Origin of the sequence: Streptomyces sp. DvalAA-43 (assembly GCF_900091725.1) — a bacterium.
Classification (GTDB): Bacteria; Actinomycetota; Actinomycetes; order Streptomycetales; family Streptomycetaceae; genus Streptomyces; species Streptomyces pulveraceus.
In genome coordinates this window covers 1-57,671 of record NZ_FMBW01000065.1, presented here as the reverse complement: position 1 = coordinate 57,671, position 57,671 = coordinate 1, and the positions used below count along the sequence as shown (strand labels likewise).

At 69.9% G+C, this 57,671-nt stretch carries 41 protein-coding genes (1 of these 41 running past the window's edge); 28 read left to right on the top strand and 13 right to left on the bottom strand.

The genetic code is table 11. From position 1 onward, the window contains the following. The 5 genes from GA0115234_RS27235 to GA0115234_RS27215 form a co-directional block, all read left to right on the top strand. Window positions 1-764, top strand: partial view of an iron ABC transporter permease gene (locus GA0115234_RS27235; RefSeq protein ID WP_093547041.1) — the 3' end only. Its footprint begins 1,306 nt before the window's first position; only the last 764 of its 2,070 coding nucleotides appear in the window; its start codon lies off the left edge, out of view; the stop codon is at window positions 762-764. Between the two features lie 49 nt (window positions 765-813). Continuing rightward, a complete protein-coding gene (locus GA0115234_RS27230) occupies window positions 814-1,890 on the top strand; it encodes a peptidase C39 family protein (protein WP_093546948.1) in 1,077 nt (358 codons plus the stop codon). A gap of 851 nt (window positions 1,891-2,741) precedes the next feature. Next, on the top strand, window positions 2,742-3,794 hold the full coding sequence (locus GA0115234_RS27225; protein ID WP_093546945.1) for a ParB N-terminal domain-containing protein: 1,053 nt from the start codon (window positions 2,742-2,744) through the stop codon (window positions 3,792-3,794). A gap of 183 nt (window positions 3,795-3,977) precedes the next feature. Then, complete coding sequence (locus tag GA0115234_RS27220) at window positions 3,978-8,612, top strand: non-ribosomal peptide synthetase (protein ID WP_237541794.1); 4,635 nt, start codon at window positions 3,978-3,980, stop codon at window positions 8,610-8,612. A 444-nt stretch (window positions 8,613-9,056) separates the two neighbouring features. Continuing rightward, entirely contained in the window at window positions 9,057-10,280 is a 1,224-nt protein-coding gene (locus GA0115234_RS27215) for a 3-deoxy-7-phosphoheptulonate synthase (RefSeq protein ID WP_256088827.1), read from the top strand. Window positions 10,281-10,418: 138 nt separating this feature from the next. On the opposite strand, the gene GA0115234_RS27210 is transcribed toward GA0115234_RS27215, so the two are convergent. Together GA0115234_RS27210 and GA0115234_RS27205 are read right to left on the bottom strand one after the other, a co-directional pair. Beyond that, on the bottom strand, window positions 10,419-10,877 hold the full coding sequence (locus GA0115234_RS27210) for a MarR family winged helix-turn-helix transcriptional regulator (protein ID WP_093546936.1): 459 nt from the start codon (window positions 10,875-10,877) through the stop codon (window positions 10,419-10,421). 162 nt (window positions 10,878-11,039) lie between these two features. Then, window positions 11,040-13,043 carry an anthranilate synthase family protein gene (locus GA0115234_RS27205; RefSeq protein WP_093546933.1) on the bottom strand — a complete coding sequence of 668 codons (2,004 nt, stop codon included), beginning with the start codon at window positions 13,041-13,043 and terminating at the stop codon, window positions 11,040-11,042. Window positions 13,044-13,259: 216 nt separating this feature from the next. Between GA0115234_RS27205 and GA0115234_RS27200 the strand changes: the two genes are divergently transcribed. From GA0115234_RS27200 to GA0115234_RS27180, 5 genes are all read left to right on the top strand, one after another. Continuing rightward, the gene (locus tag GA0115234_RS27200; RefSeq protein ID WP_093546930.1) at window positions 13,260-14,420 is read left to right on the top strand and encodes an FAD-dependent monooxygenase; all 1,161 of its coding nucleotides are present in this window, start codon (window positions 13,260-13,262) and stop codon (window positions 14,418-14,420) included. A gap of 115 nt (window positions 14,421-14,535) precedes the next feature. Beyond that, window positions 14,536-16,335, top strand: coding sequence for a non-ribosomal peptide synthetase (locus GA0115234_RS27195; protein ID WP_093546927.1), 1,800 nt, complete (start codon window positions 14,536-14,538; stop codon window positions 16,333-16,335). Between the two features lie 36 nt (window positions 16,336-16,371). Then, entirely contained in the window at window positions 16,372-16,965 is a 594-nt protein-coding gene (locus GA0115234_RS27190; RefSeq protein WP_093546925.1) for a flavin reductase family protein, read from the top strand. Continuing rightward, window positions 16,962-18,506: a 4-hydroxyphenylacetate 3-hydroxylase family protein gene (locus GA0115234_RS27185; RefSeq protein ID WP_093546922.1), complete on the top strand. Its 1,545-nt coding sequence runs from the start codon at window positions 16,962-16,964 to the stop codon at window positions 18,504-18,506. The genes GA0115234_RS27190 and GA0115234_RS27185 overlap by 4 nt, the downstream gene beginning before the upstream one ends. Before the next feature lie 93 nt (window positions 18,507-18,599). After that, entirely contained in the window at window positions 18,600-19,802 is a 1,203-nt protein-coding gene (locus GA0115234_RS27180; protein WP_093546920.1) for an MFS transporter, read from the top strand. Between the two features lie 93 nt (window positions 19,803-19,895). On the opposite strand, the gene GA0115234_RS27175 is transcribed toward GA0115234_RS27180, so the two are convergent. Both GA0115234_RS27175 and GA0115234_RS27170 read right to left on the bottom strand, forming a co-directional pair. Continuing rightward, window positions 19,896-20,564, bottom strand: coding sequence for an O-methyltransferase (locus GA0115234_RS27175; RefSeq protein ID WP_093546917.1), 669 nt, complete (start codon window positions 20,562-20,564; stop codon window positions 19,896-19,898). 143 nt (window positions 20,565-20,707) lie between these two features. Then, a complete protein-coding gene (locus GA0115234_RS27170) occupies window positions 20,708-21,124 on the bottom strand; it encodes an SRPBCC family protein (protein ID WP_093546915.1) in 417 nt (138 codons plus the stop codon). A 131-nt stretch (window positions 21,125-21,255) separates the two neighbouring features. Between GA0115234_RS27170 and GA0115234_RS27165 the strand changes: the two genes are divergently transcribed. From GA0115234_RS27165 to GA0115234_RS27150, 4 genes are all read left to right on the top strand, one after another. Further along, window positions 21,256-23,553: an ATP-binding cassette domain-containing protein gene (locus GA0115234_RS27165; RefSeq protein ID WP_093546912.1), complete on the top strand. Its 2,298-nt coding sequence runs from the start codon at window positions 21,256-21,258 to the stop codon at window positions 23,551-23,553. 50 nt (window positions 23,554-23,603) lie between these two features. After that, a complete protein-coding gene (locus GA0115234_RS27160) occupies window positions 23,604-25,049 on the top strand; it encodes a flavin monoamine oxidase family protein (protein WP_093546909.1) in 1,446 nt (481 codons plus the stop codon). A gap of 160 nt (window positions 25,050-25,209) precedes the next feature. Further along, window positions 25,210-26,442 (top strand): cytochrome P450 family protein, encoded by a 1,233-nt coding sequence (locus GA0115234_RS27155; protein ID WP_329865786.1) that lies wholly within the window; start codon window positions 25,210-25,212, stop codon window positions 26,440-26,442. Window positions 26,443-26,503: 61 nt separating this feature from the next. Then, a complete protein-coding gene (locus GA0115234_RS27150) occupies window positions 26,504-27,523 on the top strand; it encodes a carbohydrate kinase family protein (protein ID WP_093546906.1) in 1,020 nt (339 codons plus the stop codon). A gap of 353 nt (window positions 27,524-27,876) precedes the next feature. On the opposite strand, the gene GA0115234_RS43795 is transcribed toward GA0115234_RS27150, so the two are convergent. From GA0115234_RS43795 to GA0115234_RS27120, 6 genes are all read right to left on the bottom strand, one after another. Further along, window positions 27,877-28,083, bottom strand: coding sequence for a hypothetical protein (locus tag GA0115234_RS43795; RefSeq protein WP_256088830.1), 207 nt, complete (start codon window positions 28,081-28,083; stop codon window positions 27,877-27,879). Then, complete coding sequence (locus GA0115234_RS43790) at window positions 28,001-28,261, bottom strand: reverse transcriptase N-terminal domain-containing protein (RefSeq protein WP_256088828.1); 261 nt, start codon at window positions 28,259-28,261, stop codon at window positions 28,001-28,003. The genes GA0115234_RS43795 and GA0115234_RS43790 overlap by 83 nt, the downstream gene beginning before the upstream one ends. Before the next feature lie 1,272 nt (window positions 28,262-29,533). Continuing rightward, window positions 29,534-30,841 (bottom strand): cation:proton antiporter, encoded by a 1,308-nt coding sequence (locus GA0115234_RS27135; RefSeq protein WP_093546900.1) that lies wholly within the window; start codon window positions 30,839-30,841, stop codon window positions 29,534-29,536. Further along, entirely contained in the window at window positions 30,801-31,511 is a 711-nt protein-coding gene (locus GA0115234_RS27130; RefSeq protein ID WP_161275671.1) for a thioesterase II family protein, read from the bottom strand. Before GA0115234_RS27130 ends, GA0115234_RS27135 begins: the two co-directional genes overlap by 41 nt. Before the next feature lie 79 nt (window positions 31,512-31,590). After that, the gene (locus tag GA0115234_RS27125; protein ID WP_093546894.1) at window positions 31,591-32,547 is read right to left on the bottom strand and encodes a chlorinating enzyme; all 957 of its coding nucleotides are present in this window, start codon (window positions 32,545-32,547) and stop codon (window positions 31,591-31,593) included. Between the two features lie 12 nt (window positions 32,548-32,559). Then, window positions 32,560-32,847, bottom strand: coding sequence for an acyl carrier protein (locus tag GA0115234_RS27120; RefSeq protein WP_093546891.1), 288 nt, complete (start codon window positions 32,845-32,847; stop codon window positions 32,560-32,562). A 492-nt stretch (window positions 32,848-33,339) separates the two neighbouring features. Between GA0115234_RS27120 and GA0115234_RS27115 the strand changes: the two genes are divergently transcribed. The 5 genes from GA0115234_RS27115 to GA0115234_RS27095 all read left to right on the top strand — a co-directional run bounded on the left by GA0115234_RS27115 (window position 33,340) and on the right by GA0115234_RS27095 (window position 37,894). Continuing rightward, a complete protein-coding gene (locus tag GA0115234_RS27115; protein ID WP_093546888.1) occupies window positions 33,340-33,558 on the top strand; it encodes an MbtH family protein in 219 nt (72 codons plus the stop codon). Window positions 33,559-33,622: 64 nt separating this feature from the next. Beyond that, window positions 33,623-34,549 carry a thiamine pyrophosphate-dependent dehydrogenase E1 component subunit alpha gene (locus GA0115234_RS27110; protein ID WP_237541777.1) on the top strand — a complete coding sequence of 309 codons (927 nt, stop codon included), beginning with the start codon at window positions 33,623-33,625 and terminating at the stop codon, window positions 34,547-34,549. After that, window positions 34,546-34,776 (top strand): acyl carrier protein, encoded by a 231-nt coding sequence (locus tag GA0115234_RS27105; protein WP_093546882.1) that lies wholly within the window; start codon window positions 34,546-34,548, stop codon window positions 34,774-34,776. Before GA0115234_RS27110 ends, GA0115234_RS27105 begins: the two co-directional genes overlap by 4 nt. Then, window positions 34,773-36,899, top strand: a complete 2,127-nt coding sequence (locus GA0115234_RS27100; protein ID WP_093546880.1) for a 2-oxo acid dehydrogenase subunit E2 — start codon at window positions 34,773-34,775, stop codon at window positions 36,897-36,899. The genes GA0115234_RS27105 and GA0115234_RS27100 overlap by 4 nt, the downstream gene beginning before the upstream one ends. Continuing rightward, window positions 36,884-37,894, top strand: a complete 1,011-nt coding sequence (locus tag GA0115234_RS27095) for a 3-oxoacyl-ACP synthase III family protein (protein WP_093546877.1) — start codon at window positions 36,884-36,886, stop codon at window positions 37,892-37,894. Before GA0115234_RS27100 ends, GA0115234_RS27095 begins: the two co-directional genes overlap by 16 nt. 533 nt (window positions 37,895-38,427) lie before the next feature. On the opposite strand, the gene GA0115234_RS27090 is transcribed toward GA0115234_RS27095, so the two are convergent. Further along, the gene (locus GA0115234_RS27090; protein WP_093546874.1) at window positions 38,428-39,708 is read right to left on the bottom strand and encodes a hypothetical protein; all 1,281 of its coding nucleotides are present in this window, start codon (window positions 39,706-39,708) and stop codon (window positions 38,428-38,430) included. 391 nt (window positions 39,709-40,099) lie between these two features. Here GA0115234_RS27090 and GA0115234_RS44475 point away from each other — a divergent pair, with 391 nt between their 5' ends. Both GA0115234_RS44475 and GA0115234_RS27080 read left to right on the top strand, forming a co-directional pair. After that, a complete protein-coding gene (locus tag GA0115234_RS44475; RefSeq protein WP_202554223.1) occupies window positions 40,100-40,501 on the top strand; it encodes an IS110 family transposase in 402 nt (133 codons plus the stop codon). 783 nt (window positions 40,502-41,284) lie between these two features. Continuing rightward, window positions 41,285-41,836 (top strand): LmbU family transcriptional regulator, encoded by a 552-nt coding sequence (locus GA0115234_RS27080; protein WP_256088826.1) that lies wholly within the window; start codon window positions 41,285-41,287, stop codon window positions 41,834-41,836. Between the two features lie 86 nt (window positions 41,837-41,922). Here GA0115234_RS27080 and GA0115234_RS27075 read toward each other — a convergent pair whose 3' ends face one another. After that, on the bottom strand, window positions 41,923-42,570 hold the full coding sequence (locus GA0115234_RS27075; protein ID WP_093546868.1) for an FMN-binding negative transcriptional regulator: 648 nt from the start codon (window positions 42,568-42,570) through the stop codon (window positions 41,923-41,925). A gap of 293 nt (window positions 42,571-42,863) precedes the next feature. Between GA0115234_RS27075 and GA0115234_RS27070 the strand changes: the two genes are divergently transcribed. The 6 genes from GA0115234_RS27070 (at window position 42,864) to glyA (ending at window position 50,521) form a co-directional block, all read left to right on the top strand. Next, the gene (locus GA0115234_RS27070; protein ID WP_093546865.1) at window positions 42,864-44,207 is read left to right on the top strand and encodes a lysine N(6)-hydroxylase/L-ornithine N(5)-oxygenase family protein; all 1,344 of its coding nucleotides are present in this window, start codon (window positions 42,864-42,866) and stop codon (window positions 44,205-44,207) included. 92 nt (window positions 44,208-44,299) lie between these two features. After that, window positions 44,300-45,904, top strand: a complete 1,605-nt coding sequence (locus tag GA0115234_RS27065; protein WP_093546862.1) for an AMP-binding protein — start codon at window positions 44,300-44,302, stop codon at window positions 45,902-45,904. Window positions 45,905-45,998: 94 nt separating this feature from the next. Further along, on the top strand, window positions 45,999-46,277 hold the full coding sequence (locus tag GA0115234_RS27060; protein WP_093546859.1) for a phosphopantetheine-binding protein: 279 nt from the start codon (window positions 45,999-46,001) through the stop codon (window positions 46,275-46,277). Beyond that, a complete protein-coding gene (locus GA0115234_RS27055; RefSeq protein WP_161275670.1) occupies window positions 46,274-47,044 on the top strand; it encodes a thioesterase II family protein in 771 nt (256 codons plus the stop codon). Before GA0115234_RS27060 ends, GA0115234_RS27055 begins: the two co-directional genes overlap by 4 nt. A gap of 12 nt (window positions 47,045-47,056) precedes the next feature. Further along, the gene (locus tag GA0115234_RS27050; protein ID WP_107405816.1) at window positions 47,057-49,033 is read left to right on the top strand and encodes a B12-binding domain-containing radical SAM protein; all 1,977 of its coding nucleotides are present in this window, start codon (window positions 47,057-47,059) and stop codon (window positions 49,031-49,033) included. 117 nt (window positions 49,034-49,150) lie between these two features. Beyond that, entirely contained in the window at window positions 49,151-50,521 is a 1,371-nt protein-coding gene (glyA, locus tag GA0115234_RS27045; protein WP_256088825.1) for a serine hydroxymethyltransferase, read from the top strand. Window positions 50,522-50,606: 85 nt separating this feature from the next. On the opposite strand, the gene GA0115234_RS27040 is transcribed toward glyA, so the two are convergent. After that, on the bottom strand, window positions 50,607-56,069 hold the full coding sequence (locus GA0115234_RS27040; RefSeq protein WP_093546850.1) for a non-ribosomal peptide synthetase: 5,463 nt from the start codon (window positions 56,067-56,069) through the stop codon (window positions 50,607-50,609). Window positions 56,070-56,514: 445 nt separating this feature from the next. Between GA0115234_RS27040 and GA0115234_RS27035 the strand changes: the two genes are divergently transcribed. Beyond that, a partial coding sequence (locus GA0115234_RS27035; RefSeq protein WP_237541776.1) for a condensation domain-containing protein occupies window positions 56,515-57,671 on the top strand: 1,157 nt, incomplete at its 3' end.

The following is a 57,671-nucleotide window of genomic DNA, read 5'->3' as shown; positions in this document are numbered from 1 at the left end:
GATGCGTCGTGCAGGGCGCGGTCCGCAACCCGTTGGCGGAGCCGGGCGTACTCGGCATCACCGCGGGCGCCGGGCTCGGGGCAGCGAGCATCGCGACGTCGGGCCTGTCGGGCGGACGGCCGTTGCTCATCGCCGCCGCGGTGGTGACGGGGCTCGCCACGTTCGCGCTGATCGCCCTGCTGTCCTGGCGCGGCGGCTTCCTGCCCGACCGGTTCGTACTGATCGGCATCGGCTGCGGGTACGGCCTCAGCTCCATCACCACCTTCCTCCTGCTGCGCGCCGACCCGTGGAACACACCCCGGATCTTCACCTGGCTCTCCGGCACGACCTACGGGCGCGCACTGCCCGACGTCGTACCGGTCGCGGTGGCGCTGGCGCTCGCGCTCCCCGTACTGCTCGGCATGCGCCGCCGGCTCGACCTGCTCGCCGTCGACGAGGACACCCCGCGCGTGGTCGGCGTCAGTCCCGAACGCACCCGCTTCGCCGCCCTGGCGATCGCCGCGGTGCTCGCGGCGCTCAGCGTGATCGCCGTCGGCGTCGTCGGTTTCGTGGGGCTCGTCGCCCCGCACCTCGCCCGGTCACTGGTCGGCGCCCGCCACGGACGCGTGATCCCGGTCGCCATGCTGCTCGGCGGAGTGCTGGTCTGCGTGGCCGACACCCTCGGGCGCACCCTCATCGCGCCTGCCCAGATGCCGGCGGGCCTCATGGTCTCCCTGGTCGGGGCTCCGTACTTCATCTGGGTGCTCCGGAGGTCCCGCGCCTGACGTCCCGCTCCATGCCCCTCCCGACCCCGACCCACCAAGGAATGCCGGAATGCCGCCTCGCCAGGACACGTCCGTGAAGAGCACCGTCGTACCGTTCGATCCCGCCGCGCCGAACGCCTCGCTGCAGCGGCTCGTCCACCACGACGTGCTGGAACGCTGGCGAGCGGCCGACCGCTCCGCCCACGCCCCGCACATCGTGGCCGTCCCGGGCGGCGACGGCGACGACTGGGCCGCCGCCGCGCTCGTGACGTCCCGCCCGCACACGGCCTACCTGAAGATCGTCGACGCCGTCGGCGATGTGCCGACGGCCGTCGAGGCCGTGGTCTCCCACGCACGCGACCGGGGGCTCGCGCAGGTCAAGTGGGAAGGGTGGACGGTGAGCCCCGAGGTCGCCGCCGCCCTCGGCTTCGTCCCGCTGAGCGTTCCGCTCACGCAGGCGGCGGAGTCGAGCGGGCCCGGTGCGGGCCATGTGCGCTGGCTGCACGACGGCGAGGTGACCGAACCCCCGTACTACGGGCAGACGACACACTTCACCTGCGGCGCCGTCACCGCCCTGGTCGCGCAGGCGCATGCGGGGGAGCTGCCGCGGGAATCGTTCGACCGCCGGGCGGAGTTGGCGCTCTGGCGCGACGCGACGAACTTCCCCGCGTGCGAACCCGTCGGACTGGGCGTCGCCGTGCGTCGGGCCTGGCCATCGTCCCCGGTCACCGTCCTCCTCGATACGGAACGGCCCGTCCTGCTCGACCAGTACCCGCAGGACGAACAGGAGTGGCGCGCGGTGCTCCAGCGGGCATCGCGGGCGGAAGCCGGACGGATCGGTGTCCCGGTCGACTCGCACCCCCTGTCCATGACCGCGATCCGGAGCGCGCTCTGCCGACGGGAACACGTGCTGCTCCTGGTCTCGCTCGCCGATATGCAGGGGTTCGACGTACCGCACTGGGTGCTGTGCCACGGCGCCGTACCGGGCGCCCTGGTGATCGAGGACCCGTGGACCCACACCGCCGCGGGGGACACCTGGGTCGACGCCCACCTGCTGCCCGTACCGGACCTCTCACTCGACGCGATGTCGACGATCTCGCCGGACCGTATCCGGGGCGCCGTGATCATCGGCCGCACCGAAGCGTAAGGAACGCCTCCGACCTGCACGAGCAGGCAGGAAGCCGACGTTCCTGGAGTGAGGGCCGAATGCTGAGCACGATGCGAACTTCCAAGATCTGACGCCTGGTCATCTTCGGTCAGCGTGGCATCGACTTCCGCCGCCCGTCCAAGCTGTGCCCCCCCCATGTGCTCGATGCTGTGCCGGACCGGGCGTCGGGGCCGTAAACGTAAGGGGGCGCTGTTCTCATCCAGGAGGGCCGTGGGAGCCGCACCATGGCCGTCATTCGCCGACCGAAACGGGGTGGGACAGCACTTCTGCGCCACACCGGCCACCGGCAGCGGGCCCGGCCCCGTGCACCGTCGGCCGTGCCCTCCCCGCCGCGCGGCCCGACGATTACCGCACGCGCCGGGCAGGGCGGGGAGCGGGAACGTCAACGGCGCAGGTGGAAGGGTGCGCGTCCGGGCGGGGTCGGCGACCCGGACGGTACGGGTCCATACCTGCGGGGCGGGCGCGGCGGCGCGGGGCGATGCGATACCCCGGTCCCCGGGTGGCCGAAGGAAGGCCCCGGCGCGATACGAGGACGGGGAACACCGGCATGTGCCCGTGGCCAGCCCGCTCGCGCGGCGGAGGGCGCCATGGGGCGGGCCCGGGGGTGGCGCGTTCTCGCGCCCGGCGCGGGCCGGAGAATGGCTGAAAGTCGGACGGGTGCCCTTGTGGGCCGCGAGCCCATCGTCGACCATGCGTGTCAGCAGCCGTGTTGCTGCGTTTTGTCCGCCGGTCGGCACACAGGTGGCTCGCGGACGCCGGGAACGACAGGGGCGGCGGCGCCCCGGACCGTGTCCCCTCGTGTCCGCCGAACGCAGAGAGGCACTGCTCCCATGTCCGATGTGCTGGCCGGTAGACCGGCGCACCCCGTGCAGACGGGTGAGATCGAAGGCCTACGCGTCGAGCTGGTGTCCGTGGAGGACCTGGTGCTCGGTCATTCGCCCCGGGTGGCCGGTGAGGACATCGGGCACGCCCGAGCGCTGGCCGAGTCGGGGGCGGCCCTGCCACCGATCGTGGTGCACCGGCCCACGATGCGCGTCGTCGACGGCGTCCACCGTTTGCGCGCCGCGGTGCTGAGGGGGCAGCGGAGAATAGCGGCCCGGTTCGTCGAGGGCGCCGCCCAGGACATCTTCGTCCTGGCCGTGCAGCTGAACTCCCGGCACGGACTGCCGCTTTCGGGGGACGACCGTACGGCCGCGGCGGCCCGCATCGTCGAGAGCCACTCCCGCTGGTCGGACCGCAGGATCGCGGGAGTGACCGGAATCGCGCCGGGCACCGTCGCCGCCCTGCGACGCCGTTCGACCGGGCAGAGTGGTCAGTCGAACGCCCGGACGGGGGCGGACGGGCGGGTGCGTCCGCTCGACGCGGCCGCCGGCCGCGAAGCAGCCGTGCGGGTCATCGCCGAGCGGCCCCACGCCTCGCTGCGCGACATCGCCGCGCAGGCCGGCATCGCCCTCTCCACGGCCAAGGACGTGCGGGACCGGATACGCGAAGGGCGCGACCCCGTGCCGCAGCGGCTGCGGAACAGGCCACCGGCACAGGAGACGGGAACGCGAAGGATCGAGGTACGGGTCGGGAGAGGTGCGGACGGGCCCGCCGTGGCGGATCCGCGGCGGGCGGACCGGGGTGTGCCCGGCCGGAGTCCCGACAAGCTGTCCGCACTGGTCAGCCTGCGCAAGGACCCTGCGCTCCGCCAGTCCGAACTGGGGCGTTCCCTGCTGCAGTTGCTGAGCACGCATGCCATCGACGAAGAGATGTGGCGGCGGCTGGCGGGATCGGTTCCCCTGCACTGCAGCGATGTAGTGGCACAGGTGGCCCAGCAGTGTTCCCAGGAGTGGCTGCTCTTCGCGCAGGAGGTTCGGCGGTCCCGGGAAGCGGTCGAGTAGCCCAGCCGCCCCGCCTCGCCCCGTCCTGTCGCAGTGTGAACGGAGCCGCCGGAGGGTGCCGTCTCCGCAGGGCGGGCGTGGCTTGTTTTTCTTGACATCCCGAGGGCGCACCAACCAATCTGATTGTCATATGGAAACCAGTTGGTGTTGCTGCGCCACGCGATGGTGCGGAAAGCGGTGAGCATGCAGAGCCCTTTGGAATCGGTCCTGGTGCAGACGTGGGAGAGCGTCACCGGACTTCGGAACCACTCCGCGACGGCACCCCTCACGACGCCCGACGGTCACGCCGGTCACCTCGCCGAATTCGCGACGGCCATCCGGAACGTCCTGGGGTTCGCCATCGCACCCGAGACGATCGTCGAGCACCGGACCGTTGCCGCTCTCGCCCGATGGATCGAGGAACTGCGTGGACGGAGCGACGGCTCGTCGACCGCCGCCGTGACGAGGGTGGTCGGCGAAACGCTGATGAGACCGCCGCCGGCCTCCTTCGGGCAGTCCGGCTTCTGGTACATCGACCAGTCCTCCCCGAACCCGTCGATCTACAACGCGCCGATCGTCCTGGAGGCGGGCTTCACCGTCGACCCGTCCCTCCTGGAGCGGAGCCTGTGGAACACCGTGGCGCGGCACGAGGCCCTGCGTACCACGTTCCTCATGGTGGACGGCGAGCTCGTGCAGAAGATCGCGCAGGAGCCGCGGTTCGAGTTCGGGGTCCGGGAGACCGCGGACGAGGAGGAGTACGAACGCGTCCTCCGGAACGTCATGGACCCGCCCTTCGACCTGGCGTCCGGGCCGCTGCTCAGGGTGATGTGCGTGACCGACGGGGCCGGGCGGACGCGCGTCCTCTGCAATGTGCACCACATCGTCTTCGACGCGACGTCCGCCGGAATCCTCCTGGACGAATGGTTCACCGACTACGTGAACCTGCGGGACGGCCGTGAGCTCACCGACGGGCCACTTCCGGTGCAGTACCAGGACTTCTCCCGCCGGCAGCGGGAGCGGCTGGATCCGGAATCGCTCGAACGGATGCTGGAGTACTGGGAGGGCAAGCTCGCCTCCCCGCTCTCCCTGCTGAACCTCCCGCTGGACAGGCCCCGCACCACACCGCGGACACAGGAGGGCGACGTCGCACGGTTCCATGTGTCCGCGTCCCTGGCCGACGCGCTGCGCAAGCGCACAGCGGACGAGGGCGTGACCCTCTTCATGCTGCTGCTCTCGGCGTACGCGGTCTTCCTGTACAAGTACGCCCGCCAGCGGGACATCCTCATAGGCAGCCCGGCCTCGCTGCGCGACACCGCCGAGACACAGGGCGTGATCGGCTACCTCGTCAACATGATCGTGTTCCGCCACGTGCTCGACGACCGGATGACGCTGGGCGAACTCCACGCGGCCGTCAGGGACGAGGTCATCGACTCCCTCCAGTACAAGCACGCACCCGTGGGAAAGATCATCGAACGCGTGCAGCCGGGACGCAGCACCGTCCACCCGCCCGTCTTCCAGACGATGTTCGTCATGCCGCAGAGCGACCCGGAACTCTTCGCGCGGCTCGGTCTCGACGTGGAGACGGAACTGTACGGAAGCCGCAGTGCCAAGTACGACCTCTCCCTGATCGTCGAGGAGGACCGCAACGGCTCCGGAGGGCTCAGCGGAACCTTCGAGTACGACACGAGCCTCTTCGAACGCGCCACGGCCGAGGCGATGGGACAGCGCTTCCTCCACATCCTCGACCAGTTCGTCCGCACCCCCGAGGCGAGGCTCGCGGACATCCGGCTGCTCTCCCCCGAGCAGGAGCGGGCGACGGTGGAGACGTCCTCGCGCCGCCGGGAGGGAGGCGGACCGCGCCCCGTCATGGACTTCTTCCGCCGTCAGGTGGAACGGACCCCCGACGGCGAGGCGGTTGTCCAGGACGGCGAGTCGCTGACCTACCAGGAGCTGGAGGAGCGCGCCAACCGGCTCGCGCACTGCCTCAGGTCCCGGGGCATCGCGGCCGGAAGCCGCGTCGGCATCTTTCTCGGACGGTCGACGGACATGATCGTCGCGCTGCTCGGGGTGCTCAAGTCCGGCGCCGCCTACGTACCGATCGACCCGTCCTACCCACCGGACCGCATCGCGTACGCGCTGCGTGATTCCGAGGCCGAACTGGTCATCACCGAAGCGGCGCTGTGCGACCGGCTCCCCGACACCCACGAACTGTTGGTCGTGGACCGGGAGCGCGAGGCCGTCGCCACCTTCCCCGCGACCGATCCGGGCCCGGTCAAGGAACCCGACGACGAGATCTACGTCATCTACACCTCCGGGTCCACCGGCGCCCCCAAGGGGGTCGTCCTCGACGACGCTACGATCTCCAACCTCGTCGAGCATCAGATGGCCATCACCGCGGTGGGGGCCGGGGCACGCACCCTCCAGTACATGAGCCTCTCCTTCGACGTGTCCGTCCAGGAGATACTGGGCACGCTCTGCGCCGGGGGCACCCTCGTCCTCATACCGGAGGCGCTGCAGAAGGACCTGCACCGGCTCTGCGGGTTCATGGCACGTGAAGGCATAGCCCGCGCCTACTTCCCCTACATCGCGCTCCAGCAGCTCGCCGCCGTGTCGATCGCCACCGGAACCCGGCTGGAGGCTCTGGAGGAAGTCGTCTCCACCGGCGAACAACTCGTGGTCTCCCCGCAGATCAGGGAGTTCTTCGCGGCCCACCCCCGGGCGAGGCTGTGGAACATGTACGGCCCCTCCGAGAGCCATGTGGTGTCCGTGCACCGGCTGGACGGCGACCCGGCGCACTGGGGGGAGTCGGCGGCCATCGGCCGGCCGGTACCCGGCTTCAGCATGCTGGTCCTGGACGCGAACGGGCACCCGGTACCCCCCGGCATCCCCGGCGAACTGCACCTCGGCGGCCTGATCTCACCGGGCTACAACAACCTTCCCGAGGAGACCGCCCGGCGCTTTCTCGCACATCCCCTCGCATCGGTGGTCCCGAGCCGCAAGGGGCTGCTGTACCGGACGGGCGACCTGGTGCGGATCAACACCGACGGGGACTTCGAATACCTGGGCCGGACCGACGCCCAGCTGAAGGTCCGGGGCTACCGCATCGAACCGTCCGAGGTCGAAGCCGCCCTCAACGGTCTCGACCCGGTGGACGCGTCGGCCGTCGCCGCTGTCCGGTTCGACGACGGCGACAAGCGGCTCGTCGCCTTCCTCGCCGTGCGCGAACGGATCGACAGTGGTGAACTGCGGCGCCTGTTACGCCCGTTGCTCCCCGACTACATGGTTCCCTCGCACTACGTCCTCCTCGACCGGATCCCCACCGCCCCCAGCGGAAAGATCGACCGCAAGGCCCTGCCGGCGCTCTTCCGGCCCGACACCGCCGAGGCGACGGACACCACACCGCTCAGCACCCCGACCGAACGCGAGATCGCGCGCCATTGGCGCGAACTTCTCAGGACCGGGACGATCGGCGCGCACGACGACTTCTTCGCCCTGGGCGGCCACTCCATCCTGGCCGTCCGGCTGGCGGCACGGCTGAGGACGGACTTCGCCGTGGACATCGAGCTGCGCGCCCTGCTCGACAACCCCACCGTCGCGGGCATGGCGGCCCGCGTCGACGCCCTCACCGCCCCGACGGGCGGGGCCCGCCCCGCGGCCACGGCCCCCGACCTGCGCGCCGACGTACGGCTGCCGGACAGCCTGACCACCCACGGGGTACGGGCCACGGACCGGGAGTACGGACCCCGCACCACGGCGGGCGCCCGCGACGTCCTGCTGACCGGCGCCACCGGCTTCCTCGGCGCCTACCTGCTGCGCGACCTGCTGGCGCACACCCGGGCCCGGGTGCACTGCCTGGTCAGGGCGGAGAACTCCGAGCGGGCCCGGCGACGGCTGGCGGACACGGCCCGCCGCTACCGCCTCGCCCACGTGGTCGACGACCCCCGGGTGGTGCCCGTCTGCGGCGACCTCGCCCGGCGGGACATGGGCCTGGACGCGCAGGCGTACGCGGACCTGTCCAGCACGGTCGAAGCGGTCTACCACGCGGCCGCGCACATCAACTTCATGGCGCCCTACGCGTCGGTGCGGGCGACGAACGTCGACGGCATGGCCGAGGTGCTGGCCTTCTGCGCCGACGGCGCGCCCAAACCCCTGCACTACGCCTCCACCATCGCGGTGTTCTCCCGCGCGGAGGACCAGGGCGTGATCTCCGAGACCAGCGTCCCGCGGGACGCCGAACACCTCGGCATCGGCTACACCCAGAGCAAATGGGTCGCCGAGCAGCAGGCTCACGCGGCCCGACGGCTCGGACTCCCGGTCACCGTCTACCGGATGGGCCGGATCGCCGGGGACAGCACCACCGGGGCCTGCCAGCCGGACGACTTCCTGTGGCGCCAGATCAAGAGCTTCGTGCAACTGGGCTCGGCACCGCCCGCCCACCAACTGCGCACCGACCTGCTGCCGGTGGACTTCGTCAGCCGCGCGCTGGTGCTGCTCTCCCGGCAGGAGGACCACCCCACGTACCACCTGTTCCACCCCGAGGGCGCGGACTTCGAGGTCGTGCACGAGGCGATCAGGAAGGCCGGCTACCCCCTGGAGGCGGTTCCGGGCGACGAGTGGTTCGCCGCCCTGGAACGGTCGGCGGCGGCCGGCGCCACGAACGCGCTCGCCGCGGCCGTCCCGCTGTTCCAGGAAGGCGCGCTGGAACTGGGCGAGAACACGTACGTGAACGAGACGACCGCACGGTCGCTGCGGCGCCTCGGTATGGAGTTCCCGGCCATCGACGTCGCGGCCGTGACCCGGATGATCGAGTACTTCCGGCAGACGGGGGAGCTCGATTGACCCGTCCGACGGCCGCCGATACGCCCTCCGGGCCCGCCTGCCGGACTTCCCGGCGGGATTCGGCACCGTCCGCGCCCCGGATCCCCGGGGCCGCTTCCGCCGGCCGGCAGCCGAGTCCGGCGGTCCTTTCCCCCGTGTGATCACACGCCTCCGCCGAGGGCGGCCCCGGCCCCTCCCGCGTACTCGGGGCCGGGGGCCCGCCGTCGCGGTTCCGGGCCCGCCCGGACACCGGCGCCGGGCCGCCCCGCGAACGCCCGGGACGTGACGTGCCCCGCGGACGACACCCCGCCCCGCGTCCCGCAGCCCCGAACAGCGCGCACGAAGCACAGCCGGCCGCACCCGCGCGGCCGCCCGGCCGCACCGCGGCCCCGATCCGAGAATCCGCCGCTCCCCGGCCCGAGAGCCGGGGCACCCCGGGAGATGACAGTGAACGACGGTACGTCAGTGGCCGGCCCCGACGTGGGGGACATCGATCTGGCTCCGATCCAGGGCCTGCCGGCGGCCCAACAGCCCGACTGGCCGGACCCGGCACGGGTGAAGGCGATCCGGGCGACCCTGGCCGGGCGCGACCCGCTGGTGCGGTGGGACGACGTGCGCCAACTGGGCGGCCTGCTGGCGCGGGCGTCCGAGGGCGAGCTGTGCGTGTTGATGGCCGGCGACTGCGCCGAGGACCCCACCGAGTCCTCGGTCGCCGATGTCGCGCTCAAGGCCGAGATGCTGGACGTCCTCGGCGACATCATGAGAGTGGGCGCCGGCCGTCCGGTCGTGAAGGCCGGCCGCATGGCGGGGCAGTTCGCCAAGCCCAGGTCGCAGGCGTACGAATGCGTCGTCGGCGGCAGCGTGCCGGTCTACCGGGGCCCCATGGTCAACGGGCCGGAACCGACCGACCGGGCACGGCGGGCCGACCCCGGCCGGATGATCGGCGGCTACCGGGCCGCGCGCGAGGTCCTCCGCTCGCTCGACGCCATCGGCCGGGGCGCCGGCGCCGCACCGCTGGAGCGGGTCTGGACCGGTCACGAGGCCCTGCTCCTCGACTACGAGGCACCGTTGGTGCGGCCGACCGGCGACGGCGGACGCTACCTCGCCTCCACGCACTGGCCGTGGATCGGCGAACGCACCCGGCAGGCCGACGGCGCGCACGTACGGCTGCTGGCACGCCTGGAGAACCCCGTGGCGTGCAAGGTGGGCCCGCGCACGACCGTCACCGAGGTGCTGCGCCTGTGCGCGCTCCTCGATCCGGAACGCAGCCCCGGCCGGCTCACCCTCATCGCCCGTTTCGGCGCGACGGAGATCGACGGGCTCGGTGCCCTGGTCCGCGCGGTGCGGTCGGCCGGCCATCCCGTGCTGTGGATGTGCGACCCGATGCACGGCAACACCGTCCAGGACCGGACCGGTCTGAAAGTCCGTCACCTCGACGCCATCATGGACGAGATCCGCTGGTTCCTGTCGATCGTCTCCGACCACGGTGGCAGATGCGCCGGACTGCACGTGGAGGCGTCGCCCCTGGACATAGGCGAATGCGCGGGTGCCGGAGTCACACCGGTGCGCGGCCCGCGGTACCGGACGCTGTGCGACCCTCGGCTCAATCTGATGCAGGCCGTGGCCGTTGCCGCGCACTGGCAGCAGCGCGCGGTCCGGCAGGACGAGAGGACGGCCACGCCCTCGTGACGGCGGGCCGCGGGGAGGCGCTGTCCGCATCCGGACGCGGACGGCATGCCGAACGGCGGGTGGGCACTTTTCGCCCCGTACTGCACCTGGGCGGCCCCGGCCACTGCCGTGTGCCGGTCCACGGGGGAGCACGGGGCCTCAGTGCAGCAGGGTGTCGATCGAGTCGGCGACCTTCTGGCACATCTCGGTGAACATGGCCTGCTCGCCGGGCGAGAGCACCTCCATGGCGGCCCGGACGTTCTCCTGCCGGCTGCGCGCGGCACTGGCCAGGAAGGCGTGCCCCTTCGGGGTCAGCGACGTGGTGTGCTCCCGCTTGTCCTCACCGAGCGCCGCCTGTTGGATCAGCTCCAGGTCCTTCAGGACGCGCAGCGCCTTGGACGCGGTCTGCCGCGACACCCCCAGGGACTCGCTGAGCCGCGAGGGGTTCATCGCACCGCGGATGCGGAGCATCTCCAGGACGTCGTACTGCTGCCAGTTGATGCCCTCGGGGTTGGTCGCGGTGCGCCGGGCGACCAGGACGCACTGCAGATGGGAGAGCGCGTCCTCCAGCTCGGAGGGCGGGCTGAGCTGTGCGTGGACAGCGTCCGTGTCCGTCATCGGTGAGCTCCTTCTGAGGCGGACACGGTGGGCCGGGGCCGCCGTGATGTCCGATGCACCCCTACTTGGTTTCCGGATGGAAATGATGCAAGCATAACCGGCTTGTCGGCGGGTGCGGCGGCCGCCCCGTCCGGGGCGGCCGCCGCAGTGCCCCGCGGTCGCCTACACCGCCCCCTCACGGGACGCGTCCCGCATCAGGCCCAGGAACAGTTCGGCCCCGGAGCGGCTGAGGACGGACTCCGGATGGAACTGCACCCCCGCGACACCGGGACCGCGCAGCGCGATCACCTCGTCCGTGCCCGGCCGTCGGCAGAGCTCCACCCCGGCCCGGTACAGGGCCTCGGCCGGGCCGTCCCCGGCGCGCACGGCGAAGGAGTTGTAGAAACCGACGGTCGCCGGGCTGCCGAACACATCGATCGTGCGTTGTGTCCCCTGTTGCGGCCGCTCGCCGCGCGAAACGGTCAACCCCAGGCAGGAGGAGAGCAGTTGGAAGCCGAGGCAGATGCCAAGGACCGGGTTCCCGCCGGCGTGCGCGTCGGCCAGCAGTCGTCGGGACAGGCCGCGGAGCCGAGAGATGCGGCGGTCACCCGTGTCGTCCGGGTTTCCGGGCCCTGGGCCGAGTACCACGGGGCCGCGGTGCGCGGCGAGCGCGCGCTCCAGGCCGGGGTCGTCGTACCGGTGCACGGCGGTCCGCAGTTTGAAGGCGCGCAGCAGGTGGGCCAGCATGGCGGTGAAGTCGTCCTCGGCGTCGATCACCAGGACGCCGTCCCCCGGGACGCCCTCCGCCGGGCCCGGCCGCCTCGTCCCGTCCCCGGGCTCCAGCCAGAAGGGGGCGAGGTTCTCGCGCCGGGCGGCCAGGCACTTGAGGACGAGCGGTGACGACAGCGGCACCGGCGGCCCGGCCGGCACGTCCGCCGCCCCGCGCCGGTCCTGGCCACCCAGCGCGCCCAGTACGCCGGCGAGCTTGGCCCGGGTCTCGGCGGCCTCGGAGTACGGATCGGAGTCGCGCACCAGCGTCGCGCCCACCGGCATCCGCAGCGCCCCGTCGGGCGCGATGTCCATCGTGCGGATCAGGATGGGGGAGTCCAGCCAGGGGGAGCCGTCGGCGTCGTTCCCGAAGAGCGCGAGCGCCCCGGCGTAGTAGCCGCGGCCGCTCGGCTCGTAGTGACGGATCACCCGGCAGGCGCTCTCCAGCGGGCTGCCGGTGACGGTCGCGGCGAACATGGTGCGCGACAGCACCTCCCGCACGTCCCGCACCCCGCGCCCGCCGATCTCGAACTCGGTGTGCGCCAGGTGGGCCATCTCGCGGAGGAAGGGGCCACGCACCCGGACGTCCCGGTCGGCGACCGCGCAGAGCATCTTCAGTTCCTCGTCGACGACCATGTACAACTCGTCGGTCTCCTTGGCGTCCTCGAGGAACGCGAGCAGCCCGTCCGGGTCCGGGCCGGTCGCCGGATAGCGGTAGGTGCCGCTGATCGGGTTCAGCACCACCTCGTCGCCCCGGACCCGTACATGAGCCTCTGGGCTCGCGCCCACAAGGGTGCGTCCCGCGCCGGGCCCGTTCCCGGCGCCGGTGTGCACGCAGAACGTCCAGTAGGCGCCGGACTCCCCGGTGACCAGTCTGCGGAACAGGGTGAGCGCCACCTGCGGGCCGTAGTCGTCCAGCCGGGCGGTGAAGTCCCGGCGGATCACGAAGTTGGCGCCGGTGCCGCGGGCGATCTCCTCGCGCACGATGCGGTCCACGACGGCGGCGTACGCGTCGTCGTCGAGGTCGAAACCCGCGCCGGTCAGGGTGACCGGTGCGTCCGGCAGCGCGGCCAGCAGCTCGTCCGTGTCGATCCGGTGGACCCGCTCGACCTCCAGCACCTGGAGGGGAGTCGCGTCGTCGTGGCATTCGAGGCCGCGTTCGCGGATCTGCCGGAAGGGGACGAGCGCCAGGGTGCCGGGACCGGTGACGCCCTTCCCGGGCAGGGGGATGCCGGATATCCGGTCGGCCTCGGTCACCCGGCCGAGCAGCAATTCGACCGGGCCGGGTTCTCCGGTTTCCGGATCGGTGCGCCGCAGCAGTGCGAACGCGGGGGTCTCGGGGGCGCCGAGCAATTGGCCGATGATTTCGGCGGCGGTGGGGGAGCTGGCCGGTCCGGTGGACAGGTCGGTGCGGGCCATGCGCGGATTCTCCTCGAAAGAGCGTCGTGTTCCAGACATGTCATCCGAAGCGGGTATGGTTTCCGAATGGAAATTACATGCTAGCGTCGGAGCGCGCCGGTGACCATGCGGCCCCGTTCGGTCCCGACGCGTCCGGGACCTCGGAGAGGGGTGGGCGCGCCATGCCGCCCTCGGGCCGGTCCGGATCGGCGGCTCACAACGACCCAGGGAGGAATCGTGCGGATCGCGGTGGTCGGAGGGGGGCCCGGTGGCCTCTACCTCGCGTCATGGGCCAAGCAGTTCGACCCGGCGGGCGAGGTGGTGGTCTGGGAGCGCAACCCCGAGGGCGACACCTTCGGATTCGGTGTGGTGTTCTCGGACGGGACGCTCCTCGGTATCAAGGAGACCGATCCCGCCCTGTATGACGCGATGGCGGCGCGGTCCGAGCGCTGGGCGGACATCGCCGTGCGCTACCGGGGCGAGGTGGTGCGCAGTGCCGGGCACGGGTTCGCGGCCATCGGCCGCAAGGAGCTGCTGCGTCTGCTGTACCGGCGCTGCGCGGAGGCGGGCGTCACGCTCCGCTTCGGTGAGCAGGGCCCTCCGGTGGAGCGGCTGCTGGCGGAGTACGACCTGGTCGTCGCGGCGGACGGGGCCAACTCGGCTATCCGGTCAGGCCGTTCGGATGCGTTCGGGACCTCGCTCGACACTCGTTCCTCGCGCTATATCTGGCTCGCCGTCGACAAGCCCTTCGACGCGCTGACCTTCCTCGTCGCCGAGAGCGGGCACGGGGCCCTGCACGGTCACGCCTATCCCTTCAGTGCGGAGCTGAGCACCTTCATCGTCGAGGCCGACGAGCATGCCTGGCGGGCCGCGGGGCTCGCCGCGCCGATCGCCGGCGTGACCCCCGACGGGAGCGACCGGTTCGCCGTCGAGCGGCTGGAGGAGATCTTCGCCGACACCCTGGACGGGCACCGGCTCACCGGTAACCGGTCCCGGTGGCGGAGGTTCACGGTGGTCCGTAACCGCCGCTGGCACCAGGGAAATCTGGTGCTGCTCGGGGACGCCGCCCACACGACGCACTTCTCCATCGGGTCGGGCACCAGGCTCGCCATGGAGGACGCCCTGGTGCTGGCGGGCCTGCTCCGGGACCACGGCTGTCTCGGGGGTGGCGGCGGTTCGCCGGAGGCCGCGCTCGTCGCGTACGAGCGGCGGCGCGGGCCCGCCGTGGCGGCGGCGCAGCGGGCCGCGCAGGCCAGCCTGGAATGGTTCGAGGACATCGGCCTGGCCATGGGGCGGGAGGCGTCGCAGTTCGCGTTCGAGCTGCTCACGCGCGGTGGGCGGCTGTCCTATGAAGACTTGACAGCGGCGGCTCGCTCGTCGGATAGTAGTTTCCGTTAGGAAATCATTTTGGTCGTGCCGGATACCGGAGCGAACCTTCGGGCGGCCGAATTCACTGCCTTCTCCCCTGAGTTCCCCGGGAACGTCCAGGGCTGCGCGGAAAGGAACACGAGGCATGTCCAGCCTCACATCCCCCGATTTACCGGCCGACCTCACTCTTCCCCGGCTCTTCGAGAAGACGGTGGCGAGGTTCGGTGCGCGCACCGCCCTGGTGTACAGGGGGGAACGCATTTCGTACGCCGAGCTCAATTCCCTCGCCAACAAGGCTGCCCGATCGCTGCGGCAGGGGGAAGTGGGCCAGGGCACTCCGGTCGGCCTCCACCTGAACCGTTCGGTCGAGCTCTACGTGATGATGCTCGCCGTCCTGAAGGCCGGAGGCTGTGTCGTCCCCCTGAACCCCGCCCACCCCGAGCGCGTGATCAATGACGTCCTCGACACCGCCTCGGTGCGCCTGGTCGTCCACCAGGGGGAGTGGGACACGGCCGTCTTCGGCGACCACATCCGCGAACTGCGCGCCGCCGATGTCATGGAGCAGGCCGAACCCCTGGCCGACAGTGACCCGGAGACCGTGGTGGACGCGGAGAGCACGGCGTTCATCATGTTCACCTCCGGATCCACCGGCAGGCCCAAGGGGGTCAGGATCCCGCACCGCGGCCTGGCCCGTCTCGCCGTTCCCAGTGAGGAACTGCGCATCGACGAGCAGGACTGCTTCGTGCAGCAGGCCGCCTTCTCGTTCGCCGCCTCGACCATCGAGATCTGGCAGAGCCTGCTGCACGGCGCCAAGCTGGTCGTCCTGCCGCCGGGGCTGCCGACCCTGCCGGAGCTGAGGGACGTCATCGAGGAACACCGAGTGACCTTCCTCAGCCTGCCGTGCGGCCTGTTCAACCTGCTGGTCGACAACGAGATCGAGAGCCTGCGCCGCCTACGGGTGATCACGATCAGCGGCGACTTCCCCTCGCCCCGCCACCTCGCGAGGGCCACCCGGGAGACCGGCGCCCGGATCTACAACTGCTACGGCTGTACCGAGGGCTCCTCCCTGGTGGCCGTCCACCCGGTGACGGCCGCCGACTCCCTCGCGCGGACGAAAGCCGTCCCCGTCGGCCGCCCGATGCCGCTGATGACCATGGCCGTCCTCGACGAGCGGCTCGAACCCTGCGCCCCCGGCGAGACGGGCGAGCTGTACATCGGCGGCGCCGGCGTGGCCCGGGGATACGTGGGTGACGAGGAGCTGACGGCACGGAAGTTCATCCCCGGCCCCCGGCCCGGCGACGGCCTCCTCTACCGGACCGGGGACCTGGCCCGTACCACGCCGGAGGGCGATATCGTGCTGGCCGGCCGCGCGGACAACATGGTCAAGATCCGCGGCTACCGGGTCGAGCCGACCGCGGTGGAACTCGCGCTCAAGGCCCACGACGCCATCGACCAGGCCGTAGTCAAGGCATTCGGTGACGAGGTCACCCAGAAGACCCTCGTCGCGTTCTTCACCACGCGCGACGATCGGCGCCCCGCGCATTCCGAACTCGTCGCACACCTGGGGGAGCTGCTCCAGGACTACATGATCCCGTCGGACTTCCACCGGCTGGACGCCTTCCCCGTCAACGTGAACGGAAAGATCGACCGGAGCGCGCTCAGGGCTCCGGACACCGTGGACCAGCGACTCGAAAAAGGTGCCCGCATGAACAGCCCGCTCGAAGCCGCAGTGCTGCAGATCTGGAAGGACATCATCGGTGTCGAGGACTGCTCGACCACCGACGCCTTCCTCGGCAACGGCGGCAACTCCCTGCACTTCGTGCAGCTCGCCTCCCACCTGAAGAATGTGCTCGCCATCGACGTCGGCGTCGAGGACGTCTTCCGCTGCGGCAACGTCGAGAAACTGGCCCGCCACATCGAGGAGATACGCGAAGGCGTCCACTGATCCGGACGCCCTCGTCCGCGGACGGGCAGTGACACGATGACCACGACGCAGAGCGCCGCACCACCCCGGACACCGGACGACACGCGCCGTCTGCGCGCGTGCCTGGGGAACTTCCTCACCGGTGTCACGGTGGTCACCTGCCGGCGCGGACCCGAAGTCCACGGCATCACGGTGAACTCCTTCACATCCGTCTCCATGGACCCGCCCCTCGTCCTGGTCGGTCTCGACAGGAGGAGCCGGGCCGCCGGACACCTGGCCTCGGGCCCCTACGCCATCAACTTCCTCACCGAGCAGCAGCGGGAACTCGCCCTGCACTTCGCGGGCCGGCCGATGTCCGGTCCCGTCCGCTGGACGACCGACACGGACGGGACCCCGCTCCTCGCCGACACCCTCGGGCACCTGGTGTGCCGCCCCTGGCGCCACTACGACGGCGGAGACCACCTGCTGCTCATCGGGGCGGTGACGGGCTTCGAGGTGCACGGCGGGCGGCCGCTCGCGTTCTTCCGCGGCGTGTTCCCGGAACTGGCCGCGCAGGACATGGGCGCGCCCTGGTCCGGTTCGCTCGACGACCCGGTCACCCCCCAACAGATCACCGCTTTCCATCAGCTGACCAGGGAAGGCCACGCATGACAGCGCAGAACCACGACACAGCCACCGGCACCCCGGCCGTCACCAGGCCGCTCACGGGAGACGAGTACCTGGAGAGCCTCCGCGACGGCCGGGAGATCTGGGCGTACGGCGAGCGGGTCGACGACGTCACCAAGCACCCGGCCTTCCGCAACACCGCACGCATGACGGCCCGGCTCTACGACTCGCTGCACGACCCGGAGCGCGCGAAGATCCTGACGGCGCCCACGGACACCGGGAGCCAGGGCTACACCCACAAGTTCTTCCGCATCCCGCGCACGGCCGAGGACCTGGTCGCGGACCGCGGGGCGATCGCCGAGTGGGCGCGCATGAGCTATGGATGGCTGGGCCGCAGCCCGGACTACAAGGCCAGCTTCCTGGTCAGCCTGGGCGTCAACCCCGACTACTACGGGGAGTACGCGGAGAACGCCCGCCGCTGGTACCGCGAGGCGCAGGAGAAGGTCCTGTACTGGAACCACGCGGTCATCAACCCGCCCGTGGACCGACACCGCCCCGCGGACAGCAACGATGTCTTCGTCCATGTGGAGGAGGAGCGGGACGACGGCCTGATCGTCAGTGGGGCCAAGGTCGTCGCGACGGGCTCGGCGATCACCCACTACAACTTCATCGCCCACTACGGGCTGCCGGTGCAGAAACGCGAGTACGCGCTGGTGTGCACCCTTCCTATGGACGCCCCCGGCGTGAAGCTGATCTGCCGCCCCTCGTACGGGGCGATGGCCAACTCCATGGGCAGCCCGTTCGACTACCCGTTGTCGAGCCGGATGGACGAGAACGACACCATCTTCATCCTCGACCGGGTGAAGGTTCCGTGGGAGAACGTCTTCATCTACGGCGACACCGCCAAGGCCGGCACCTTCCTGAACGCCTCCGGCTTCACCCACCGGCTCACCTTCCACGGCATCACCCGTCTCGGCGTCAAACTCGACTTCCTCGCGGGCCTGTTGCTCAAGGGGGTCGAGGCCACCGGGACCAAGGACTTCCGCGGCATCCAGACCCGCATCGGCGAGGTTCTCGCCTGGCGCAACATGTTCTGGGGCCTCGGTGACGCCATGGCGCAGAACCCCGACCCCTGGCACGACGGAGCGCTGCTGCCCAACCTCGACTACGGCATGGCGTACCGGTGGTTCATGACGATCGGCTACCCGCGCATACGCGAGATTCTCCAGCAGGACCTCGGCAGCGCGCTGATCTACGTCAACTCCCATGCCAGGGACTTCCAACAGCCCGAGCTGCGGCCCCTGCTCGACAAGTACGTGCGCGGCTCGAACGGCTACGACGCCGTCGAGCGCGTCAAGCTGATGAAGCTCATCTGGGACTCCATAGGTACCGAGTTCGGTGGCCGGCACGAACTGTACGAGCGCAACTACTCGGGCAACCACGAGAACGTCCGGATCGAACTCCTGCTGGCCCAGCAGAGCTCCGGGCTCGTCGACGCGTACAAGGGCTTCGCCGAGGAGTGCATGGCGGAGTACGACCTCGACGGATGGCGCGCTCCCGATCTGATCAACCCCAGCCGGCCCTGACGCCGGCGAGACAAGAAACAGACCGTCCGGACCCACGCGGCCGGGGAGCACGGGCTCCCCGCCGCTCGGACGGCTGCGCTGAATTGGAGTCACATGCCCATCGCCATCTTCACACTCGGGATCGGCGTCTTCTGCCTCAACACGACCGAAATCATGGTCTCCGGGCTCCTGCCCAGCTTGTCGGCCGAGTTCGACGTGTCAGTGTCCACGGTCGGATACCTCATCTCCATCTTCGCACTGGGCATGGTGATCGGCGGTCCCCTGCTGACGGTCGCGCTGCTGCGGGTGCCGCGCAAGAAGGCCCTGATCTGTCTGCTCCTCGTGTTCGTGCTCGGCCAGGCGTTGGGCGCGGTGGCACCGGAGTTCTGGGTGCTCGTGATCGCGCGGGTGGTCACCGCGCTCGCCGCCTCCGCCTTCTTCGGCATCGCCGTCGCGGTCTCCGCCCAGCTGGTCGGGCCGGAGCTGCGCGGGCGCGCGCTGTCGATCCTGCTCGGCGGCGTCATGATCGCCCAGGTGGTCGGTCTGCCCGCCGCCTCCCTGATCGACCAGCACTTCGGCTGGAGGGCGAGCTTCTGGGCAGTGGGCGCGGTGGCCGGGCTGAGCGCCGTCGCGGTGGCGTGGCTGGTGCCGGTCACCCCGCTGCCGGAACGGATCGACGTACGCGGTGAGGTCGCCGCCCTGCGCAACCCCCGGCTCTGGGCGGTCTACTGCACCAACGCCATGGTCATCGGTTCCATCGTGGCCGGCACGAGTTACTTCTCGCCGATCTTCGTCGACGTCGGCGGCTTCTCGCCCAGTGCCGTGCCGTGGCTCTTCGCGGTCTTCGGTATCGGCACGGTCGTCGGCAACGCGATCACCGGCCGGTTCGTCGACCGCTACATGATGCCGCTGATCTTCTACGGCCTCATCGGGGTGACACTCTGCCTGGTGGTGTTCGCGCTGGTCGCCCAGAACCGCGTGGCCACCGTCGTCGTTCTCGTCGTGCTCGGTCTGATCGGGCTGCCGCTCAATCCCGCCATGGGCGCCCGGGTGATGCGGGTGGCCAACGACGGCCCACTGGTCAGTACGGTCAATGCCTCGGCGATCAACGTCGGTGTGGTCCTGGGGCCTTGGGCGGGCGGCGTGGCCATCAGCGCCGGGGCGGGGCTGGTCGCCGCCCTGTGGATCGGTGCCTGCATGGCGTTCATCGGCCTGCTCTCGGTGGCGCCCGCGTACGCGGCCACCCGTCGCGCACGCCCCCTCGACACCGCCGCGGTGGCGGCGTTGCCCGGGAGTGAGGCCGGACCCCGCCCCTGAACCGCTGACCGCGCGCCTCCCGGTCCGTCCCGGCCGTGTGGGCCCTTCCTCCCGAGGGAAGGGCCCACACGGCGATGCCCGTGGGCCGGGCGGTCAGCCGTTGACGACCGCGAGTGTGAACCCGTCGTACCCCTTGGCACCGACGGTCTGCACCGTGGTCGCGGTGACCCGCGGCTCCCCGGCGAGCAGTTCGTGAAAGCCCCGGGCCCCCGCGACCGCCGGATCCGTGCTCGCCGGGTCGACGAGGGCGCCCCCGAGTACCACGTTGTCGACGACGATGACGCTGCCCGGCCGGGACAGCTTCAGCGCCCAGGCGAAGTATTCGGGAATTCCTGCCTTGTCGGCGTCGATGAAGAAGAGATCGAAAGGACCGGCGCCCTCGGCCTCGATCTCCGGCAGGATGTCGAGCGCCCTTCCGACCCGCTGGTCGACGACGTCGCCCAGCCCGGCGCGCTCGATGTTCTCCCGCGCGGCCCTGGCGAAGAGAATTCCCGATTCGATCGTGATCAGCTTTCCGCCCTCCGGCAGCGCCCGCGCCAGCCAGATGGTGCTGTAGCCGCCGAAGGTACCGATCTCAAGGATCGAACGGGCGTCGCCGAGCCGTGCCAGCAGATGGAGCAGCATTCCCTGATTGGGTGCGACCTCGACGTCGGGGAGACCTGCTTCCCCGCTCATTCTGGAGGCTTTCTCCAAGGCGGGATCGTGCGATATCAGCAGGCCGTTGGTGTACGAGTCGATCGCTGTCCACTGGTCCTGGTTCATGGCTCCTGCTTCGATGAGAAGTGGGCTGGAAGTACGGTCCGCGGATACCGAGAAGATTGAACAGAGGAAACCATATAGTGATTGTCCGCAGCTGGGCAGCGGCGGGCGCCCGAACATGTCCGCCGCGCCCGGGGCATCCCTTGTCAGCGGGCGCGGGATGCGGCGAAGCGGATCAGGGCTCGCATCGTGTCCGGCACCGGGGCCGTGATCGCGGCGCCGAACTCCTGGCCGGCCGAGGGGCCGTCGAGCTCCGCCCGGTGGGTGACGCGCGTGGCCCCGGAGAGCTCGGTCAGGTGGTAGGTGAACCGCAGCAGCGTCCCGTCCGGGATGCGCACCTCGGTGGTCAGGGCGGTGCCGGGAATGACGTTGGGGATGGTGAGGTCCGTCGGCGGCAGCCCGTGCAGGTCCAGCGTGCCCCGCACGCCGGGGGCCAGCGGCCCGTCCAGGGTCAGCTCGCGGACTTCCTCGTCCCACTCGGGCCACAGGGCCGGGTCGGCGTAGCAGTCCCAGACGGCGGCCTGCGGCAGGGCGGTTTCGATGCTGTGCTCGTACGTCCACATGGGGAACGGCCTCCAGGGGTCGGACCGGGTGATCAAGGTCGAAACAACGCTAGCGTATGATTGCCATGAGGAAATCACTAGGTGTAGTGTGACGGAAGCGGTGCCGGTGCGGCGGGCGGAGGTTGCGAACCATGACGGGCGGGACGAACGCGCGATTCGGCGGCGACATCGTTCTCGGCGGAGTCCGGGAGAACAACCTCAAGAACGTCTCGCTGACCATCCCCAAGGGAAAGCTCACTGTATTCACCGGCGTATCCGGCTCCGGAAAATCCTCGATCGTCTTCTCCACGATCGCCGTCGAGTCCCAGCGCCAGCTCAACGAGACATTCCCCTGGTACGTGCGCAACCGGCTCACCCGATACGAGCGTCCGCACGCCGAAGTGATGGAGAACCTGTCCACCGCCATCGTGGTCGATCAGAAGCCCATCGGCGGGAATTCGCGCTCGACCGTCGGCACCATGACCGAGGTGCACCCCATTCTGCGGGTGCTGTTCTCGCGGTGCGGAAAACCCGCCGTCGGCCCGTCGAACTTCTACTCCTTCAACGACCCGCACGGTATGTGCGAGAACTGCGAAGGGCTGGGCCGCGTCACGACGGTGGACCTGGACCGGCTGCTCGACGGGAGCCGGACGCTCAACGAGGGCGCCATCGCCTTCCCCTCGTTCGCGGTCGGCACCGCCCCATGGCAGCTGTACGCGGAATCGGGCCTCTTCGACCCCGACAAACCACTGGCCCGCTTCACCGAGCAGGAGCGCGAACTCCTCCTGTACGGCGGTGGGTTCCGAGTCGACCGCCGCAGCCGGCACAGCGTCTACAAGAACGAGTACGAGGGAGTGGTCACCCGCTTCACCCGCCGCTACCTCAAACGCGATGCGCACACCCTGAGCGACCGCGACCGGGAGGCCGTGGCCCGGGTCGTCACCGAGGGCTCCTGCCCGGAGTGCGGGGGAACCCGGCTCAACGCCGCGGCCCGGGGCTCCAGGATCGGCGCGCACAACATCGCCGACTACGCGGCCATGGAGATCGGCGAACTCGTCGGGGTGCTCGCCACCCTGGACGACCCCGTCGCCAAACACGTGGCGACCGCAGCCCTCGCCGTACTGCGCCGCATCGAGGCGGTGGGCCTCGGCTACCTCAGCCTGGACCGCGAGACGTCCACCGTGTCGGGCGGGGAGGGGCGGCGGCTGAAGATCGTGCGTCACCTCGGCAGCAGCCTCATCGACGTGACGTACATCTTCGACGAACCCAGCGTCGGACTGCACCCTCGCGACGTGCACCGGCTCAACGAACTGCTCATGGAACTGCGGGACAAGGGCAACACCGTCCTGGTCGTCGAGCACGACCGGCAGGTCATCGCCATCGCCGACCACGTCGTCGACATGGGGCCCGGCGCCGGGGCCCACGGCGGAGAGATCGTCTTCGAGGGCACGGCCGAGGAACTGCGCTCCTCGGGCTCTCTCACCGGCCGACGCCTGGGCGCCGTGTCCGGGCTCGACCGGACACCGCGCACACCCACCGGAGCCTTCACCGTCACCGGGGCCGCCCTGCACAATCTCAAGGACATCACCGTCGACATCCCGACCGGTGTCCTCACCGCGGTCACCGGCGTCGCCGGCTCGGGCAAGAGCAGCCTGGTCTCCGACGTCCTCGCCGCCCGCCACCCCGACGCGATCGTCGTGGACCAGTCGGCGATCGGCATCTCGCCGCGCTCGACGCCGGCTACCCACGTGAAGGTCATGGACACCATCCGCAAGCTGTTCGCCCGTGCCAACGGGGTCGACGCGGGACTGTTCAGCTTCAACTCCACCGGAGGCTGCCCCGAGTGCAAGGGCTGCGGCGTGATCGAGAACGACCTCGCCTTCCTGGACCCCGTCACCATGACCTGTGAGGTCTGCCGGGGCCGGCGCTACCGGGACGAGGTCCTCGATCACCGTCTGCACGGCCGCGACATCGTCGAGACCCTGAACCTCACCGTCGAGGAGGCGCTCGACCACTTCACCGAACGCACCGTGCTGAGCAGGTTGGCGCCGCTCCGCGAAGTCGGACTCCCCTACCTCACCCTCGGGCAGCCGCTGTCCACCCTGTCCGGCGGCGAACGGCAACGCCTCAAGCTCGCCGGCCGACTGCACGATTCGGGCGGTCTCCATGTCTTCGACGAGCCGACGACCGGTCTGCACATGGCCGATGTCGACACACTGCTCGCTCTTCTCGACCGACTCGTCGACGGCGGTAACACCGTCGTCGTGATCGAGCACGACCTGGACGTGATCAAGCACGCCGACTGGATCATCGACCTCGGCCCCGGCGCAGGCCGGCACGGCGGCCGCGTCGTCTTCGAAGGAACACCGGAACAACTGAGCACCGCCCGGGGCTCGTTCACCGCCGAGTACCTCAGAAAGGACCTCGCACAGGCCGCCGCACGACACTGACCCGCCCGCCGCACCACGCGCACTCCACACGACCGAGGAGAGACGGCTCGATGGCAGAACCCACACAGACCGAAGTCCGCCAGGCCCTGGACAACGGACTGGAGGGCCTGAAGACGCCCAGGAAAGTGATCGTCGTCGGAGCAGGCCTCTCGGGCCTCGCGATCGCCCATGAACTCACCCGACGCGGTAGCGACGTCACCGTGCTGGAGGCGAGCGACCGCCCCGGCGGACGCGCCTACACCCTGCGTGACCCGTTCGCGGACGGCCTGTACGCCGAGGCCGGCGCGATGACGGTGACCCCCTACTGCCATTACGCGATGCACTACATACGGGAGTTGGGCGTCGAACTGGAGACGTCCGACCTGGTCGACACGGACTTCGCCTACTTCGTCGGCGGACGGTTCGCCGGTACCGACCCCACCTCGCTGAACCGCCTCGGACTGCCGTTGAACGACGAGGAACGGCGGATGAGCGCCGACCAGATGGTCGACCGGTACGTGCAGGCCGTCTGCCGGGAACTCCAGCCGGAGATCGGCGCCCCCGAATGGCGGGTGACCGAGCGCATGGCCCCGTACGACCTCCGCTCGGTCCACCAGGTCCTCCGCGAACGGGGCGCGTCCGACGCGGCGATCGACCTCATGGAGCCCTACTTCCTCGAAATGCGGGGCGGGGACCTCAAATCCGCCTCGGCCCTGGCCTGGCTGAGGCACGAGGCGAGCCCGCACTCCCTGGTCAAGGCAGATGCCCGGTGGTCGAAGATCAAGGGCGGCACCGACCAGTTCCCGCGCGCCTTCGCCGAACGGCTCAAGGGCCACATCCACTATCGCCGAGCGGTGGTGCGAGTGGAGCAGGACGGCGTCGCGGCCCGCGTGACCTTCACGGACCAGGGCCGGCTCCAGACGATGGAGGCCGACAGGGTCGTCCTCACGGTGCCGTTCAGCGTCGCCCGGCACATCGATTTCTCCGACGCCCGGTTCAGCGACGCCAAGCACGACGCGATACGTCGGCTCAAGTACTCCTCGATCGTGCGGGTGTACCTCCAGATGCGGCGCAAGTTCTGGAAGGACGCCAACGCCAGCTACTCCACCGACCTCCCGGTGCGATGGGTCCGCGACGCGACTCCCCACACGGAGGGACCGCGCAGAATAGTCGAGTGCCTGATCACGGGCTGGCGCGCCAAAGCGGTCGCCGCGATGGGCGACGAGGAACGACTGCGGTTCGTCCTCGACCAGATCGAGGGGCCGCTGCCCGGCGCCCGGGAGCACTTCGAGACCGGCACCTCCGTCGTCTGGGACAAGCGGCCTCACGCCGAGGGCGCGTACATCCTCCCCGAGACCGGCCACGACGCCCTCATGCCGGCCATCCGCAAGCCCGAGGGACGGGTCCACTTCGCCGGTGAGCACGCCGCCTTCGAACCCAACGGGGGATCGATGACGTTCGCGCTGGAGTCCGCCGTGCGCACCGTCGTCGAACTCGACCGCGCGACAGAGGTCTGACCGGAGCCTGCCGCGCCGGGCACGGACCGGCCCCCTCCCTGGTCCGTGCCGCTCCTCCGCCCCACCCGCATCCCCCTTCCCGCCCGTACCACCGCTCTTCCAACTCTCACCATTTCTTCCGCCCGTACCGCTGCTTCGCCACACCGACAGGAGGCCCAGCGTGATCAGCTCCACCGACATCGTGGAACTCACCAGCAGAGGAGGACGGGAGGTCCATGAACAGACCGACCGGCTGCGCGCCGCCGGACCCGCCGTGCGCGTCGGGATGCCCGAGGGCGTCACTGCCTGGTCGGTCACCCGGGGCGAGGTGGCGAAATTCCTGCTCACCCATCCCGAGGTCTCCAAGGACGCCCGCAAGTCCTGGCCCGACCACGAACCGGGCGCCATAGCCTGGCTCAACCCCTGGGTCGACATCGTCTCCATGCTCACCTCCGACGGGGCGGACCATCAGAGACTGCGCAAACTGGTGGGCAAGGCGTTCACCCCGCGCCGCATAGACGACCTCCGCCCGGCGATCGAGGCCACCGTCCTCGAACTCCTCGACGCCCTGGACGCCGAGACCCCCGGTACACCGACCGACCTGCGTGCCGCCTTCGCCCTCCTGCTCCCGACCCGGGTCATCTGCGACCTCTTCGGCGTCCCGGACAGCCAGCGCCCCGCGATGCTGAGCGCCCTGGAGGCATCGCTGGAGACGGACGTCACGCCGCAGGAGGCGGCGGCGACCCGTGACAGCCTGTCCGCCGCGATGCACGCACTCATCGACCACAAGCGCCGCACCCCGGGCGACGACATGACCAGCGTGCTGCTCGCCACCCACGAGGAGGACGGGGACCACCTCAGCGAGGAGGAACTGATCTCCACGCTGATCAACATGGTCGGCGCGGGCTCGCAGACCACCGCAGCCGTCATCGACCACGCGGTGTGCGAACTGCTCACCCACCCCGACCAGTTGGCCGCCGCGATCGAACAGCCCCACCGCTGGGACGACGTGGTCGAGGAGACCCTGCGCCTGCACGCGCCGATCATGCACCTGCCGCTACGGTACGCCACCGCCGACATCGACCTCGGCGAGGGCGTCGTCGTGGGCAAGGGCGAACTCATCGTGATCAGCTTCGCCGCGCACGGCCGGGACCCCGGCGTCCACGAGGCGCCCGACAGCTTCGTGATCGACCGGGAGGACAAGGCCCACCTCGCCTTCGGCCACGGCGTCCACTACTGCATCGGCGCCCCGCTCACCAGACTGGAGGCCAGGATCGCCCTCCCCGCCCTCTTCGCCCGCTTCCCCGAGCTCTCCCTCGCCGCGGACGTGACGGAGCTGGAGCCGAAGACCTCCTTCATCGACAACGACTACCGGTCCCTCCCCGTCCACCTCCGGCAGCGGACCGGCCCGTGAACGACGCGGAGCGCCACCGGGCACCGACACGTTCCCGCCCCGCCTCATGAGGAGACCCGACGTGCACATCGCCGTCACCGGTTCGATCGCCACCGACCATCTGACGGTCTTCCCCGGACGATTCGCCGATCAGCTGATCCCAGGACAACTCGACCACGTCTCCCTGTCGTTCCTCGCCGACACCCTGGAGGTGCGACGTGGGGGAGTGGCGGCCAACATCGCCGTCGGCCTCGCCCGGCTGGGCCTGCGCCCGCTCCTCGTCGGCGCGGCCGGCAAGGACTTCGACGACTACGACGCCTGGCTGCAGAAGAACGGCGTGGACTCACGGGCGGTGCGGATCAGCGAAACCCTGCACACCGCCCGCTTCATGTGCACCACGGACGCCGACCACAACCAGATCGCCACCTTCTACGCCGGTGCGATGGCCGAGGCCAGACACATCACCATCGCCTCGCTCGACGAACACGCCGGCCCGCCCGAACTGGTCGTGATCGCCCCCAACGACCCCGAGGCCATGCTGCGCCACACCGCTGAATGCCGGGAGATCGGCCTGGCGTTCGCCGCCGACCCCTCCCAGCAACTGGCTCGGCTCGACCGGGAGGAGACCCGCAGTCTGGTGGAGGGTGCCGAGTTCCTGTTCACCAACGAGTACGAGGCGGCCCTGCTGCGGGAAAGAACGGGCTGGACCGATTCCCAGGTGCTCGCGCGCTGCGGCACCTGGGTCACCACCCGGGGCGCCGACGGCGTGACCGTCCTGTCGGAGAGCCGGCCGGAGCTATGCGTCGGTGCGGTCCCGACCGCGGAGGCCCACGACCCCACCGGGGTCGGTGACGCCTTCCGGGCGGGCTTCCTGGCCGGTGTCGCCTGGCGGCTCCCGCAGAAGAACGCCGTCCAGCTCGGCTGCGCACTGGCCACCTCGGTACTGGAATCGGTCGGCCCCCAGGAGTACGAGATCGACCCGGTGGTTCTCCTGCGCCGGATCGACGACACCTACGGCCGGTCCGCGGCGTCCGGGGTCGAACCGTTCCTGACGGATCTGCGTCGGCGGTTCCCCACCGAACCCGGTCGGGTCGCCGAGTGACGCGCAGGTAGTGCCGGCGGCCGGGTCCATCAGGAACACAACCACCTGCTCCCCGGCGGCACCGGCGACGCCGGGGTCGAGCAGGCGCAGGGCATCGCCGACGTCACGGACAGGTCCCGGCCCAGGACGCGCAGAGGGAAGCCCCCCGGGCTCCAACCAGCCCTCCAGCCGGGACCTGTCCTGACTCACCTCCTCCTGGTCATGCCGGAGCACGACGAAGACATCGGCATACCTCACCAGCACCGGAGTGCCCGGAGCCGCCCTGGGCTCTCGCCCGGCCCGGCACCACCTTGCATCGGCACCCGGCGGCCTCCTCCATCCCGTGCAGAGCGAGTTCAACAGCAACGGGCTGATCACACCGCCCTGAGGAGCCCCCTCCCCGGTCGGTGCGAACCGGCGCGGTCGACCACACCGGCCTTCTGCCATCCCCGGATCAGGTCCCTGGCGGGGAACTGTCCGACGGAGGCCAGCAGGTGATCATGGGCGGTGCGGTCGAACGCCGCCGCCAGATCCGCGTCCAGCAGCACGTCTCCCGCCGATTCCGGCGGTCTCGCGACCACCGCTCACCCGCTTCACGCCGACCAACGTGCTACTGCGGCTTCGCAGCATGAGCTTCTGCGGATTGCGCACCTTCTTCAGGTCCCCGGCCCGCGTCGCCTCGAAGATCCTCTGTCTCAGGCGCCGTACGTTGTCCTCGGACTCGGCCCAGTCGGTGCCGTTCGCCTTCCTCGCCGACACCGTCCGCGCCGACGGGCCCGCCCACGCCGCGGAACTGCCCGAGCCCCTGCCCCGCCGGGAGGCGGCCACCGTGGTACGGGAGTGGCTGCGAGGTCATCACGTCCCGGGCGGCGATGGCGTTGTCGCTGCCACCGGCCAACCCGAGATCCTCCGCCCGGAGGACCGCCGCGCGTCAGGCGGCGTAGTCCGGCGCCCCTCCGGGCCACAGACGGACGCCGGTCCGGACCGACCGGACCTGGCAGCCTGCCTCCGGCGAACGGTTCACCCCCTTCAGGATCCTGGACACGTCCGCCTTGTCGAACGTGTCCAGGAAGCGCTTGATCTGTACGGCGTCGAAGCCCTTGGGGACGCCGGCGAAGGGGCGTCACCTGTCAGGACTGTCCGCAAGGGGCGTTGCGTAGGCTTGCTTCGTCGCTACGGCGGGGAGTGGGTGGGGCGACGAGCCCGCATCCCGCCTGACGGTGCCTCAGGAAAGCTGGCAAGTGGGCGGCATGAGTCCTGGGAAACCTGGGGAATGCCCGGACGCGCCACCCGTTGTGGGGTGGGGAAACCGCCTCTGAACTGCAAAAACGCAGGCAGGGAGCCTATTTCCGGGAGCACTTCGATGCTGCGTACAATGTTCAGGTCCAAGATCTATCACTTGGTCATCTGTGCAGGTCAAAGGAATGATGGGGCCGTCCGGGTCAGCAAATGGTCAGCATCGGACGCGGAGGCGTCCAGGGTCGCTGACCTGGTGACCGCCTCTGCGGGAGCACCCAGCAGATTCTTCGTCTGCTGGTGGTACATGTTGTGCGCACCGCTGACCTGCATATATGACATCCAGTGAGTTGGGCGGCGAGGCGATGGCCCGGGATTGGCCGGAGGGCGACTCGGGAACGTCTTCGAGCCGTACAAGGCATCCTTGCGCGCGTTGTGGTAGGCCACGCGTGGCGACGAGTTCACGATTGCGCATCCTCGTCGAGGTCCTCATGGAGGTCACGCAAACCGCGATCCGTGACCCCGATCGACCGCCGTACGGCTGGTCACCGGCGCGCACCGCACCACACCCGACCACGGCATCGCCTACGACGACCACATATCCGACCGGCCCATGCTCGACCTCACCGGCTCGGCCGCGGTGACCGGCGACGAGAACCTGCGCAACCTGGCCTTGTCCCGCTCCTGGCTGATATTGCTCGGAGCAACCACCAGCCCAGGCCCCATCCGATAGCGCACCACCTCGCCGCGCGAGTCGGCCGAGCGGGCCACGGGTGCTTCGGGTGCCCGCGTGGCTCAGGTTCCGGCGAACTCCCTCTCCCGATCCGTCTCCGCCGTCGTCTTCGGGATCTTCGACGTCGCGTAGCGCAGGAACGGCGGTGCCATCACCGAGGTGGCGACGGCGAGCAGCACGATGATCGTGTACGTGGCCGTGGTCAGGATGCCCAGCTGGAGCCCGGCCGTGGCGATGACGATCTCCACGACGCCGCGGGCGTTGAGTCCGGCCCCGATCGCGAGCGACTCGCTGTGGCCGAGGCGGCCGAGCCGGGCGCCGAGGTAGCCCCCGGCGAACTTGGCCACGGTGGCCACCAGCAGCGTGACGATCCCGGCGAGCAACACGGTGGGCTGGGCCAGGGTGGCCAGGTCCACCTGGAGTCCCGCGGTGGCGAAGAACAGCGGTGCCAGTGTCGTCATCACGAAGGACCGTACGGTGTCGAGCGTCTTGCGGCTCCCAGACCCGAGCGAGCTGATGACGACGCCGCACAGAAAGGCACCGAGGATGGGCTCCATGTCGAGTGCCTGGGTCCCGGCGGCGGACAGCGTGATCAGGACGACGAGGGCGGCGACGCTCACCCCTGGCTGGCCCGAGCGCTCGGTGTGCCGCAGGACCCCGCGGGCCATCGGCCGGACGACGAGGACGGCGATGGCCAGCGCGGCGAACAGATAGCCGACGGTCTGCAGGATCATGCCGGGCCCCGCTCCCGAGACGACCATCGCGGACACGACCGACAGCAGCAGCCAGCCGACGATGTCGCTGATGGCCGCCGCCCCGACGATCAGCTGGCCGACATCGCGGTGGAGCAGCCGCATGTCCAGTAGCGTCTTGGCGATCACCGGCAGTGCGCTGACCGCGATCGCGACTCCGATGAACAGCGCGAACGTGCTCCGGTCCGCGCTCGGCGCGATCAGCGATCCCGGTAGGAGGAAGCCGAGCCCGATGCCGAGCGCGAGCGGCAGCAGTACGCTGCCCGCGCTCACCCAGCCGATGGCGCGGCCCTTGCGCCGGATCAGACCGAGGTCGATGTGCGCGCCCGTGATGGCGACCAGCAGCAGCACACCGAGCTGTGCGACCGCGGTGAGCAGGTGCATCTGGGCCGGGTCGCGCGGCAGCAGCCAGTCCGACAGGCCGGGCAGGAACTCCCCGAACAGCGAGGGGCCCAGCAGCACGCCCGCGGAGAGTTCACCGACCAGGGGGGGAAGGCCGAGGCGGACCGCGAGCATGCCCAGCAGCATGGCGGCGGCCAGGAGCACCCCGATCTGCAACAGGAAGACCAGCATCTGGTCATGGCCGATCGAGGGAAGCGGTCCTGCGACTGTCGCCATCGAGATCCTCTTTCAGGAGATTCAGAATCGCGTCGGCCACCGCGAACGGGGCGTCGGCCGAGAGCAGGTGTCCACCGGGCAGGGCCGTCACCTCGCAGCGCGCTGTGGTGTGGTCGGCCCATGCGTCGAGGCGGAACGACGCGGCGTCGTCGGTACCGGCGAGGACGCGGACATCCCCGGCGGTCGTCAGGGATCGCGTCAGGTCGACGAAGGACTGGGACAGGTACAGGTCGTCCCGGATCACCGGGTAGAACTGCTCGGCGAGCACCGGGTCGCGCACCACGTCGGCCGGGATCTCGCCGCCCATCGAGGCCAGCACGGCGACCGCGTTGTCGATGGAACGGATCTCCTCGGTCCTGATCCTCTCCCGTACCGAGGGAGGAGAGTTGGACGCGGCGATCAGCAGCGGGTACGGCGGCTGCCTGGCCGCCGCGGCGACGGTCAGGGCGATGTACGCGCCGAGACTCTCGCCGTAGACCGCGTCCACGGGCCCGCCGATCTGCCGCGTCACGTCGGCCACCGCGAGTTCGGCGCACGTGAGCGGGGTCTCGGCGAAGCGGCGACCGTGGCCAGGCAGTTCGACGGGGCGGAAGTCGATCCGCCCGCCGAGTGCCTGGCGCAGCCGGTGGAAGTAGCCCGCCCCACAACAGGACGGCGGGATGAACGCCACCGTCGGAGGGCGCCTCAAGTCGCGTGGTGCGGTCGTGCCGGTACCGTTCACATCCACCACCTGACGGGAGTGGCCGCAGTTACAGAGAGCGGATGGGCGTGCCGCGCAGCGTCCTGTCGGTGATCTTGTTGTGCCCGAAGGAGTCCTCGCCCCTGGCCAGCACCGCGGCCCACTTCTCCAGCGAGATGCTGCCTCCGTACTCCTCGATGCGGTCCGTGTCCGGGTAGACGCGCACCTTCGTCGGCACGTACCGGGTGGCGAATCCCATCCGGTAGTTCCTGCCCGTGGAGATGTTCGGCAGGGAGGCGTGCATCAGCGTCGACCAGAAGATCACGCACTGGCCCTTCTCCATGGTCAGGGAGACCGCGTCCTCCTCGTTCGGCCGCCATTCGGGGTCGACCTGGAGTTGGCGGTAGTCGTAGCCGAAGAAGCCCCGCGGAACGCCCTCCTTGACCTCGGAGTTGATGCGCCCCTTGTCGTAATCCATCTGCTTGGTCTCGTCGTAGTTCATTTTGTTCTGCGTGCCGGGGATGATCTGCAGGCAGCCGTTCTCGCGCGTCGACTCCGTGAACGCGGTCCACACGGTGAGTGTGCCGGCCCCGAAGTCGTCCTCCGACTCGCCGGGCCACAGCAGTTGGGGCTTGCCGCTGGCGTTGGCGAAGGTGTCGGCCTGGTGCCAGTCGGTCCCCTCGTCCCCGGGGTACTTGGGGAAGAACTCCGTGCGCCAGCACAGCAGGTCGGGGCCGAGGATGGAGGCCACCCGGTCGACGATCCTGCGGTTGCAGACGTGCTGGGCCAGCAGGTCGATGTCGAGGTGGCGGTCGTAGTTGAAGATGTTCGGCGCCCCGACGCTCGAATCGACCTCGGGGTAGGCGGCGTACGACCGGTCGAGCGCCTGGCGCCGGACCGTCTTCCATATCGCGTCCATCTCTTCGGGGGTGTACACGGTCAGCGGGCCGATGTAGCCGTTCTGGTGGAACGAAGCCAGTTCGTCGGGGGAGAGGACGAAGTCGGTGCTTTCGGTGCTGCTGGTCACGCTCTGAGCCCCTTACCTGGTGGTTGGCGTAGTGCTTTCGACCGGCTGGATCTTGGTGACGGCCACGCCGAGCGGCTCCTCGTACGTGGTTTTCATGTCGAGCACGGCACCGAAGGAGTCACTGAGGTGCTGGTTCAGCTTTGCGAACGTCAGTGAATGACCGCCGATGTCGAGGAAGTTGTCGGCACCGGTGATGTCCGGGTCCTCCAGTTCGTCGCGCAGCCACTCGACGAGTGAACGCTCGACGTCGGCCGGGTCGGCCGGGCGAATCCTCCCGTCGTCCGTCCCTGACACCTGCATGGCAGACTCCTCCTGTGGGTCTTTCCGTTGTGCACGGACCGTGAGGCATGGACTGTGAGGCATTGCCCGCGGGCGAAATGCGGCGCAGGGGAGCGTGGCGGCACGGGCGGATTGAAGTGGCCGTACGTGTGGGCGACGGATCCGAACCCCATAGGCGCTGTGCAAGTGACCCCGCGCCGCCTCAAGCTAGACCGGCGGGCGGATTCTCTTCAAGACCGCTTCTCCGCGAGACCGTGCGATGCCCCGTCAATTGTCCCGTTGCCGGGACAGCACACCGGATCGGCCTCCGGTGACCAGCGTCGCCGCGGCTTCTCCCGGCGCCCACAGGGCAGTTGGGCCGGGGCCGGTGCGGCCCGGTCCCTCATCCGAGCGACGGGGCGTCCGGCGGTGGTCAATTGTCCGGGGTGCCGTATAGCCTTCCGGTGCCGCAGTGAATTACGCGCCGACTCTGCATGTCCGGTCGAATGAATCGCTCATGGAAATGGGAATTCGATGACTAATCCGTTTGAGGACGAGAACGGCTCTTATCTGGTCCTGGTCAACGACGAGGGTCAGCATTCCCTTTGGCCCGCTTTCGCCGAGGTGCCGGCGGGCTGGACGGTCGCCAAGGGCGAGGACAGTCGCGAGGCCTGCCTCGCGTTCGTCAACGAGAACTGGACCGACCTGCGGCCGAAGAGCCTCGTCGAGGCCATGGAGGCCGACAACGCCTGATGCCCGCCCTTGTCGGAGGCATGACCCTAGCGGAGCGGAAATGCGTGGGAAGGAACCCGGCACGTTGACTGCCCTCACCAAGTTCGCTGACAAGGACCTTGAACTCCTCCTGCTGATAAGGAACTTCGAGCTCGCCCTGCTCGACCTCTTCGACGCGGGGAAGCTCAACGGCACGACGCACACCTGCCTCGGCCAGGAGTACGTGCCGGTGGCGCTGGCGCCGCTTCTGCGCGAGGACTTCGTCTTCAGCAACCACCGGGGACACGGCCACTACCTGGCCAGGTTCGAGGACCCGTCAGGGCTGCTCGCGGAGATCATGGGGCGCGAAGGGGCGGTGTGCTCGGGCGTCGGCGGCAGCCAGCACATCTACCGCGACGGCTATCTGTCGACCGGGGTGCAGGGGCAGAGTCTGCCGGTCGCGGTCGGTGTCGCCCTCCACTACCGGCGCACCGGGCAGGACCGGATCGCCGTGGTCCACATCGGCGACGGCACCTGGGGCGAGGGAGCGGTCTACGAGGCCCTCAACATGGCGCGGCTGTGGAGCGTGCCGTTGCTGGTGGTCGTGGAGCACAACGGGATCGCCCAGTCGACGCCGACCGGGGCACAGCTGGCCGGGACCATCGAGGACCGCGCCGGTTCGTTCGGTATCGACCACTACGAGCTCCACACCGCGGACATCAACGTGATCCGTGCCGAACTGGGCCCCGTCGTCGCGGAGGTGCGGCGCGGGGCCCCGGCCGTCGTGCAGTTCCACACCGTCCGGCTCGGTCCGCACAGCAAGGGCGACGACACCCGCTCTGCGGAGGAGCTATCCGACGTACGCGCCCGGGAGTGGAGCGCGGAGTACGCCCGGTGGTTCGGCGACCAGTTCGACGCAGCCGACGCGCGCCAGCGGGAGCGGGTCGCCGGTCTGGTGGCCGACGTCTCCGCGCGGCCGCCGTCGGTCTGGACGGCCTCGCCGGCCGCGGCGGGATCGGGGGCCACGCTGTGAGGGCGCTGGAGGAGCTCGTCGCCGATGTGCTCGGCGTACCCGTGGCAGAGGTGGACGACGAGACGGGCCCGGCGACCACGGGCGGTTGGACCAGCCTGCGGCACGTGCAGATCATCTCGGCCCTCGGACGCGAGTACGGCCTGCGGATCACCCCCCGGCAGGCCCGCTCCTGCCGCAGCGTCGGCGATCTGCGGGGACTCCTGGCCGCGGAGGGAGTTTCGGCATGACCCAGGTCGTGACCAGCACCGTCGCGCCGCGCGTCGCGGAGAACCTCAACCGCGCGCTGCACCGGCTCTTCGACCGCGAGGAGCAGCTCTACCTGCTCGGCGAGGACCTGCTCGACCCGTACGGAGGCGCATTCAAGATCACCAAGGGGCTCTCCGGAAGGTTCGGCGACCGCGTGATGAGCACGCCGCTGAGCGAGGGCGGCATCCTCGGCGTCGGTGGCGGACTGGCCCTGTGCGGCAACAAGGTCATCGTCGAGGTCATGTTCGGCGACTTCCTCGCACTCGGCTTCGACCAGGTGCTCAACTTCGCCTCGAAATCGGTGTCGATGTACGGTCGGCGGGTGCCGGTGCCGCTCGTGGTGCGCTGCCCGGTCGGCGGCAACCGCGGCTACGGGCCCACCCACAGCCAGAGCCCGCAGAAGCACTTCGTCGGCATTCCCAACCTCACCCTGTATGAGCTGTCGCCGTTCCACGACGCCGAGGCGGTGCTGGACGAGGCGCTGGACCGGGGCGCGCCCGCCGTCCTCTTCGAGGACAAGGTCCTCTACACGCGGCGCATGTACCGGGACGGCCGCGTCGACGACGTCTTCCGCTACCGCGTCATCGGCCCCGGACTCGGTTGGGCCCATGCCTTCCCCGACGGCGAGGCGGACGGCGCCGACTTCGTCGTCCTGGCCCCGGGGGGCCTCGTCCACCGGGCCCTGGACGCGGCGCGCGAGCTGCGCGAGGCGCACGGCCGCTCGGTCCACGTGCTGACCCCGGCGCAGCTGTACCCGCTGGACGTCGAGCCGGTCCTGCCGCTACTCAGGGCGGCCGGCCGGGTTGCCGTGGTGGAGGAGGGCACCGCCGGCGGTACCTGGGGCGCCGAGGTGGCGCGGGTGCTCCACGAGCGGATCTGGTCCTCGCTGCACGGCCCTGTACTGCCGCTGAGCTCATGCGACTCGATCATTCCGACGGCAGGCCATCTGGAGCGCGAGGTGCTGCTGGGGGCCGAGGACATCCGCGACGGGATCCGGCGGGCGGCCGGATGGGGGGCCGGGGAGCCGTCCCCGGCCCCGTCCGCCGCGTCGCCCGCCGCCGAAGCGGCGGTCGGCGTCCCCGTCACCGTGCCCAAGCTGAACAACAACGATGTCACCTATCTGGTCGCCGACTGGCTGGTGGACGACGGCGCGTGGATCGAGCCGGACACCGAGATTGTCGCGCTGGACACTTCCAAGGCGCAGGCCGACATCGCCGCCCAGGGCTCCGGGTACCTGCGGCGCGTCGCGGCGGTGGGCGAGGAGCTGGCCGTCGGCGCCGTCCTGGCCCACCTGCTGCCCGAACCGGCTCCGGGCGGTGCGCGAGATCCGGTCAGGCCGCACACGGAGGTGGTCCCGGCCGCACCGGCGACGAAGGCCCCTGGGCCCGTCGCCGACCCCCCGTTCGGGGTGCACGTCCTGGACCGCGTACAGCAGGGCACCGCCGCGGTGGTCACCAAGAGCCACCGCGAGATCCCGACCGGGTTCACCGTTGTCAAGGCGGAGGTCGACACCGTCCTCGACCGGCTGGAGGAGCTGAGCGAGGAGAGCGGCGCGACGCTCGGGCTCGCGGAGGTGGTGGTCAAGGCGGTGGCCGAGGCGCAGCCGGACTTCCCGCGGTTCTTCGGCTCCCTCATCGACGACCGGACCGTCGCGATGGCGGACGCCCCGTACGTCGGCGTCACCGTCGACGTCGACGGATCGCTGTACGTGCCCGTGGTCGAGCGCGCCCACGAGCGGTCCCTCGCGGACATCGCCGACACGCTGATGGACTTCCGGCTGAAAGCTCTCGACAAGGGGTTCGCCGCGCACGAGCTGACCGGCGGGAACATCGCCGTCTCGCTCAACCCCGATCCCGGTGTGGTCCTTGTCCAGCCGATCGTGCTCTGGCCTCAGCTGTGCATGGTCTCCGTCGGCGCGGTCGGCGACGAGTGCCGGATCGACGCGTCGGGAGCCGTGGTGACGCGCCGGACCGTTCACCTCGGACTCGCCTACGACCACCGGGTCGTCAACGGGAGGGACGCCGTACTGTTCCTCGCCAGGATCAAGACGGCACTGGAAGACCCCGGGAAGCTGGAAGGGGAACCTGCGTGGACTACGGACTGATGTCGTTCGGCTCGGCGCTCGGCGAGCCCGCCGCTGTCGCGGACACGGTGCGGGAGTACACCGAGGACGTCGAGAGGGTGCTGGAGTACGGCTACCGGAACATCCACCGGTGCCCCGAAGAGGTCGGCCTCACCGACCTCGCCGAGGAGGCCGCGCGCGCGGCCCTGGCGGAGTCGGGCACCGATCCGGGCGAGCTGGACCTGGTCGTGCTCGCGATCACCGACATCCCCGAGTACCTGTACTGGGACCCGGCGGCCGCCCTCCAGGCCCGGCTGGGCGCACACCGGGCCGAGGCAGTCCTCGTCTCCCAGGGCTGTGTCGGCGGGATCACCTGCTTCGACCTGCTCGCTGGCCGGTTCGCCACCCGTCCCGAGTACCAGCGTGCGCTGGTGGTCGGGGCGAACCGGACGTGCGAGGCGTACTGGAACCGGATGGAGACCCACTCGCTGCTGTTCTCCGACGGAGCCGGAGCGGCGGTCGCGGGACGTGGCCACCCCCGCCTGCGCTGGCGGGCCGGCGAGGTGATCAGCGACGGCCGTTACGCCGATCTGTTCCTGCTGGAGGAGGGCGGCGCAGCCGCCCCTTTCCGCGGGGGAGAACAGCCCGGGACCGCCCGCGACGCCTGGGACCTGTTGGAGTTCTTCGAGTACGACGCGGACCGCTTCGAGGCGTTCGTCGATCTCATGAACGACCGGGTGCGCGACGTCGTGGCACAGGCCTGCAAACGGATCGGCGCGTCCGTCTCCGACCTGTCCAGGGTGGTGCTGCTCAACGACAACATAGGCACCCTGACGAAGGTGGCCGACAGGCTCGGCGTTCCACTGGAGCGTACGAACGCCGACATCTCCCTGGAGAGGGGCCACTTCGGGGCAGCCGACCACCTCCTCAACCTCCAGCACCACCTGGCCTCCGGGCACCTCGGCGACGGCGACCTGATCGCCCTCGCAGGAATGGGGCGCGGCATGCACTGGGGCTGCACCCTCATCGAGAGCTGACGTATCGTCATAGAACCTATGAAACAAATGAGTTGTTAAAAGAACGGCACCCGGCTCCACGTCCCGAGAGAGCCGACTTCCGGGGTGAGTCGTACGCCGGTATGCCCGCAGTGCCCGGTCCAGCACGACCTCGACCGCGTTGCGGAACGCGGCGCTCGCCCCTCCCGGCCACCAGGGTGCAGTGCAACGACGAGATGCGCACGCCGTCGATGACCGGCTCGGGGGCATCGGCGAGCGGAACCCGGTCGCCGGCCGGGACGCCTAAGGGCTGTCCCGTAATCCCTGGTGGGCGTGCGACGACGGCCACGGCACCTCGCCGCGTTGTCGGAACGCCCGAATACATCCAGTATTCGGGCGTCCCTCCGCCTTGCGATGCACCGCGTCCGACGCCGCACGCTGATCCACCAGGGATTACGGGACAGCCCTTAGCTCATCGGCGACAGCCAGGTAGGTGACGAGCGCGCCCGACTCCGTGCGGCGCAAGGCCCGGATTCGGGTGTATGGGCCTTGCGCCCGCGCGGGACAAGGATCTCTCAACTCGCCACCCGCAGGGCGTCGTTGTCCAGGAAGGCGTTGACCCGTCGCACGACCTGACGGGCCACGGAGCTGTCGAACCGTTTCATCTTGGACCGCAGGTCCGAGAGCCGGACCCGCGCGCGCCGTGAGACCATCACCTCGGCCAGCGACAGCGCCTGTTCGGCGGCCTCGGCTGCGCCGTCGACTTCCTGGCGTCCCAGCCGTGCCTCGGCGAGCGAGGCCCAGTGCAGCATCCTGTTGCGGGGCTGGCTCTCCCCGAACAGCTCGATCCCGCGCACCAGGCACTGCTCCGCCCGCCTGAAGTGCCCCAGTTCGAACCAGGCCCGCCCGGCATCCGCCACCATGACAGGGATGGTCACCCAGGAGATCCAGGGCGCGTCGGCCGCCGGATCGCTGTCCTGGCTCAGGTCCGCGGCTTCGTTGAGGGCGCGTATGCAGCCGACTTCGTCGCCGAGGCCCGCGCGGGCCCGCGCTTCGCGCGTCGCCAGCAGGGCGTGGCCGATGCCGAAGTCCTCTTTGCTTGAGCCCTTGCGTGCGATACGGATCAACCGCAGTCCCTCTTCCTGACGGGTTTCCCAGGTGGCGCAGTAACTCATACAGGAAATGATGTAAGCGGCCAACGGGCGGTCCTGGGCGGCGCGGGCCGCGGAGAGGGCGTACAGGAAGCAGGACTGGCTGCGTTGCCGCAGCCCCAGATCGGCGGCCAGCCATCCGGCTAGCTGGGCGAGTTCCGCGATGATGCGGTGCAACTGCAGCCCGGTGCGGGTGTCGTAGGAGTGTTCGGCCGCCAGTCTGCGCGCCGACCGGAGGTCCTGGAGGGCCCATTCCATCGCGAGTTTCGTGCTCGCGATGTCGTCCACCTTGCGGAGCTGGCCGATCCGGGTGGTCAGCATCTGGATGGCGATGTCGGGGACCTCGGACCCGGCCGACCGCGCGGGCGACGTGGTGCCGCTGTCCACCAGCCAGTCCACCGCTGCGTTGACGGGGCCTTCGGTGGACGGGAGGATGTCGAGCGCCATCGGCGTGCGGGAGCACTGGGGTAAGTGCCGGGGCCACAGTTCACCGGCGGTGACGGGCTCACCGAGCCGGTCGGACAGCAACTCCGCCACCAGGTGGGGCAGTTGCCTGCGGGGCAGCGCGCCCTGCACCCAGTTGTAGGGGGCTTTGATGCTGATCGTTCCGTTGCCGTACCTTTTGTTGATCTCGCGGGCCAGCTGCTCCGGCGACCATTCGAGCCGGGCCAGGCAGGTGGCCAGCAACGAAGAAGTCTGGTTCATAAAGAGATGACCTCGGCCCAGGATGGAACTGACGCAGCTGAAAAGTTCTGTCGAGGTTCGGCCAAAAAACGACCGTGTTCGTGTTCGGTGGTACCCGTGATACGACCGGTGAGTCGATCTTCCCCGGGACTCCGCGTGGCGAGCTCTCCGAGAGTCATGTTTCCTTACCTTTCTTCTTGGGCCAGTTCTGGTCATTCGTAAGATCGCGGCACCCAGGGAGTGCCGGGTGTGGCCGGTATGTTTCCAGCGTTCGTGGCTCAGAAGGCCTGGCCGCCCGGCACCGCGCGACGAATCGGCCGCCAACGGGGATGCGCGAGGCGGATCGCGGTGTAAGGACACGTCGGCGAGGTCGTCTGCTGGGATCATGTGCGACCCGTCGACGGAGGCGCGCGTGCCCGAGATCTGGGTCGGTACCGATGCAGGAAAGGCTGATCATCACTGCATGGCGATCGACGCCGAGGGGCGGCGGCTGCTCTACGTCCCGGGCCGCACGGTGCACCACGCCTCCGGCTCCTACCGCGGCAACGGCAAGACCGACGGCAAGCACGCCTTCGTCATCGCCGATCAGGATCGCGTGCGCCGCGACCTGTATTCCATGCATGCCGGTGTCGAAGGTGTCGCCGACACGGCCGTCCAGGCCGCCGAAGCCCAGCGCACCGTCGTCACCGGAAAGAAGCCGACCGTCGACCTGGTGACCAAGCTGGCCAGGAGACCTCTGAACGCTTTGTGGGCTCTCATACGCGACAACCGAATCACCGCGAGCCCGCCGACTCCCGAGGCCGCAGCGGCATGACACGCTCACCAGACGTCACCAACCCCGCTTGACAATCTCATTGGGAGTCCCCCTGCTGAAGGTGAGGATCGTGACTTTCTCAGCCGAGATCAGGGAAACAGTATGGGCGCGCGTGCCTGTCCCGCAACCGGCCCTGCTGCCTGTCGGATGAGCGCCGACGGCACCTCGTATCGGCTCCCCGTACGCCTCGTAGCAGGACTGATGTGTTTCGCATGGCGAAATCGTCCAGTTTACGCTCCCTTCCGCTTGCCCGCGCCGCGCAGGCCGGGTGCGGCCCGTTGGCGACAGTCGCGCGGGCGCCGCGTCAACAACACGCTGAAGAGGGGAGCTGGGGGATTGGATCTGCGCTTCTCGCGGTACGGCGCGACAGAATCGGACGATCATCTTTCGATCGTGGGGCTGCTGGTCCCTATTGGTGAACACATTGCTGCAATGGGTCGAATTCAATAGAGATGAAGGAGCGGTGACCGGCCAGCTGACCAAGCTGACCAAGCTGACCCCTTGGCTGGCTTCAAAACAGACTTCCGCTGCATTGGACTGTGTTCGAGCCAACCCCCGCTCAAGCCGAATCCGAGGCCGGCGAGTCGAGGAAGGGGGCCGCGGAAGAGGGCCGAATTTCCGTCGCGGCAGGGGGCGTAAGCGAACGCCGGATGCACTTTACGTGGAGGCATAATGGCGAGTGAGACCAGTGATTTAGAGGTCACGAAGCCACTGTTCCGTGGACGTCACGAGACGGCACCTGCGCAGCGACGGCCCAGTGGTGAGGCATCGCACCAAGAACGAGTGCTCACAACCCGGATAGGCCTGCACATACCGACCGGCCTGTCCTTCGAGGACTGGGAGAGGGCCGGACGACACATATCGGGTCTGGTGAATTCGTCCACCTGGTGGCTGGGTGACTGGCTGGTGTACGGCAAGGAGCACTACACCGACCGGTACCAGCGGGGCATCAAGTCCGCCGGACTCCAGTACCAGACCCTGCGGAACTACGCATGGGTGTCCCGGCGGTTCGAGTTCCACCGACGGCGGTCTTCGCTGAGTTTCCAGCACCACGCCGAAGTCGCGTCGCTCCCGGTCGCCGAGCAGGAACTCTGGTTCGACCGCGCCGAGCGGAACAGATGGACCACCAAGCAGCTGCGCAATGCGATCAGTGCCGCGCGTGAGGAGAACGGGCACGACGAGCGGCAGGTCGAGACGAAGCGTCAGCTCTCGGTGCCCCACAGCCGCGTCCGGTGCTGGCACAGGGCCGCGCAGCAGGCCGGGGCCGAACTGGAGCAGTGGATGCTCACCACGCTCGACAGCGCGGCCGAGCAGATCCTCGCGGAACTGGAGTAACCGCACCCGCGGCTGGGGCGGAAGTGGTCGGCTCCCGGCGGCAGGGTGCCGTCCGGGAGCCGACCGCGCTCCCGGACGCCGGGAGGTCAGCCCGGCAGCCGGCCCATCAGCTCGGCCGTCTCGCGGTAGCGCCCCTGCTCGCGGCAACTGAACGACGTCTGCACGCGGTCGCGTACCTCGGCCGGCTGCTCCTGGCTGAGCTTGAACATGCCCTCGGCGCCCGACACGGTGAACCGGAACGCGCCCACCGCCGGCACGATCTTGCGGAAGTAGTCCACGGAACCGGACATGTCCCAGTCGGTGCCGAAATCGGTCTCAAGGGCCGTGACCGTGGACTTCACGACGCCCAGAGTTTCCTCGGTCGAGTCGATTTTCTCCACCATGCCGTGCACGTGCACCGAAGTGAAGTTCCAGGTTGGAGCCGCCGGCGCCATTTCGTACACCGTGGGCGAGACATAGCCGTGCGGGCCGGTGAATATCAGCAGGGCTACGCCTCCCGATTCCAGCGCCGCCCACTGCGGATTCGCCCGGTTCATGTGTCCCAGCAGTGTGGCACCCGAAAGGTCGGCGGACCTCCGGCCGGTCGCCGCGGGGTCAGGAATTACGGGCAGATGGGTGGCGAACGGGCCGTCCGCGGAGCTGCCGTTGATCGCCATGATCGCCATCGGATTGGCCCGGATTAGGTCGATCATCCAGGAACCGTCCGGCTCGCGGTAGTGGCTGGGAACGAACATCTGGCATTCATCCTTTCGTCGCCGTCCTGTCGGCAGGACAGAGCCCTGTACCCGGTGTACGCGACCTCTTGAACGGTTTGGCGGAACGCTCTAAGTTGGGCTGGACGTGCTCTCCAGCGTAAAGCCGAATCCGATTCCCCCGGATCATCTGCCGGGCAATTTCGAGGCTAGCAAAAAAAATCGGCCCGATGAAAATCTGTAGAATTCCGGTTCAACGTTTTCGAGGGTGTAGGAACATTTCTTTGGGAACCGCGAAAGTCCCTGTGACAACGACGCTAGGGTGAGAATCTTCTATGGATGCTTCTGCACGCGAGACATACGACGTGGTGGGGATCGGCTTCGGCCCGTCCAATCTGTCGCTCGCCATCGCGCTGGAAGAACACGAGGCGAATGTGCCGGCGCGTCCGATCAGTGCCGCCTTCTTCGAGCGGCAGCCGTCGTTCGGCTGGCACCGCAACATGCTGCTGCCCGCGGCCACCATGCAGATCTCTTTCCTGAAGGACCTGGCCACTTTCCGCAATCCGGTGTCGAGGTACAGCTTCATTGCGTATCTGCACGCAGCGGACAGGCTGGTCCAGTTCGTCAACAACCAGACCTTCTTCCCAACGCGCCAGGAGTTCCACCAGTACCTGGAATGGGCGGAGTCGAGCTTCAGCGACCGGGTGTCCTACAACTCGGAGGTCACCGCGATCCGGCGGGCGACCGGCACCGGCCCGGGGGAGCCCGATTGCCTCCAGATCGAGGTCCGGGACGGCATCGGCGGGGGTTGCAGGCTCGTCCACGCGCGCAACGTGGCCATTTCGACCGGGCTGGTGCCGCGCATGCCGGCCGGGGTGGAGCGCGACGACCGCGTATGGCACAGCTCGGAGTTCCTGGAGAAGTACGGCCAGGTCGACCCGAACGCCCTCAAGAGCGTCGCTGTGGTCGGCGCCGGACAGAGCGCGGCTGAGATCACCCGGTTCCTGCACGACGCCCTGCCGCACGCCCGGGTCTTCGCTGTCGTCCCCTCCTACGGGTACTCCGTCGCGGACGACACGCCCTTCGCCAACCGGGTATTCGACCCCAGTGCCGTGGACGACTACTACTTCGGCACCGAGCAGACGCGCGAGGCGTTCTGGCGCTACCACCGCAACACCAACTACTCGGTGGTCGACGACGAGATCATCAGGGATCTGCACCAGCGCTCGTACGACGAGGACGTACGCAACGACCGGCGGCTGCACTTCCTCAACCTGACGCGGGTCGACGACGTCCAGCGGATCGGCACCGAGATCCGTGTCGGGCTGCGCTCCCTGATCGATGTCGAGGCCCAGACGCTCGATGTGGACGCGCTCGTCTTCGCCACCGGCTACGGCGCGATGCAACCGACCGGCCTCCTTGGCGACCTCGATCGGCACTGCCTGCGCGATGCTGCAGGGCGACACCGCGCGGAGCGCGACTACCGGCTCGTCACCACACCGGAACTGTCCTGCGGTATCTACCTCCAGGGCGGCACCGAGCACACCCACGGACTGACGTCGTCCCTGCTGTCCAACGTCGCCGTGCGCTCCGGCGAGATCGCCGACTCCATCGTCCGCAGGCGCGCGGAGGAGCACGAGCCGGTCGCCTCCCTCGGCACGTCCGGCCGGACCAGCTGACCCGCCCGTGCGCTCCGGGCGTCCGCCGTCCCGGCGACGGGACAGTGGACCCCGTACGAAACGTCCCGTACCACTGAGCCCTGGGGGCAGCGATGACAGAGGAACCGAAGGCGTCGGTCCCGGGCCCGGGCGCACCCACGCTCTGGGGCGGCGACGCCGAAACGCGGTGCCTGCTGGACCGGCTGGCAGAGACCGCGCGCACACGCCCGGACGGCGTCGCGGTACGGGACGGGGAGCACGAACTGACCTACGGCCTGCTCTTCACCTGGGCCGCCCGCATCCGTGAACTCCTTGCCGGTCACGGAGTGCGCCCCGGCGACCGGGTGGCCGTCACCGGTCCCCGCGGAGCCGCCGTCGTCGCGGCGATGCTCGCCACCGTGGGCGCGGGGGCGACCTATGTGCCGCTCGATGCCGCGTACCCGGTCAGACGCCTGGAGCACATGGCCGCCGACAGTGCGGCGCGGCTGCTGCTGTTCAGCGGCGACGCCCCTGCCTTCGACATCGGGACCCGCGCGGTCCGCATACCCGGCGCACCGGACCGGGCCGACGCGCGGGCCGCCGCCGCGCCGACCCGGCAGCCGTGCGGGCCCGACGTGCCGGTGTACGTCATCTATACCTCGGGCTCGACCGGGCTGCCCAAGGGCGTCGCCCTGCCCCACCGCTGCGTCGACAACATGGCGGCCTGGCAGTGGCGTCACTCGGTGCGCCCGGACCTGCGCACCGCCCAGTTTGCGCCGCTCAACTTCGACGTGTGGTTCCAGGAGGTGCTCGGCACGCTGTGCGGCGGCGGCACGCTCGTCGTCATGCCCGAGTCGCTGCGGCGCGACCCCATCGCCCTGCTGGACTGGCTCGCCGACCACCGCGTCGAGCGCCTCTTCCTCCCGTACGTCGCCCTCCACATGCTCGCCGTGGCGGCCGAGGCCGTGGAGTCGCTGGGGCGCCTCGCCCTGGTGGAGGTGAACACAGCCGGCGAACAGCTCGTGTGCACCCGGGCCGTACGGGAGCTCTTCCGCCGTCTGCCCGACTGCCGGCTGAACAACCACTACGGGCAGAGCGAGTCCGCCATGGTGACCGTGCACACGCTCACGGGCCCCAGCGACAGCTGGCCCGCGCTGCCCCCGATCGGCGGCCCCCTGCCCGGCTGCGAGCTCCTCGTCGACCCGGCCGACCCGGCCGACCCGTCGGTGGGCGAGCTGCTGGTCGCCGGTGCGCCCCTCGCGGTCGGCTACCTCAACCAGCCCGCCCTCAACGCCGAGCGGTACCTCACCCTGGACGAACCGACGCCCCGCGGCCACCGCCGCGCGTTCCGCACCGGCGACCTGGTGCACGTCGAGGGTGACACCGTGCGCCTGCTGAGCCGCATCGACCACGAGGTGAAGATCCGCGGTGTCCGGGTGAACCCGCTGGAGGTAGACGCCTGCCTGCTGGAACAGCCCGGGGTCGTGGAGGCGGTCACCGTCGCGGTGGACATCGCCCAGGGTTCCCGGCAGCTGCGTGCCGCGGTGACGTCGGATGCGGGCCCGGACGGGTTCGACGGCGCGCGGGTGCTCAAGGCACTGACCGGGCTGCTGCCCGAGCAGTTCGTACCGGTCTCGATCACCGTGGTGCCCGAGCTGCCGCGCACCCCCAGCGGAAAAGCGGACCGGGACGCCGTCGCCGCCGCGCTGGCGCCCCCGGCCCGCACGCCCGGTGGCTGATCGCCCGCGGAGCACGCACGCGCCGCGGACCGGCCGCGGAGCAAGAGTTCCGGAGAAACCCGCTTAACCGAATCGACCCGAACAGGGGTGCGGCATGGAAGACAACGAATTCAGCACGCCGACCGAGCGGCGGCTCGCGGAGATCTGGGCTGAGGTGTTGCGGCTCGACAAGGTCAAGCGCGACCAGGACTTCTTCGAGATCGGCGGCGACTCGCTGCTGGCCACGACGGTCGTCCTGAAGGCCTGCCGGGTCTGGGACGTCAAGTTCACCGTCAGGGTCCTGCTCGCGGCACCGGTCCTCGCCGAACTGGCCGAGCGCATCGACGAGCTGGTGGCACGGTCGGGACGGCGGCCGGAGCGGGAGACCACGTGAGCGAGCGCGGGACGTGCCTGTGGGAGATACGGTCGTCGGCGGCGGGCACCGGAGGTGACACGCTGCTCCTGCTGCCCCACGCAGGAGGCTCGGCACAGAGCTACGGCGCCTGGGCGGGCTGGTTCCCCGACGGCCTGCGCGTCCTCGCGGCCAAGTACCCGGGGCGGGGGTCGCGCGGCCGGGAGCCCGCCGTGACCGACCTCCACCGAATCGTCGGCGAACTCAGCCGTGCGCTCGCCGACTTCGAAGGGCAGCTGTACGTCTTCGGCCACAGCATGGGCGCCTACATCGGCTTCGAGCTGTGCTGGCGTCGGCAGTCCGACGGCCGGCCGGCCGCCGCCCTCTACGCCTCCGGGGCGGTTCCCCCGCACCGGCTCCGGACGTACCCGGCGCCCGGCGTGGAGATAACCGACAAGCACCTCCTGGAACTCATGGAGAAGTGCAGCGGCATTCCGGACGCCGTCCTGAACTCGCCGGACCTCATGAGCCTGGCCCTGGAACTGCTCCGGGCCGACCTCGAACTCGTCAACAACTATGCGTACGGCGGGCCCGGGCGCAGGCTGAGCAGCCCGATCGTGGCATTCGGCGGCGACCGCGACAGGCTGGTTCCCCCCTGCGAAATGGACCACTGGCGTGAGTTGAGCACGGCGGACTGCGCCACCCATCTCATCCCGGGCGAGCACTTCTATTACCTCGACAGTATGGCGACCTTCACGGCCACCATTTCCAAGCACCTCGCGAGCGTTCAAGGCGAGTGGAATGAATAGGAGATCGCGAACATGTCCAGCCTAGAATCCTCCGGCCCAGCAGATGCCGGGACGACCGTGTTGGATCGCCAGAAGATCGTGCTGGTGGAACTGCCCACCTACGAGAACATCCTGCCGCTGGCCTCCGGCTACATCCAGGCGTACGTGCAGGACGACCCGGCCGTCGCCGTGGCCCACACGTTTGAGATCGTCTCCTACCCGATCTCCGAAGACCGGCACCAGATGGTGCGGGACCTCGCCGCGAAGGACGCGCACCTCTACACGTTCAGCTGCTACATCTGGAACATGAAGCTGGTCCGCTGGGTGCTCGACGAACTGCGCGCCCTGCGCCCCGACGCGCACTACCTGCTGGGCGGACCGCAGGTGATGAACCACGCCTCGACCTATCTCGCCGACGGAGCGGAGAACGTCTACGTCTGCAACGGCGAAGGAGAGCGCACCTCAATGGAGTTCATCAAGCAGATCGGCTCGGACGACCCGGACATGAGAAAGGTACCGGGCCTGAGTTTCTGGTCGGGCGGCGAACTGATCACCACGGAAGCCGCGCCCCGCATCCAGAACCTGATGGACATCCCTTCGCCGTTCCTGAACGGCGTCTTCGACGACCATGAATTCAGCTTCGCCATCATGGAGACGAACCGTGGCTGCCCCTTCCGCTGCACCTTCTGCTACTGGGGCGCGGCCACCAACTCCAAGGTCAATAAGTTCGAAGAGGAACGCATCAAGGCCGAGCTCAAATGGATCAGCGAGCACCGGTACTCCGCACTGATGATCGCCGATGCCAACTGGGGCCTGTCACCCCGCGACGTCACCCTGAGCGAGTACATCGTCCAGTGCAGCGAGGAGAACGGCTACCCGCTCATCATCCACATGGCCGCCGCCAAGAACAGGCCCGAGCGCATGGCGGAGATCACCGAGATCTTCGTGCGCGGCGGACTCATGGTCAGCCAGCCCATCTCGCTGCAGACGATGAACGAGTCGACGCTGGAGATGGTCGACCGGAAGAACATCCGCGAGGAGACCTACATCGGGCTCCAGCGCCTGCTGCGCGAGAAACGCATCAGCTCGTACGTGGAGATGATCTGGCCGCTGCCCGGCGAGACCATCGAATCGTTCAAGGAGGGCCTGACGCGGCTGTGCCGCTCGTACGCGGACACGATCATCGTCTACCCGCAGTTGTTCCTGCACAACACGCCCATGTACGGGCAGCGCGAGTCCCTCGGTATCCTCACGGCCGAAGTGCCCAGCGACGTCTCCGAGGCGGAGGTCGTGCTCGGCACGAAGTGGGTGACCGAGCAGGACTGCCGCGACGGCTATTGGGTCAACCACGCGCTGTACACGCTCTACAACATGCGGGCTCTGTTCGTGCTGTCGGGCTACCTCGACTCCACCGGGATCGTCTCGTACGGCGAGCTGTTCGCCCAGGTGTCCCGCTACTTCCGCACCCGCACCGACACCGAGGTCTGCCGCTTCCTCATCCAGCAGACCGATGACCTCGCCAACTATGACCTGCTCAACACCGGCAAGACCGCGCACATGATCCTCAGCTCGCACCGAGAGGAGTTCGACCGGATCCTCGCCGACTTCGTCACCGCCCAGGACTGGTGGGCCGACCCGATGGCACGCCAGGCCTTCGAGATCGATCTGCTCGCCCGGGCCTACGTCTATCGGGAGCCGGTGCGCACGCCCGACTACGCGTTCACCGAGACCGTCCTGCGCGACCAGCCGCACGCCCAGGGCTTCATGGCCGAGGTCTCTGCGGAGTTGCTGCGCCTGCTGGTGGGCCGGGAGATGCTCCAGGCGGACGCCGTCGACGCTGAGCGGGTCACCCTGCACATCGACCACCGGGGCCGGCAGAAGATGCCGTACATGCCGCAGCGCAGTCTGGAGCACAACGCGAACTACTGCCACGGCATGGTGCTGCGGTCCCGGGAGATCCTGCCCAACATCCAGGTCGAGTCGGCCGGGGCCCTCGCCCCCGTCGCCTGAACCGGAGCGCCGGTACGGTTCCGGCCGGCCCCGCACCGGCCGCTCGCCCGGCGCTCCGGCGTCGTCGCATCCCCACTCCGTCGGCCGTCCCTCCCACCGCCATTGCTAGGAGTACTCGTGGTTCTGACCAGGAACGGCGCGGGAATCCACCGTTCGACCGCCTCGCACGCGTGCTTGCAGGCCCGTGGCAGTCAGGAGCTGTGGGCCGAGGATCCGGCGCTCGCCGCCGCTCTCGACCATGAGGTCACGTACCAGAACGACACCCTGCAATTGGTCGCCCACGCCAGTCTCGCCGCGCCCTCGGTCCTGTCCGCCGCGGGCTCCGCACTCGCCAACGCCACCGCGGAGGGATACCCCGGCGCCCGCTACCACCCCGGCGCCACCCAGTTCGACCAAGTCGAACGCCTGGCCGTGGAACGCGCCAAGAACGCCTTCGGCGCCCAGTACGCCAACGTTCAGCCGCACTCGTGCTCCTCGGCCAACCTGACCGTCCTGTTCGCTCTCCTCGCCCCGGGCGAGACCCTGCTGAGCCTGGACCTGGACTCCGGCGGCCACCTCACCCACGGCGCCACCGCCTCCGTGACCGGCCGTTACTTCGACGTCGTCCATTACGGGCTCGACGCCGAGGGCTACATCGACGAGGACCAGGCCGCGCGCATGGCCCGCGAGCACCGCCCCAAACTGGTCATCATCGGCGCCAGCGCATACCCCCGCATCCCCGACTACGCCCGCTTCCGCGAAATCAGCGATTCGGTCGGGGCCTATCTGCTGGCCGACATCTCGCACATCGCGGGCCTCGTGGCGGCGGGCGTGCATCCCAGCCCCATCGACCTGGCCCACATCACCACCACCAGCACCTACAAACAGCTCGGCGGCCCGCGCGGCGGCATCATCCTCAGTGGCAAGGACTTCGATCAGCCGGGCCCGGACGGCACCCCGTTGCACAAACTGCTGCAGCGCGGGGTGTTCCCGCTGTCCCAGGGCACACCGAACCCCTCTGCCATCGCCGCGAAGGCCCGTGCGCTGGCCCTGGTCACACAACCGGAGTTCACCGCAACCGCCCGGGCCATCGCCGCCAACGCCGCCGCCCTGGCCGTGGCCCTGGACAAGCGCGGCTGGCCGGTCCTGACCGGCGGCACCGACAACCACACCGTGCTGCTCGACACCTACCAGCGCGGCATCACGGGAACCGTCGCCGAGGCAGCCCTGGAGAGCTGCGGCATCCACGCCAACAAGAACCGCATCCGCGGAGACACCAAACCCCCCCTGGTCACCAGCGGCCTGCGACTGGGCACCAACATCACCGCCCAGCGCGGCATGCGCGAAGACGACATGGACGACTGCGCCGACCTCGTCGACCGTGTCCTGGTCACCATCCACCCCACCAGCGACCGCACCTACGATCTGGCACCGCGGGACCGGGACGAGATCCGCTCGCGGGTCGCGGAAGTGTGTCGCCGCTTCCCCACGGCGTACCAGGACCTCTGAGCGGCGGCCGGCGGAACGACGGAGCGGCCCCGGGTGCACCAGGCATCCGGGGCCGCTCCGCGTCCGCCTCCGCCGGGCGGGTCCGTCAGGCCTGGTTTCCGGTCATCCTGCGCAGCGGGGGCCGGTTCTTGGCGGCCGTGGTCCCGAGCCGGCCCGAGAGCTGCGCGATCGTCGGGTACCGGAAGACCGTCCGGATGGACGACTTGATGCCGAGCGTGCGGTGCATGCGGCCGACCAGCTTGCCCGCCATCAGTGAATTGACCCCGAGGGCAAGAAAGTTGTCGTCGATGCCGATCCGCTCGACCCCGATCGCCTCGGCGAACATCGCGCACAGCGCCTTCTCCCGCGGGGTCCTGCCCTCCCGGTACGGGCCTTCGGCCGAGCCGGTGCCCGGGTCCGGCAGGGCCCCGCGGTCCACGGCGCCGTCTGCCGTCAGCGGCAGCCGGTCGAGGATCACCACGGCAGTGGGAACCAGGGCGTCGGGCAGGCGCCGGGCCAAGAACGCGCGCAGCTCCGCCGCCTCGGCACCGCCTCCGTCGCCCCGCGGCACGACGTAGCCGACGAGCAGGTCGTCACCGCCGCTGCCCGCGCCCTCGTGCGCGACGACCAGCCCCTGCGCCACCCCCGGATGTGCGGCGAGGACCGACTCGACGTCGCAGGTCCGCACCCGGCGTCCGCGCACCCGAGCGTCCGCGCCCGCGCACCCCGCGTACTCCAGCTCGCCTTCGCGGTTCCACCGGGCCAGGTCGCCGGTGCGATACATCCGGGATCCGGGTGGACCGTAAGGATCGGCGACGAACCGCGACGCGGTCAGGGCCGTGTCGTCCGCCCAGCCGCGCGCCACCGGTCCGGCGACGTAGAGTTCGCCCGTCGCGCCCGCGGGCAGCGGCTGGAGCGCGGCGCCCAGCACGTAGCGGCGCCCGCCGCCCGCGTGCGCGGTCCGCGCGCCCGGCACGCCCTCGCGTAAGTACCGCAGGAGTGGGCCGGACGGCACGTCCCCGGTGAGCACCACCGCGCCCGCGTCGACGGTGCCGGGGGAGCGGTCGAGCACTCCGGCGAGGACGGGGGCGGTGGTGCTCACCACGGCGCCCTTCCAGTCGCCGTGCCCGTCCGCCGCCCCCGGGTCCGCGGCCACGTCGACCGTCGCGCCCGCGCACAGTCCCGAGAGGACCTCGAAGGCCGCCGCGTCGGGGCCGGGCGACGCCGCGAGCATCCGCGCTCCCGGGATGAGGCCCGCGCGGGACACGAAGTCCCGCACCTCCTGGACCAGCGTGTCATGGCCGACCGCCAGGCGGCCCGTGATCCCGGGCGTGCGGCGCAGACACGCCAGGTGCCCGGCTCCGAGGGGAGCGCCCTGCTCCCGGCGTCCCGTGGACCCGGCCTCTTCGATGTCCGCCAGGGTGAGCGTCAGAGCGGCGCCGGGTACGGCGTCCGGGCCGGCGGGCGCGTAGGCGGCGCCCGACTTCAGCGTCCCGAGCAGCGCCACCGCCAGGTGCGTGGAGCGCGGCACGGAGAGCGCGACCACGGACTCGGATCCGACGCCCTTCCCGGCCAGAAGGCGAGCCAGCCGCTCGGACCGGGTGTCGAGGTCCCCGTATGTCAGCGACTGCTCCCCGCACACCACGGCGACCGCGTCCGGGGCGGCCGCCGCCCGCCGTTCGAAGAGGGTGGTCAGGGTCTCGGCGGCGGTGCCGGTGCTGTCGTCGAACTTGCCGGTGAACCAGTCGCGTTCGGCCGCCGACAGCAGGTCCACCGCACTCACCCGCATGCCAGGGGACGCGGCCAGCTGGTGCAGGATCGAGCGGAACCGGGCTGTGAGGGACTTGGCCGCCTCCTCGTCGTACAGGCCGCGGTGGTACTGCACGGTCAGTCGGTCCGGCTCGACGAACAGGGCCAGCGGATAGTTCACGGTGCCCACCGACGTGACGCCCGTGACCTCGACGGCGGGGGTCGGTGCCGCTCCGGCGTCAGTGCGGCCCGTCGGGTAGGACTGGAACACCACCAGGGTGTCGAACAGCGCGTCGACGCCGGTGGCCCGGTGGATCTCGGTCAGGCCGTGGTGGTGATGGTCCAGGAGCAGGGTCTGCCGGTCCCGCAGCCCGGTCAGCAGCTCGGCTGCCGTCGCACCGGGTTCCCAACGGGCCCGCACCGGAACGGTGTTGATGAAAAGTCCCACCATCGACTCCACGCCCGCGAGCGCTCCAGGGCGCCCGGATACGGTGGCGCCGAACACCACGTCCGTACGGCCGGTCAGTGCGCCGAGCAGCACCGCCCACGCGCCCTGCACCAGCGAGTTCACCGTGACGCCCAGGTCCGCGCAGCACCGGGACAGGTGCCGAAACTCGTCCCGGGACAGCGGCAGCGCGATCTCGCCCACCCCGGCGTGCGGGTCGGGCAGCGCCCCGGGAGGTGTCAGCAGGGTCGGCCCGTCCACGCCGGCCAGTTCGGCGGCCCACGCGCGGTCCCCCTCCTCGGTGTCGCGGCGCGCTAGCCAGGCGAGGAAGTCCCGGAAGCCGCAGACCGGTTCGAGGACGGAGGCGTCTCCGCCGGAGGCGTAGAGCCGTTGCAGGTCGTGTGCGAGAACATGCTCCGACCATCCGTCGACGAGTGCGTGATGGGCGGTGAGGACCAGCTCGGCGCGGTCCGGGCCCAGCCGCACCAGCGCCATTCGCAGCAGTGGCGGCGCGGCCGGGTCGAAGCGCTCGGTCCGGTCCTCGGCAAGGAACCGCCGCAGTGCCCCTTCCCGTTCGTCCTCCGGCGGGTCGCCGATGACGACTTCGCGCCACGGGAGTTCGACGCCGTCCACCACGAGTTGCACCAGGTTGTCGGTGGAGTCGCGGACGAAGGCGACGCGCAGATTGGCGTACCGGTCCAGCAGTGCCTGGCCCGCCGCCCGCAGCCGGTCCGTATCGACCGGGCCGGACAGGTGGAAGACCGTCTGAATCTGATAAGTGTCGTGCCCGGTGTCGTTGAGCATCGACTCGAACAGCATCCCGGACTGCATTGCGGTGAGCGGCCACACGTCGGACAGGCGCGGGTGGCGTCGCCGCCACGCCTCGATATCGGCCGGGTCCACTGTGACCAGCGGAGCAAACGCGTTCTCGTCCCCGGCCGCGGCCGGGTCCGTCGCGGCGGCGACCCCGGCGAGCGCGGCGACGGTCCGCCGTTCCAGCAGCTGGCGTGCGGTGATCTCGAAGCCTCTGGCCCGGGCCCGCGTCACCACCTGGATGGCGCGCACGCTGTCGCCGCCCACCGCGAGGAAGTCGTCGTCGACGCCGACCAGGCCCCGGCCCAGCACGTCCGCGAAGACTTCGGCCAGGACCCGCTCCGTCGCTGTTCCCGGCTCCCGGTGGTCGGCGCCGGTGAAGACCGGCTCGGGCAGGTTCGCGCGGTCCACTTTGCCGTTGGGCGTCAGCGGCAGCGCGTCCAGCGTCACGAACGCCCGCGGGACCATGTACTCCGGCAGCCGGTCGGCCGCGAGGGCGCGCAGCTCGTCACTGACGGCCGCGGCGTCGTGGGCGTCGGAGGTGTCAGGGTCCCCGCCGGGTCCGACGGGCACCACGTACGCGATCAACCGTCCCTCGCGGGCCACCACCGAGACCTGCCGGACCGCCGGGTGGCCGCGCAGCACGGTCTCGATCTCGCCCAGCTCCACCCGCAGCCCGTTGACCTTGACCTGGAAGTCCATCCGGCCCAGCAGCTCGATCAGGCCGTCCGCGCCGAACCGGGCCAGGTCCCCCGTGCGGTACAGACGTTCGGTCACCTCGCCGTGCGACCAGTCGACGAACCGCTCGGCGGTGCGCTCCGGCTGGTCCAGGTAGCCGCGGGCCAGGCCGGTCCCGGCAAGGTACAGCTCGCCGGGCACACCGGGCGGCACCGGCTGGCGGGCCTCGTCGAGTATGTACGTGCGCTGGTTGGCCATCGGACGGCCGTACGGGATGCTCGACCAGCCGGGATCGACGGTGCCGACCTCGTAGATCGTCGAATGGATGGAGGCCTCCGTGGCCCCGCCCATCACGATGAAGCGCAGCCCCGGCGCGAGCGCGTGGACCCGGTCGGGCAGCCGGACCGGCACCCAGTCGCCGCCGAGCATCGCCAGCCGCAGCCGGGGCAGCCGCCGGGCGCCGGACTGTTCCAGATGGTCGGTCAGGAGGCCCAGGAGGGCCGGTGCGGAGTTCCACACAGTGACGCCGTGAGCGGCCAGTAACTCCGCCCAGTGCATGGGGTCCTTGGCTCGGCCCTGCTCGGGGACCACCACGGTGCCGCCTGCAACGGTCATGCCCAGGAACTCGTAGACGGACATGTCGAAGCTCGGCGACGACAGGGCCAGCACCGAGTCCCCCGGGCCCACGCCGAAGCGGGTGTTGAGGTCCGCGAGGTTGTTCATCACCCCTCGGTGGCGCAGCGCGATCGGCTTGGGCGTGCCCGTGGAACCCGAGGTGTGGATGACGTAGCAGAGTTGGTCGGGACCGGCGGTGGTGCCGAGAGCGTGCGAAGGCCGGGCGGCGAGTAGGTCGGCGTCCCGGTCGAGCAGCACCAGGTGCGCGCCCGTACCTCCATCGGGGAGGTGCGCGGCGAGCGCCTCGCGGCTGACCGTCACGGCGCACGAGGTCCCCTCGGCCATGGCGGTCAGCCGCTGCGCCGGATAGTCCGGGTCCAGCGGCACGTACGCGCCGCCCGCCTTCAGGATGCCCAGCACCGCGACCAGCAGGCCGGGCGAGCGGTCGAGGCACAGGCCGACCCGCACGTCCGGGCCGACCCCGAGCGAACGCAGGTGGTGGGCGAGGCGGTTCGCCTCGGCGTCGACCCGGCCGTAGGTCCACCGTTCGGTGCCGTGCACGACGGCGACGGCGTCGGGCGACTGCTCCGCGCGGGCCTCGAACGCATGGTGCAGACAGGTGTTGTGCGGCAGATCGGCCCCCGTGCGGTTCCACTCCACGAGGATGCGCCGCCGCTGCGCGACGGTGAGCAGCCGCAGCAACTCCACGGGGCGGTCCGGGGACCGGGTCGCGTCGTCGACCAGCGTCCGGTAGTGGGCGAGCATCCGCTCGGCCGTCGACCGGTCGAACAGAGCGCCGTCGTAGTGGAGTTCCAGCATGCTGCGTCCGTGCGTGGCCGGGTACAGGACCAGCTGGAGCTCCATCGGTACCGTCGTGTCGGGCGAGGACTCCCCCGGCGGTGCGAACCGCATGCCGACCGGGGCGGCTCCAGGGGCGTGCCCGAGTTCGGCGCCGTGCGCCACGTCCCGCAGCGTCGCACCGCCTGTGACCGTCAGCAGGACGTGCTCGGTGCGGCCCGCGCGGTCCATCCGGTCGACACCGATCCGCTCCTGGCCCGTGAAGCGGTACAGGAGTGCCGCGAAGCCAGCGAACAGTACGTCGTCCCGGGCGGTGCCGACGGGCGCCGTGCCGGCCGCAAGTTCGGTACGCGCCACTGCCGAGCACCGGGGTGGTGTCCCCGTCCCGCGTGGTCGGTCGGTCGGCACCAGTACCGGCGGAAGCTCCGGGCGGGCGGTGTCGGCGGTGTCCTGGCGGGGGGCACGGTTCACTTTCCTGTTCCTCTCGCGAATGGGACGTGCACAAGCGCGCCGGCGTTCATCAGATCAAGCTCCTGATTTCCAGGAGACTCCCGGAGCTGGGCGATCGGGGCGTTGGGAAAGGGCATCCAGTATGGATTCACTGGTCGTTATACCGTACTGTTCGGCAGTGGCCAACTGGGCTTTGCCACGGCCGGTGAAATGTCCCGTCGACGGGACGGATTCACCCAGCTGACCGGCTGCTACGGTGAGTCGAGCCGGTTCCGGCCGCGCGCCGGATCCCATAATCAATTCCTTTCACGAGTATTTCGTTCGTCTGCCGAGACGGCGAATGTACAACTGGTTTTGCGGTGAATTAAAGGATTCGGGTAAGAGCCTCGCCCGCAGGACCGGGCGCCGCCGCTCCCCAAATCGGGTGTTCCAGTCCGCGAAGAGATGACCAGGGGAGTAGAGACGAATGATCCCGTTGTCGTTTGCGCAGCGCCGCCTTTGGTTCCTTGATCAGTTCGAGGGGCCGTCCGCGACGTACAACATTCCAGTGGCGTTGCGCTTCGCGGGCGCGCTGGACCCGGCTGCGCTGGTGGCCTCCGTACGGGATGTGATGGCGCGGCACGAGAGCCTGCGGACGCGTTTCGTCCAGGACGCCGACGGAAGCCCATTCCAACGGGTCGTATCCGTGGATGAGTTGGAGTTTGACGTACCGCTCTCCGAGATCGCGCCGGATGAGGTGGACGACGCGGTGGCCCGGGTGGCGGGCCACCGGTTCGACCTGTCCGCGCAGGTGCCGATCCGCGCGGCACTGTTCCGGTGCGGCGTCGACGAGCACGTCCTGGCGCTGGCGATGCACCACAGCGCCGCCGACGGCGAGTCGATGGGCCCGCTCGTACGGGACCTGTCGACCGCGTACACCGCGCGCCTCGCAGGGAGCGAGCCGCAGTGGGAGGAGCTGCCGGTCCAGTACGCCGACTACACCCTGTGGCAGCGGGAAGTGCTGGGCGACGAGAACGACCCCCGCAGTGAGCTGTCTCTTCAACTCGCTTATTGGCGTAGAGAATTGGCTGGAGCTCCGCAGCCTTTGCCGCTACCGACGGACCGCGTGCGGCCGCCCGTGCCCAGCCATGAGGGTGGCCTCGTGGAGTTCGCGGTCGGGCCCGCGGACTGGGCGGCCGTCGAAGAGCTGGCCCGGGCCCACGATGCGTCGGCGCCGATGGTGCTGCAATCCGTCCTCGCGGTGCTGCTGTCGCGGCTGGGCTGCGGTGACGATGTCTCGATCGGCTCGCCGGTCGCCGGGCGCACCGACGAGGCTCTGACCGACTTGGTCGGCTTCTTCGTCAACACCTGGGTGCTGCGCGTCGACCTGTCGGGCAACCCGACCTTCGAGGACGTGCTCGACCGGGTGCGGGACAAGGCGCTGTCCGCCTATGACCACCAGGACGCACCCTTCGACCGGCTCGTGGAGACCCTGAACCCGGAGCGGTCGAGCGCCCATCACCCCCTGTTCCAGGTGATGTTCGCCTGGCAGGACACCGCCCGCATCCCCTTCGAGCTGCCCGGAGTGAGGGCCGAACTGACACCGGTCCCGACCCGGACGGCCAAGTTCGACCTGGACATCAG

Coding starts and splice junctions, on each gene's coding strand:
- GA0115234_RS27225 (WP_093546945.1), top strand. CDS start 2,742: ATGTCCGATGTGCTGGCCGGTAGACCGGCGCACCCCGTGCAGACGGGT.
- GA0115234_RS27060 (WP_093546859.1), top strand. CDS start 45,999: ATGGAAGACAACGAATTCAGCACGCCGACCGAGCGGCGGCTCGCGGAG.
- GA0115234_RS27135 (WP_093546900.1), bottom strand. CDS start 30,841: ATGGCGACAGTCGCAGGACCGCTTCCCTCGATCGGCCATGACCAGATG.
- GA0115234_RS27185 (WP_093546922.1), top strand. CDS start 16,962: ATGACAGCGCAGAACCACGACACAGCCACCGGCACCCCGGCCGTCACC.
- GA0115234_RS27160 (WP_093546909.1), top strand. CDS start 23,604: ATGGCAGAACCCACACAGACCGAAGTCCGCCAGGCCCTGGACAACGGA.
- GA0115234_RS27180 (WP_093546920.1), top strand. CDS start 18,600: ATGCCCATCGCCATCTTCACACTCGGGATCGGCGTCTTCTGCCTCAAC.
- GA0115234_RS27100 (WP_093546880.1), top strand. CDS start 34,773: ATGACCCAGGTCGTGACCAGCACCGTCGCGCCGCGCGTCGCGGAGAAC.
- GA0115234_RS27175 (WP_093546917.1), bottom strand. CDS start 20,564: ATGAACCAGGACCAGTGGACAGCGATCGACTCGTACACCAACGGCCTG.
- GA0115234_RS27070 (WP_093546865.1), top strand. CDS start 42,864: ATGGATGCTTCTGCACGCGAGACATACGACGTGGTGGGGATCGGCTTC.
- GA0115234_RS27050 (WP_107405816.1), top strand. CDS start 47,057: ATGTCCAGCCTAGAATCCTCCGGCCCAGCAGATGCCGGGACGACCGTG.
- GA0115234_RS27190 (WP_093546925.1), top strand. CDS start 16,372: ATGACCACGACGCAGAGCGCCGCACCACCCCGGACACCGGACGACACG.
- GA0115234_RS27115 (WP_093546888.1), top strand. CDS start 33,340: ATGACTAATCCGTTTGAGGACGAGAACGGCTCTTATCTGGTCCTGGTC.
- GA0115234_RS27210 (WP_093546936.1), bottom strand. CDS start 10,877: ATGACGGACACGGACGCTGTCCACGCACAGCTCAGCCCGCCCTCCGAG.
- GA0115234_RS27230 (WP_093546948.1), top strand. CDS start 814: ATGCCGCCTCGCCAGGACACGTCCGTGAAGAGCACCGTCGTACCGTTC.
- GA0115234_RS27075 (WP_093546868.1), bottom strand. CDS start 42,570: ATGTTCGTTCCCAGCCACTACCGCGAGCCGGACGGTTCCTGGATGATC.
- GA0115234_RS27120 (WP_093546891.1), bottom strand. CDS start 32,847: ATGCAGGTGTCAGGGACGGACGACGGGAGGATTCGCCCGGCCGACCCG.
- GA0115234_RS27065 (WP_093546862.1), top strand. CDS start 44,300: ATGACAGAGGAACCGAAGGCGTCGGTCCCGGGCCCGGGCGCACCCACG.
- GA0115234_RS27220 (WP_237541794.1), top strand. CDS start 3,978: ATGCAGAGCCCTTTGGAATCGGTCCTGGTGCAGACGTGGGAGAGCGTC.
- GA0115234_RS27165 (WP_093546912.1), top strand. CDS start 21,256: ATGACGGGCGGGACGAACGCGCGATTCGGCGGCGACATCGTTCTCGGC.
- GA0115234_RS27170 (WP_093546915.1), bottom strand. CDS start 21,124: ATGTGGACGTACGAGCACAGCATCGAAACCGCCCTGCCGCAGGCCGCC.
- GA0115234_RS27195 (WP_093546927.1), top strand. CDS start 14,536: ATGTCCAGCCTCACATCCCCCGATTTACCGGCCGACCTCACTCTTCCC.
- GA0115234_RS27090 (WP_093546874.1), bottom strand. CDS start 39,708: ATGAACCAGACTTCTTCGTTGCTGGCCACCTGCCTGGCCCGGCTCGAA.
- GA0115234_RS27205 (WP_093546933.1), bottom strand. CDS start 13,043: ATGGCCCGCACCGACCTGTCCACCGGACCGGCCAGCTCCCCCACCGCC.